This is a genomic window from Thiosocius teredinicola (genome assembly GCF_002009425.1).
Lineage (GTDB): Bacteria > Pseudomonadota > Gammaproteobacteria > Chromatiales > Chromatiaceae > Thiosocius > Thiosocius teredinicola.
This window is the reverse complement of the sequence record NZ_CP019936.1, coordinates 400,749-458,419: the sequence shown is the minus strand read 5'-3', so window position 1 is coordinate 458,419 and position 57,671 is coordinate 400,749. Positions and strand designations below refer to the sequence as shown.

The window sequence follows — 57,671 nt, the reverse complement described above, 5'->3', positions numbered from 1 at the left end:
GCTGCATGCGCCGCGAGATCATGAGTGCACTCTCCGGCGCGTCAAACCCGACTACAATGTCGCCAGCCGACTCATTCACCAACTGCGCCGATTCATCCGGCAACAAATCGATCAGTGCGTTTCGAATCCGCTCCGCGCAAGATTCTTCGTGCTCGCTGTAGGTAGCGCGGGCATCGCGCGAACAGGAGATCCGAATACTGACGATGGTCTGCCCCTGCGACTGGTTCGGCATACAGACACCTCCCCTCCGATTGTTATCGTTTATGCGCAGTCCAAACAACGACTGAACCGCGGCTCACCCCGCCAACTATCGGTCGGCGGAGTGAAGCCCGTTGTTATTTTGCAGCGGCTACACGCGTCTCATGCTGATCGAGTACGCCCAATACACCGCGCCGCGGCAGGAAGAAGAACTCGCCCGCCTCGTGCCCGGCAAACTTGATCGGCGCATATTGCGGATCCTGCTCGACATTCAACCGCGCCGCCTGATTCTTCACCCGCGACTGCAGTTTGCGGTACAGGCTGTAGCCTTCGAGAATACCGTCGTTGTTGCGCAGCACATCCAGCAACGCTGCAGTAAAGATCGAGTGATCGCCGCCGCCGGAATCCAGCACCGGCTGAAGCCCACCGGACGTCAACACGGCACGGGCACGTGCGCCGGCCATGATCTCGTACCACTGGTCCTTCTTCTGCTTCGACATGCCGGTCTCGAGACGGGCAACCGACGAGCGCGTCATGGCGCCTGAGTAGCACGAGTCGGCAATGACAAGCACATGCTTGGCAGACATCGCGTTCAATATGTCGGTAACAGCGACGTTGGATATCCAGTTGGCCGAACTGTCGGGCTCCGCATCGACCGGCAACCAATGGCCGCGCAGGTTGACGTTATCGAGCTCGCCATGACCTGCATAGAAGATCAGCAGGTTGTCTTTCTCCGTCAGGGTCGCGCGCAGATTGTTCAACGCAGACAGGATCTGATAACGCGTGGCGTTGAGCAGCAGGGTTGTCTCGAACCCATACTTGCTCTCCAGCACACTGGCCAACTCACGCGCATCGTTCTCCGGCGTTTTGAGCTTCTGCATCTTGGTGTATTCCTGGTTGCCGATAACCAGGGCGTGATACCGACCGAAGTCGACCTTGTCGCCACCCGACGGAGGCGTAGCCCCACCGGTCGACCCCGAGCTTTCCTTCGCCTTCTTCGCTGACGGCGGGATCACGTAGAAGTCGAGCGCGGTACGGTTTCCAAGCTCATCGACCGCGACAATGTTGACCGGCGTACGCGTACCTTGCAGCGACAAGGATTCACGGAACAACCCGTTACCACTGAGCGTACGGCTGCGATCGTTGATCTTGAAGGTTACCAGGCCCTTCTCGGGGCTCACCCGGCCGACCACATCGACAGACTTCGTCGGTGAACGCAACAGCACACTCGGCGCGCCGCGGGTGACCGCCAGCGGCGGCTCGATGATCTCTATCGTCGGACCGTCGGTTGAAGTGGTTACGACCGACGTGGATTTCGGACCCGAGATCGCCTGCTCAGCGGCTGAGATCTTGGTCAGCAGCCGTTGAATCTCTTTCTCGCGCTGTACGACCTTGGCCTGCTCGGTTTCGAGTTGCGATTCAACCACGTCGAGCTGCGCATTCTTGCTCTCGCTGGCTTCGAGCGAATCCTGCATCACCGTCAGGCGGGACTCGAGCTGCTTGATCTTGCTCTGCTGGCTTTCGACTGATTCCGACAGAGTCGACTGGTTTTGCTGCGCATCGACCAACTGGCGTTGCATTGCCTGCTCGTTGCGCTGCTGTTCAGCCTCCAGCTGCTCAACCTCACGACGCCGGTCCTCGAGCTCTTGTGACTTCTGCGCGAGGCGTTTCTTAAGACCTTCGATTGCAGTGGAACTCGATGCCAACGAAGCCTCGCTTTCGCTCAACTGAGTTTGCAGCAAGGTGATCGTTTCCCGGCTTTTCGCCAGATCACGGTCGCGCGTTGCAGCAACCTTTTGGGCGGTTGCCAACTGCTCCTGCAGATCGGCATACGCCACGTTCTGTTCAGCAAGCTGCTTGGTCAGAGACAGACGCTGCGCATCGGCCTTGTCGAGTTGCGTGCGGACATTTTTCAACTCGGAAGACTGACTCAGCGCCGGCGCCAACTTGGCTTTCAGATCCTGTATGGTCTTTTCGCGCTGCGCGACTTGCTGTTTGTAGTCCTGCTCGCGCTGTTGTGCATCGGCCAGTGCACGCGACGATTGCCCGCGCTGCTGCGACAGTTCCTGCTCGAGCGCCGATACCTGTTGCTGGGTGTCAGCAAGCGATTCTTCTTTCTGTTGCAACGCCGCAGCCAATGCACCGATCTCGTCACTGTCGCTGCTGCGTTGTGCGCTGCGTAGCTGGTTCAAGGTCGTGCGTAACTGATCGACGGCGGCCCGGCTGGTCGCCAGTTCACTCTTACGCGCTTCGAGTTCGGCCTCGACCTGCGGCACGCGCTGGCGCAACTGCGCCGACTCTATCTGTACCTCGGCCAACTGACTGGTGAGGCGCAGACGTTCCTGCTGCGATTCGGCCAACAGCACACGCATCTCTTCATACTCACCCTGACCTTCAAGCAGCGAAGCGAGCTTTTCCTGGGTACGGGCATACTCGGCTTCGCGCGCGTTCAGATCGTTCAGCAACTGCGATTTCTCGAGTTGGGTGTTGGCCAGGCGCTTGGTCAGTCGGGTAAGTTCTTGACGGTCGCTGGCAAGCTGCGTGGAGGTCTTCTCATAGCGCTGCTGCAGCTCGTCGGTATCGATAGACGTAGCGGCGCTCCCTTCAGTTTGCGCCTTCAATAGCTTTTGTCGGGTGATATCAAGATCACGTTGAGCGATCTGCAGTTCGCGTTTCTTTTCCTGCAGCTCGGCTTCCTGCTCGGTCAACGAGGCGCGCATCTTCTCGCTGTCTGCCTGCGTATCGGCCAACTGCGCGAGAAGGCGGCGTCGGTCTTCCTGTGCACTTTCGAGCTGTTTGACCAATTGCTCGTCACGTACCACAACCGGAGTCGCTTTGGGGGTGCTCGCCGAGTTGTTTTTGGCCACCTTACGCAACGCCTGCACACGCTGCTCTTTGGCCGCCAACGAGCGTCGACTGCTGGCGAGCCGATTTTCGGCGGTCTTCAGTTGGCCGCGAAGTTTTCCGACCTCCTGCTTCAAACTGGCGTGCTCGGCCTTCACCGCTTTGCGGTTGGCCATCTCAACTGACGATACGAACTCGAGTTGACCATCGTTGAGACCGGACGCCTTGCGATACCAATTCATGGCTTCAGTGAGATTGCGCTCCACTCCAAGCCCGCTTTCATACAGGTAACCGAGATTGATGAGTGCGCGCGTATTGCCTTGCTCCGCTGCCTTGCGATACCAGGCCATCGCCGTCTGGTAATCGGCCTCCAGTCCCAATCCCTTTTCGTAGATCTCACCCACATAGACCTGGGCATCGGCGTCGCCCTCTTTCGCTGCAGGCAACCAGATTCTCAGAGCGGTACGGTAGTCGGCACGATCATAGGCGACGTATTCACCACCGCGAATTTCGCAATCGGTGCCGCTGGTCTTGATTGCCTTGCGTGGCGCGACGAACGTGAGGTTGGACCCGAGCTTGCGGATCTGGCCCGGTAGCAGACAATCGACAACCAACAGGTCATCTGCATTGCCAACTTTGGCGCCTGGCGCGAGATCGGTACGTTGTCCATTGGATTGGCACCCAGCAAGTACGATTGCAGCAGCCGACCCCGTGGCCAACAACAGTCGCCTGAGGGTCGATCTTGTGTTTGTCGGCATCATTGTCTTATCACCTCTCTGCCTGCATTGGCTCGCAGGCTTTACTCCTGACGGGCTGGCGCTACGGCGCCGACCTCAATTGTTCACCCAAAGCGGGTACCGCTCTTTTGCATGGCGTACGCCGCAATTATTGGCCGCTTCTTCGATGCGGACAATGTAAGTCCACCCCGCCTACCGTAGGAACGTTTCCAAGCACGGCAATTATGCTGCGGCACATCTAGCCTACTGAAAGCAGCAAACACCGGGCCAACACGGCGAATTACGCTTGCAAGCGGGTTTGCGCCGCATTGTCGGGCTAGGCACTGCAATTATTGATGGACATGACCAGACTGTTGGGAAAGTTCGTCTGCCCATAGCTAACATTTTTAGCCCTCCAGTTCCTTCTCGCGGAACCCCCAGGCCGTCAAGGGCTACCCGGCCGAGCGAACCTCAGTCTTATCAATAGCCGCTTGGTTTCCGGTTGATACGCGCACGGTCTCTGCCGGTGCGGCGTCAGGCAGTGAACTCTGCACCTGAGTTTCGCCGGCGGTGGATACCGGCGCGGCGGCCAACTGGGTGGATTCGGTCGTCCGCGATATCGGCACGTTGGAGCGCGCCCGTTCGGTAACGATGTCGAACGAAAACTCGTATACCGCAAAACGCAGGCGATCTCCGGCCTTGAGTTTGCGTTTGCCCTGGATGCGTTTTTCGTTGACGAAGGTACCGTTGTTGCTGCCCGGATCGATGACCCAGTAGACCCCATCGACGTATTCGATGAACGCATGCTCACGGCTGATGACATCGTCGGCAATCGTCACACAGACAACATTCGGGCTGTTGCGGCCTTCAGTGCGCGACACTCTCACCAGTCTCTCGGTGATCGGGTAATCGATCTGGCCGGTAACGCCGTGGATATCGCGCAGGTAAACGCCCGGCTCACGGGTCTCGTCGACCGCCGCGCGCTTGGCGAACAGCACCGGCAGGCGCCCTTTCAACAGGAAGACGATGACCCCTGCGATGCCACTCGCAAGAATGGCAATGGCCGCCAATTTCATCATCTGCCCGTCGTGAGCAGGCGCCGCCTCATCCGCGAGGTCTACACCGCCCGGCGTGGCCGGAGCCGTGGTTTCGCTTGCAGCGGTTGCTTGTTTGGCACGCTCAAACAGAAAGTTGGCATTCTTCAGTGGATCGGCAGTCACCTCTGCACTCGCAACCGCGGTTCCCGCAGCCGGTGCCTGTGTTTCAGTGATTTCATTGATCTTGGCAATCACCGATTCATCGTTGACCGCCGGGGTATGGGCCGTCTTGCGCGCGGCAGGCGCAGCCTCCTTGCTTGCGTTGTCGCGATCTACGCTGACCGCATCCTCGTCGGCCTGTTCCGCTTCAGCGATCATCATGCGCCGTGTCATGTCGAGCTGACCGACCAGACGTTGGCTCAAGGCGGTCAATTTGGTGCCGGCCTGCGCCGCGTCATCGGCATGGAAGTGTGCGCCGAAGGTATTGGCAGCAATTCGCTTGACCAGGGCCTGATCAGCCTGCTCACCGATAGTCAGCGCGAACACCGGAATTGCCTGTTCTTTCGCGTGACCGGCCAGGACCACACCTGCCCAACGCTTGAATGACTCGTCCTGCTCGGCGTCACCCGTGGTGATCGTGCCTGCCTGCACCAGAACCACCGACCGTGGCGCGGTGGCATCGCCGCGTGCATCCAACTCGTACAGGGCGCGCTCGAGCCCGGCGCCGACGTTGGAATGCGGCGAACTGAAGGTCAGACCGTCAATCGCGCGCAACAACGCCGGTCGATTTTCCGCCGTCATCGGCGCTATCTGGGCCTGCACAGAGGCCAGATCGTCAAAGGCAATCAAACCCACCCACGAGGTATCAGGCAAATTGCCGACGTAAGTCTTGAGTGTTTCAATAACGGTATCTGAAAGGCCTGCGCTTGCGGCTGTCGACGAATTGTCGACAAGAATCACGAGGTCATAACGATCAGGCGACGATTCGTCAGCGAACGCGACCGGCGCTGTGGCCAACAACAACGCCAAGCAGAAACGCCGGAGCAAACTTGTTGCCCCGGTAGCGGTAAACCGAGATGTTGAACCGTGTATTTTCATCCACTACCACCGCAATGCCCGATTGACTTCCGCCCCGTGTCCGACCGATCTCGGCCGCTCCTGGGAACGTAATCTCCGCCGCCCCTCATTTTCAGATTTTAAAAGTATACAACATGCCCTTTACAACAATTGCAGTACGCAGTGTCAGAAAAATCCGAAGTATTAAGCGATTGAATTCGTGCGATTAATTTCACGTTTGACGATTAAATTCGTTCTAACTGCAATCATTGTTACGGGTTGTTCGTTGTCGCGCGAAGCACGTTTCACAGATATCGCCACACGTGCCGGCTTCGAAAGCGGTACCGTGACAAGCGGCGAGTACGAACTACGTTTCTACAAGCATCAAACGGCTGCCGACCCGAATAAGCTCACGATCTACCTCGAAGGCGATGGCTCGCCCTGGGTCACACCCAGCATCGTCGCGCGCGACCCTACTGCCCGCCGACCTACCGCGCTGGAATTAATGTCCCACGACCCCGGCAACACGCTCTATTTGGCACGCCCCTGCTATCACCAACCGGAAGCACCCGGCTGTCCACCTCGCATGTGGACCGACGGCCGGTACTCGGAACTCGTCGTGGACACCATGGCGGACGCTATCCGGTCGCTAACGGACAGCAGCGGCAACGGCCCGGATATCCGGTTGGTTGGATTCAGCGGCGGCGGCGTGCTTGCGGTGCTGCTGGCCGAGCGCGTGCCGCGCGTTACCGAGGTCGTCACGCTTGCCGCCAACCTCGACACGGAAGGCTGGACCCGTTTTCACCGATATTCAAAGCTAGGCAGTTCGCTCAATCCCGCGGCGCGCGCGCCACTGCCGGAACACATCCATCAGTTGCACCTGTTTGGTGGCGAAGATGCCAATGTGCCGCCACATCTCGCCCGGCCGTTTGCCGAAAAACAGCAGAACGCGGTGGTCGCCGTCGTTCCCGATTTTGACCACCAATGTTGTTGGGAGGCCGCATGGTCTAAAGTATTGGCCTCGTTGTCCCGATGGACAGATATCTGCAGCGATCTGCGCACCCATCATAGGGACATCGACTGCCGGCGAACGACGGACTGACAGAAAAACGAAACCATGCATTGCAAGTATGTTTTACAGGAACGGCCGACTTCCGGCCTCGTTGCGAAGCGCCACATGAGTCGAGGTCGGACGTGCTGATACCCGGTTACAAGATTTTCGACGTGCTGGGCGAAGGCGGCATGGCGACGGTGTATCGCGCCCAGCAGGAGTCGCTGGGGCGTGAGGTCGCAGTCAAGATCATGTCTGAAGAACTCATCAATTCAGACAAGTCGTTCTGCGATCGCTTTCTCAAGGAAGGCAAAATCATCGCCAAACTGCGTCACGAACACATCGTGACGATCTACGACATCGGTTGCACCACCGACAACCTCTATTACATGTCGATGGAGTACTGCAACGGCGGCACGCTCAAAGAGCGCATCCGTTCGCCGGATGGCGTCAGTGACCCGATCACCATCACCAAGCACATCGCCCGAGCGCTTGGCTACGCGCACGACAAGGGCTTTGTTCACCGCGATATCAAGCCCGGAAACGTGTTGTTCCGCGATGATGGCTCGGCGGTTCTGTCCGATTTCGGCATCGCCAAAACGATGGACGACCGCACCCAGTTGACCCAGTCGGGCCTGGCCATCGGCACGCCGGAGTACATGAGCCCCGAACAGGCGGTCGGCTCGAAACTCGATGGGCGTTCGGACCTGTATAGCCTCGGGATCGTGCTGTACGAGATGCTGGTCGGCAAGAAGCCGTTCGTCGGCGACGATGCGGTATCGACGGCGTTGATGCAGTTGCAAAAACCCGTACCGCGCCTGCCAAGCCAGCATTCGCGAATGCAACATATCATCGACGGCTTGATGGCGAAGAACGCCTCGGACCGCTTTCAGACCAGCGACGAACTGATCGAAGAACTCGACTCGCTACGCAGATCGGCGGCGGCGCAGCATTCGCACGGCGATGCGACACGCACCTTCGTGGTCTCGACCAAGGACGTGCCATCACCGACACGAATCAAGACCCATCAGCAGGACGACACCTCGTCGTTCAAGAAGTGGGCAGCAATTGCCGGCGCGACACTCGTTGCAGTTGTCGGGGTCTGGCTGGGCATCCGCAGCGTCGGCAATGACGAGACGCCACAGACGAAGACAACCGTCGTCACCGATCAACAGCTGCCCGAGAACAAAACGCAAGACAAGGTCGAGACGGTCGACAATAACCGGCTGGATGATGTCGAGCTGACCGAATCACAACGCAAGCTGAACCGGCTGCTCAGCATCGCCAGGGCACATATGGCGGTAGGCCGACTACGCAACCCGGTAGGCAGCAATGCCTTCGAAGCCTACAGCCTGGTACTGGAACTCGATCCGGGCAACCGTGAAGCGAAAGAGGCGCTGGCCGAGATCGACCGGACACCCCCCAACTGATTACCGACGAACCAGGCGACCGGAGCGGCCGCCTGGTTCCGCGGCATCAATTACTCAAACTCGCCGCGCACACCAAGGGTGAAGCGGTGATCGTTGAAGTACTCGTGGCCGAGCAGGGTCTGGTAATCGAAGAACACCTGCATGCCATTCGGCGCAACCGTTGAAACGCCAAGCCCCAGTTCGAAGTAGTTGCGATCAGGATCATCCGTAATCGAGATCAGCTCGTTGCGACCGGGGTCGACGGCGTAGATAGCCGACATTTTCTGCGAATCGTTCATGAATTCATGAACCCAGCCCAAACGGCCCTGCGGCACCAGCACGCCCCAGCTGGTGCTGTACGAGTAACTGAAGCGGCCACCGATCACGGAAGTGAGCGACTCCCAGTCCTGGCTGTCGACTTCGAGGTTCAAGCCCAGGGCACCACTCTCGGTGTAGCCGTCCACGTCGGTGTAGTTGTATTCAAGACGCCCATAAGGACCGTAGGTCAGATTGCCGCGGGCGAAGTCCATACCGCCACCGACGCTGGCCTGAAATCCGTCGCTATCCGTGTCGCCTTTGGCGGTACGGATAACCGTATTCGCCGGGTTGACGGCATCGGGCAGATAGATCGTGCGCTTGGTGTCGAAGCTGGTACGCATATAGCCGATCAAACCATCGATGTAATAGTTGTCGGCGTAGTAGGTACCGTATGCGCCGATACCGAAGGCATCGGAATCGATCCCACCGCCGGGAATACTGGCGATACCCGGCGCGGTCGAGATATCGTCGAAGTCGACTTCGCCGTTACGATAGTTGACCAGACCGCCGACGATGAAATTCGGCGTTACCCGGTAATCCATGCCGACATCGAATCCCCATGAGTCGTAGTCAAAGCCGTCCTCGTTGTCGGTACGATCACGATCACCGAAGCCGCCTTCGATGTTGGCGAAGAAGCCCCACGGCCCACTGAACAGGTCACCGGCCGCGCCACCGCGCTCACCCGAATACGACGAACTCGCATCCGCCATGTTGGTAATCCCATTGCCGGTGAAACCGAAGCGATTGCCTGCCCGCACGGCCTGCAAACGCGCCGTCGCTATGCGCGATTGTCCCGCCGACATGTCACGCGCCACGGCGTTGGTTGCTGCGAGTTCTTCTGCAGCCACCGTCATCACTACGTTGCCGAGGTCTTCGGCATTGAGGCTCAGGGAGTCCGCGGTTGCGCCGGCACCGCCGGCGATGGAATTTGCGGTATGCACCATGGCGCGACAGCGGTCGAACAGATCCTGCTCGAGCGCATTGGTTACGGGTATCGAACCAGAAGCAAACTGGCCACAGACGGTCTGCACGGCGTCACCGGCACGCTGCTGGTTCTCGGTAGCACCGAGCGAACCCAACGTTGTAGTGGGTTCGTAGGCCATCGCACTGCCAGCCACACCAGCCAGAGCGAGCGTTGTGATCTGGCGAACGATCGGTGGACCGGATTTTCTTTTCGGCACACGTCCCATACGTGATTGCGTTTTTTCTTTATTCATTGACTAGGCTCCCCAATAGGTTTTGTGATTCTAATTCGATCTGCGCGGCATCGCGAGAGAGGCAACGAGCGAGCACTCACACCACCTGACCGTTACCGGCCGCGTTAGACGTGATCCACTTTGTGTCGAGCCTCGATATCCGTTAAAGCGAAGCAAAATTTTCGCCAAACTCAAGTTTTTCGTGACTCGACACCCGCAATGGATGGACTCACCTGCAGTTAAACAGGCACTTTAGGGATAGTTTGCTGGCACCCGAACGGTGCCGAAACCAATGATTTACCCGGGTTTGTGTCAGATTTCGGCTACAGCAGACGAGCAGTGACGGCATGCGCGCCGTCCGGCCGTTTGGCCGAGGCAGCCGCGAAACAGAAGGGCGCGAACGTTGCGGGATGCCCGACAGGCTGTTCGATCACATCGCACACAATTGGCGATCAGCAGCGATAAAGTCGGCCCACACCGAACATGGTCCGTATGGCAGCGACCTGCTGATCTTCAGAGATCGGCAATATGCGCGAGAGCGATTCCGCCCCAGCTGGCTCTATCGCCTGCGGCGAATCACACCGGCTTGTAGATCTCCGCGCCTTGCTTGCGGAATTCTTCGGCCTTCTCCTTCATACCCTCTTCCACAGCGACATCGATATCCTTGAACTTGTGGCTGGCAGCGTATTCACGCACATCCTGCGTGATCTTCATCGAGCAGAAGTGCGGACCACACATCGAACAGAAGTGCGCCACCTTGGCGGAATCTTTCGGCAAGGTTTCGTCATGGTATTCGCGCGCCAGATCTGGATCGAGGCCGAGGTTGAACTGATCTTCCCAGCGAAACTCGAAACGCGCCTTGGACAAGGCATTGTCACGCACCTGGGCGCCGGGCAGGCCCTTGGCCAGATCCGCGGCATGTGCTGCGAGCTTGTAGGTAATGATGCCCTCGCGCACGTCGGCCTTGTTCGGCAGGCCAAGATGCTCTTTCGGCGTCACGTAACAGAGCATGGCGGTGCCGTACCAGCCGATGTTGGCAGCGCCAATACCTGAGGTGATGTGGTCGTAGCCGGGCGCGATGTCGGTGGTCAGCGGGCCCAAGGTGTAGAACGGCGCTTCGAAGCAGTCACGCAGCTCCTTGTCCATGTTCTCCTTGATCATCTGCATCGGCACATGACCGGGGCCTTCGATCATCACCTGCACATCGTGCTGCCATGCGACCGTGGTCAACTCGCCCAACGTCTCGAGTTCGCCGAACTGGGCCGCATCATTGGCATCGGCGATCGAACCGGGGCGCAGACCGTCGCCGAGCGAGAACGACACATCATACGCCTTCATGATCTCGCAGATGTCTTCGAAGTGGGTGTACAGGAAGTTTTCCTGATGATGCGCGAGGCACCACTTGGCCATGATCGAACCGCCGCGCGAAACGATACCGGTCACCCGGTCCGCCGTCAGCGGCACGTAGCGCAACAGCACGCCGGCATGGATGGTGAAATAGTCGACGCCCTGCTCGGCCTGCTCGATCAGCGTGTCGCGCACGATCTCCCAGGTGAGGTCTTCGGCCTTGCCGTCGACCTTCTCCAGCGCCTGGTAGATCGGCACGGTACCGATCGGCATCGGCGCATTGCGCAGGATCCATTCGCGCGTCTCGTGGATGTTCTTGCCGGTCGACAGGTCCATCAGGGTGTCGCCGCCCCAGCGCGCCGACCACGCCATCTTCTCGACCTCTTCCTCGATCGACGAGCTGACCGCCGAGTTGCCGATGTTGGTGTTGATCTTCACCCGGAAATTGCGGCCGATGATCATCGGCTCGAGTTCGGGGTGGTTGATGTTCGCCGGTATGATCGCGCGCCCGGATGCCACCTCGTCGCGCACGAACTCCGGCGTGATCTGCTCGGGCAGGTTGGCACCGAAGCTCTGCCCCGGATGCTGCCGCAGGAGCTTGGCGTAGCGCGGATCGGCGCGCATCTCGTCGAGACGCTGGTTCTCGCGGATTGCAACGAACTCCATCTCGGGCGTGATGATGCCCTGCCGCGCATAGTGCATCTGGGTGACGTTGGCACCGACCCTGGCGCGACGCGGCGCGCGGATGTGCTCAAAGCGCAGATGGGCAAGTTCCGGGTCTTGCTGGCGCTCGCGGCCGTACGCCGAGGTTGGCCCACCGAGCTGTTCCGTGTCGTCGCGCTCAGCGATCCACGCCGAGCGCACATCGGGCATACCCTTGAGCAGATCGATGTGCACGTCTGGATCGCTGAACGGCCCCGAGGTGTCGTACACCGTGACCGGGGGATTCTCTTCAGCACCGAAACTGGCCGGAGTCGGCGACTGGCTGATCTCGCGCATCGGTACCCGGATATCCGGACGCGACCCGGTGACGTAGACCTTGCGCGCATTCGCGAAAGGCCGGGTGACCTCCTCGGACAGCTCGCTGGCTTTCTTGATGAAATCTTCCGGAATCGCGCTCATCGTGTGTCTCCAAGGGCGGGAAAGCGGAGACAGGACGCCGGAGGGCGGTGTTTAGCTTTCCTACGCCAGTACTAACTGGTTCAGGTTCGAGGGTATTTCTCAGCCCGATCGTGCGGGCACCCCTAGCTGTGTGCAATTTTACGCACCATCCCTGGTGCGGTCATGAGCCCTGATTGGGCCCCGGCCCTGCCATCCATGGCACGGCGTTCGTTCAGCTGCGAATGTCCACCGGACATTCGGTCTTCACTCACCCTACGCCAGTACTAACTGGTTCAGGTTCGAGGGTATTTCTCAGCCCGATCGTGCGGGCACCCCTAGCTGTGTGCAATCTTACGCACCATCCCTGGTGCGGCTGTGATGTCGGCGAAGCCCGCTGCTGAGGCGGTCATCGTCCGACCTATGATTCCGACTGTACCAGTGAGATATTCGCTTCTCCACTGCAAAGTGAGCGGGAAACGTAGAGATTGGTCGCGATCTGCACGACCATTGTCGGTGCGCCAGCAGGATCTGGACGAAAAACGCGCTGAAGAGTGATCGCCGGCGCCATTAAGGGCGCTCATGCATGACCAGAAAACCTCTAGACTTCAACCACTTGCCGCGGCGCGGCTGAAACCTTAGTCTATGCCGTCCACTTCCCGACCAATCGTAAGACCCTGGAGACGCGGATGCTCGCCAACGATCTCGAACTTGCTCGCTTCAACATGGTGGCCCAGCAGATCCGCCCCAACGAGGTCATCGACGAGCGGGTGCTCGAATCCCTGCAGGCCGTACCGCGCGAGCGGTTCGTCAGCGACGAGTACTGCAAACTGGCGTTCGCCGACGTCGAGATCCCCATCGGCGAAGGCGAAGTCATGATGAAACCGTTGCTCGAAGCGCGCATGCTGCAGGCGCTGCAGGTTGAGGCGGACGACAGCGTGCTCGAAATCGGAACCGGCAGTGGCTTCATCACAGCCTGCCTTGCGCGTCTGGGTGGCGTAGTGACCAGCTACGAGATTCACCCTGCATTGAGCAAAGCCGCTTCGGATCGCCTGACCGCGCTCGAAACCAAGCATGTCGAATTGGTCACCGGCGATGCGCTGAATGCCAGCCTGGCCCCCGATACCTTCAAGGTCATCGCGGTGACCGGCTCCCTGCCAACCTATAGCGAGTCGCTGGAGATGCTGCTGGCACCCGGCGGCCGCATGTTCGTCGTCGTCGGCGAGGCGCCGGCGATGACCGCGATGCTGGTAACGCGCAACGACGATGGCGAGATCTGGAAGGAAAACCTGTTCGAAACGGTCGTGCCGGCGCTGCATAATGCGCCGCAGCCCAGCCACTTCACGTTCTGATCCACGACCCAACTCAAGGTAGGCAGTATGCGCGAGTTAAACGCCAGGCAGTTACGCGATTATCTCGCCGATACCGACGCTGACCCTCTGTTGCTGGACGTTCGCGAGCCCTGGGAGTACCAGATCTGCCGCATCGATGGCTCGCAACTGATCCCCATGGGTCAGCTGCCGGCCGCGATGAACGCACTCGACAAGCAACGCGAAACCGTGGTGATCTGCCACCATGGCGTGCGCAGCCGCCAAGTCGCGATGTATCTCGACTACCAAGGCTTCAGCAACATCATCAACCTGGCAGGTGGCGTCGACGGATGGGCACGCGACGTCGACCACCAGATGCCGACTTACTGACCGAGCGCCGATGTCGCTGCTCGGTGACGCCGCACCCGATTTTTCCGATCCACTCGGCCTATTGGCAGCGTGCCACCAGCGCATGCTGAACCATTGCCAGTTGCTCGAGCGCATGCCGGCCTGGTTGGATGAACATGGTGTCGACGACGAGATGCAACGCGGCATCTCCAGCGTGTTGCGCTACTTCAACACCGCCGCGATACATCACCACGAAGATGAGGAACAGGATCTGTTCCCGTTGCTGACGAAAGACCCGGCGTTGTCGGCATTGATTGAACGCCTGCAAGGTGAACATCGATCGCTCGAATCGCACTGGCGCAATCTCGCTGCCGAACTCGATAGCCTGCGAAACGGCCACCCGACGTCGGCGCTCGCCAACTCGATCATGGCGTTCACGGGCGCCTATCGTTCGCACATCGATGTCGAAAATCGAGACGTCCTACCGGTTGCAGCCACTTTACTCGATGAAGGACAGCTGCATCGTCTCGGCGTCGCCATGGCGCGCCGCCGCGGTGTCACCTCAATGGAATGAGTTCGAGCAAACGCTCGAGCGCCCCCCGGTTCTTCATGACCACGCGTCGACCGTTTTCACCGACCTCGGCGCGCTTGCTGGCATCGTCGAACCAACTCAGTACAAGCTCGGCCAGTTCCACCTCGCCGGCCACCTGTACGGCGGCACCCTCCGCCATCAACAACTGGCTGATCGCAGCAAAGTTGAATACGTGCGGACCGAAGCAGACCGCCACCCCCTGAGCCGAGGCCTCGAGCATATTGTGCCCCCCCGTCTTCACCAGACTGCCGCCGATGAATGCCACATCGGATGACCCCAGCAGTATCGGCAACTCACCCATGGTGTCGCCCAGATAGACCTGGGTTTCGGCATCGTAACCGCCCTGTTCGGAACGCCGGGCCACGTCAAAACGTTCGCGCTTGCACAGGCCGGCGACCCGCTCGAAGCGCTCCGGATGACGCGGCACCAGGATCAGCAGGGCATCGGGTACGCGTTCGATGATTTTATGGTGGGCGAACAGGATCAACTCGTCTTCACCCTCGTGCGTGCTGCCCGCCACCCAGACAGGCCGCCCTCCCCATTCGCGTCGCAGCACCTCGACCTGCTCCTCGAGACTGGCGGGAATGCGCATGTCGAACTTGATACTGCCGGTTACGGTTACCCGCTCGTGCGGCACACCGAGATCGCGAAAACGCTGCGCATCTGCGTCGTCCTGCGCGGCGATACGGTCGATGCGCGAGAAGGTCTCGCGGGTGAAACTGCCCAGGCGCGCGTAACGCTGGGCCGACTTGGCCGACAAGCGCGCGTTCGCCAGCAGCGTGAAGACACCGTGTCTGCGGCATTGATACAAGAGATTGGGCCAGATCTCAGTCTCGACCATCAACAGCACGCGTGGCCGGACCCTGCGCAGGAAACCGGTCAACGCCAGCGGCAGATCGTACGGAAAGTAGACATGAAAGACCTGATCGCCGAGTTGTTCGGTAACGCGCGCCGAACCGGTAGGCGTGGTTGTGGTTACCGTGATGGGTAATGTCGGCTGGTCTTCGAGCAGACGACGAATCAGCGGTAGCACGGCCTGCACCTCGCCGACAGAAACGGCGTGAATCCATAGCCCGCCCCATCCGGCCGGCGGATCGAAGCGCCCGAGCCGCTCCGACCAGCGCTTGCGATAGGCCGGCGCCTTGATGCTCCGCCATAACAGGCGCAACAACACCAGGGGAAACACCAGGTACAGGATCGCGGTGTACAACCAGCGAATCATGCGGCGCCTTCCAACACCTGCTGCAGAAGACGCACATTGCTACGCAGATGGTCAGGGTTGATGGTGCCGACAATCATGCTCGACACGCCGGGCTGCGCAAACACATGTGCAAATGACTGGCGCACGCCGTCCTCTCCTTGCACATGACCGCTCATCAAACCCTTCTTGATCAACACACCCTTGTGCTGTTCTGCGGCCGCTTGCAGCACCGGCAGTTCATCGTTGTAGTCGACATTGCAGGTCGCCATGACGACATCCATATCGCGCACCACGCGCAGGCCGCCTTCTACCGTCTTGCTCGACATGCCGTGAGCACGGATCAGCCCGCGCTGCTTCAAGTCGATAAGCGCCGAAGCGGCACCTTGGTTGTCGAGGATGGCGAGATCGTTGCCATCCGAATGGATCAGCACGCAATCGACATAGTCGGTTTTCAGCGTCTTCAAGGTTTGCTCGACGGTCGCAACCGTGTGCTCATAGCTGAAGTCGAAACGCGATTCACCGTGCTCGAAGATCTCACCGACCTTCGACACGATCACCCAGTCTTTGCGCTGCGCGCCCAGCATCTGCCCCAGCCGTTGCTGACTGCTGCCATAAGCCGGTGCCGTGTCCAACAGATTGATGCCGAGCTCGCGCGCCAGGGCCAGCAGCTCACGCACCGCATTGTCGCTCGGCAACTCGAAGGCCTGCGGGTATTTCACCTGCTGGTTGCGGCCGAGCTTGACCGTGCCAAGCCCCAAGGGGCTGACCATGATGCCGGTGCTGCCGAGCGGTCTTAATTCCACGTGCTCACCCCGTGCCAGGGCAGTTCGCCAACCGGCGGCCTGGGTAAAGACAGCTGTGCTACCGCGGGGCCCGGCGCGACATCTGCTGCGACGAGGGCATCGAGCACCAACGAAGCGACGCGCGGCGCGAAGGCCAATTTGGTCGGCCAACAGGTAATTATTCGGTCATCGTGATCGACATAGGCATCGTCGGGGCGCTTACCGCCAGGTGTGGCGACTTCGGCCCGGTCGATCGGCAAGGTAGCCCATTCGACATTGCCGGCGTCGACCCATGGCAACAGCTCTGCCAGTTCGGCCTTGCCTGCCGCGATCTGCTCGGCCGGGGTGCGGCCCACGCCCTCTTCGGCCACCTGGCCACCGAGATACCAGACAACCCGGCCATCGGGCTCCGGATAGCTGGTGATCGTCAACCTGGGGTTGGCGCTGGCGCCGAGGCAATGCGCATACAGCGCCGGGAGATGGCCGCGCAGCATCAGCATGTGTAGTGGCCGCGTCTGCATGCGAGGCCGATTTCGTCCCGCAGCGGCCAGCAGCCCCGCATTGCCTTTGCCGGCAGCCAGGACCACCGCCTTGGCTTCAATCGCTACCTCGTCAGACAAGCTCACCTTCCAGCCCGACGCGAGGCGTTCGAACGATGAACCTCGGATCGCATAGCAGGCGTCGGATACCTGTTCCGCCAGCGCCTGTACCAGCGAGGCATTGTCCAGCACAGGTTCGTCGAGTCGATAGACACTGCCGCGAAACTGCGGCGCATCGAACGGTGCTGGATAGTCTCTCGATGGGAGCGCCTGCATGCGGCTCTGCATGACCTTGGCGGCGAAGAAGCCTGCCATGCCCGAAGCCAACGATCCACTCGACCACAGGTATTGATGCTCGGCCAGCAGGCGCACCGCGGAAAGGTCGATCTCACCCGTTCCGGCCAGTGCCGCTCGCCAGATCGCCGGCATCTCGCCGATCGCCATGGCCGAGCCGGTCAACTTGCCGGTCAATGCGTACTTGGTGCCGCCGTGAATGATGCCCTGTGAGGCCAGGGTTTGACCGCCCCCCAGCGCGTCATTTTCGAACAGGCAGGCCGCGTAACCGGCGGCCCGCAGGCGGGCCAGGGTCCACAGGCCGACGATGCCACCACCGAATACCGCTATGTCGATTCGCGCGTCAGCCAACCTGCTACCGCCTTCACCCGCGCTCGCGAATCGAATCGACGATCCTTGTGGTCGAAATACCATCGACATAGGTCAGCACGGCGACGCTCCCGCCGGCATCGCGTACGCACTTGGCACCCGGGATCTTGTCCGGGTCGTTGTCGCCGCCTTTGACGAGGTAATCGGGCGCCACATCGCAGATCAGGCGCTCGGGTGTCTCCTCGGCGAATGGCACCACCCAATCGACGCAGCCGAGGGCGGCCAGCACGTGCATACGGTTGGCCAGCGTGTTGACCGGTCTGTCGGCACCTTTCAGCGCGCGCACCGTCTCGTCAACGTTAACCGCGACGACCAGTCGGTCGCCCAACTTGCTCGCCTCTTCGAGATAGGTCACATGGCCCGCGTGCAGGATGTCGAAACAGCCATTGGTCATCACCACGGTTTCACCACGCGCACGCGCCGCATTCACCGCTTCGATCAGCTGATCCTCGCCAACCACGCCATGGTCGATCGTGCGCTGCGCCGCAAGGGCCTGCGCCAGCTCGCGCGTGGTCACCGTCGCCGTACCCAACTTGCCGACGGCAATACCGGCGGCGGTATTCGCCAGCTGGGTCGCCGAATCCAGCGGCAACCCAGCTGCCAGGCCTGTGGCCAGCGTTGCGATCACGGTATCGCCGGCACCGGTGACATCGAACACCTCACGCGCCTGGGTGGGCAGGTGATGGGGCTCGCGCTCGCGTTGCAGCAACGTCATGCCGTGTTCGCCACGGGTGATCAGCAGCGCATCGAGGTCGAACTCGCCGATCAATTGCTGACCACGTTCGACGATCTGCGTCTCGTCGGCACACTGCCCAACGACCGCCTCGAACTCGGCGAGGTTCGGCGTGATCAGCGTAGCGCCGCGATAGCGGGAAAAATCGCTGCCCTTGGGATCGACCAGAACAGGCTTGCCGGCGGATCGTGCGGCCTGGATATAACGCGGGATGTTCCGCAGCGTGCCTTTGCCGTAGTCCGACAAGACAACCACGGCGCAGTCGCTGAGTTCGGCTTGCAGCGCCTGTACCAGCTTTGCATCGTCAAACCCGGGAAAGCCATCTTCGAAATCCAGGCGAATGAGCTGCTGGTGCTGGCTGATGATGCGCAGCTTGGTGATGGTCGGAAACCGCGCCTCTCGCACGAAGCGGCACGCGACCCCAGCCGTACCGAGCACCTTTTCCAACTGATCGGCCGGCTCATCGTCGCCGGTCAGCGCCACCAGATTTGCGTGCCCACCGAGACTTGCAACGTTCAGCGCGACGTTGCCGGCGCCGCCGGGTCGACCCTCGTCTTCATCGACTCTGACCACCGGAACCGGCGCCTCGGGCGAAATCCGCGAGGTCGCTCCGTGCCAATAACGGTCGAGCATCAGGTCGCCGGCGATCAGCACGCGCGACTGGTTGAAATCCGAAAGTTCTTTCATCTACGGTAGCTAGCAACTAAACCCGTGCATGCTAGCATGTCGGCCTCGCAGGCGGCGGCCCCAATCAGACGAGCCGCCGGCGGAGCACACCGCTACGGTATTTTTCTTCGAAGGCTAGGCGACCCATGCAATTCATCGATCTCAAATCCCAACAACAGCCGATCCGCGCCGACATCGAGCAGCGAATCGCCAAGATTCTCGATCACGGCCAATACATCCTCGGCCCCGAGATCGGTGAGATGGAACAGGTACTTGCCGAGTACGTCGGCGCAAAACACTGTATCTCGGTCGCCAGCGGCACCGACGCGCTGCTGATCGCGCTGATGGCGCTCGAGATCGGCTCTGGCGACGAGGTAATCACCACGCCCTTCAGCTTCATCGCCACGGCCGAGGTGATCGCCCTGCTGGGGGCGACGCCGGTGTTCGTCGATGTCGACGACAAGACCTACAACCTCGACCCTGCAAAGATCGAAGCCGCGATCGGACCAAAAACCAAGGCCATCATGCCGGTCGGCATCTTTGGCCAATGCGCCGACATGGATGCAATCAACGCGATCGCCGCAACACATGGCCTCCCAGTGATCGAGGATGCCGCGCAGAGCTTCGGCGCCGAATACAAAGGCCGCAAGTCGTGCGGCCTGTCGACCATCGGATGCACCAGCTTCTTCCCGGCCAAGCCACTGGGCTGCTATGGCGACGGCGGCGCCTGTTTCACCGACGACGAAGCGCTCGACGCACGCATGCGCGAACTGCGCAACCACGGCCAGGATCGGCGCTACCACCACCCGCGTGTCGGCATCAATGGCCGCATGGATACGCTGCAGGCCGCGGTCATCCTGTCGAAGATGTCGCTGTTTCCCGATGAAGTGCAAAAGCGATCCGCGCTCGGCGCAAAATATTCACAGCTGTTGGCGGAGGCCAATTGCACGACACCCCATATCGCAGACGGCAATCTGTGCGTGTACGCGCAGTACACCCTGCGCGTCGCGGACCGGGACAGTCTGGCGAAACAACTTGGTGACAATGGCATACCGACGGCGGTGCATTACCCGGTCACACTCGACCAACAACCCGCACTGGCGAGTTGCTGCCGGGTTTCGGGTGAACTGAACAATGCGCACAAGATCGCCGAAGAGGTCATCAGCCTGCCGATGCACCCCTACCTTTCGGACGACGATCAACGCACGATAGCCAATGCCGTACGCGAAGCTGTCGGCGATCTATAGGCGCTCCGGCAGCGCAGCCGCGAAATCGTCGAGCAGTTGGGCGCGCAGTTGCCGCGACCGTGAATCCCCCAGGGCTGCGGCCGCCAGGTACGCGTCGACAAAGCGTTCTGCTGCATGAAAATGCAAGGCATCGAGAAATTCGGCGCTGCGCAGTAGGTGCCGGAAGTTTCGGCGGCGGCGCTCGATATTGAACGGCAAGAGCGGAAACCGCATATCGCCCACATCGATGAGGCCGAAGCCGTTGTCTGGCAGCTGCAAGACGTTGCCGGGATGCAGCGATCGAAAGTAGATGCGCTTCGCATGCAATCGCGCAATGAAGCGTGCATATTCTTCGAAGACCTGATCTGCAGACTCGCTAGCCTCATTCAGCAATGCGTCGAGCGGCGTCCCTTCCAGGCGTTGATAGACGACACCATGACGACGGATCGCGTGACAATAGAATATCTCGTCGACCTCGACACAGGGGACTCCGCGTCGGCGCAAGCGTTTGGTGTTTCTTAGGAACCTGAGCGAATAGGGATAGAACATCGACGATGTCCACCAACGCTTGATTCTGAAAAGCTTGATGACCCGGTTATCCCTTGCCCGGTACACCTTGGGACCAAAACCGTCGGCACGCAACAGCTCGGCACCCGCGATCAACGCCTCAAATTCTTCGGCTTTGAGAAAACGCACGATACGACATCCTAGTCCGGGTACGTAAGGTCGAGGGGCTTGGGCATCCTTCTTCCCAAGTGTTTTTGAATACTGCGGAACAATCGTTTCGCCTCGGTACGTCGTTCTTTGCCCAAATATACATGCAAGAGGCGCATGAGTTCGAATCGACTGAACAGGCTGATGGCGATCCGGCTCAGCCCGGAAAGGTCGGTCACCACCCCGCGATACTCACGAAACCGCATGCGCGATGCTCTGGGCGCGTCGATCCATACGATCGATTCCGGGTCTCCGTCGGGGTGGATCAGAAGGTTTCTGAACTTCAGATCATGGTGAAAGAAACCGGCATCGTGCGCCTTGCGCGCCTGACTGAGCAGTTGATGAGCGATAGCCCGCCCTGAAGCGAGCCGCTTTTCGCGGGGCCACCGGCTCCACACCGTTCTCACGAACGCCGCCAGATCGACGGTCTGTTCGATGCCCTCAGTCACGATGCAGCTCGCCCGCAATGCCCCCCAACGGCGGCTTTCACCGAAAGCGATGACATTCAGTGTAGGAATCCCCAACTGCCGCAGCCGGCCGTATGCCCAGAACTCAACCGCCGCTTTGCCTGGTCGTAACCAGAACTCGTGCCATCGGCTGAAAGGATAGGTATAGCGCTTGAAGTAGACGGTGCGTTCGTCTGGGAGCTTACATCGATAACATTTTGTCGAGGGAGCTTTGGAGACCAGGTCGCCGGCATCAAACGCTGCCCAACGGGAGCCTGGTTCGATGCCCAGTTCCTGCAAAAGCCCTTCCCAGGCATCGACGCACTCGAACACATCACCGTGCAGAACCCGCATCGTTCGAGCACCATCTATCATCCGACACCGCCCGGAAGCGCGGATTCATACGATCGACAGTGCGGGAGCACACTCAAGACTGCGCAAATTGCGTGTTGTAGAGCGCGGAATAGACCCCTTGCTGGCTCATCAACTCGTCGTGATTTCCGCGCTCGATGATCCGGCCATCACCTATCACGAGAATCTGATCGGCGTGCACAATGGTCGAAAGACGATGCGCAATCACCAGCGTGGTGCGGTTGCTCGTCAGGTTCTTCAGAGCCGCCTGCACATGCCGCTCGGAATCCGTATCCAATGCCGAAGTTGCTTCGTCAAGGATCAATATGGGCGCGTTCTTGAGCAAGGCGCGCGCGATGGCAATACGTTGCCGCTGTCCGCCGGACAATAAAACGCCATCCTCACCTACCACCGTATCAAAACCGTCTGGCAGCTCTTCGATGAAACCCAGGGCAAATGCCTGTTGAGCCGCTCGCTCTACCTCGTCCTGATCTATAGCGTCGTTGCCGTAGGCGATGTTGGCCCGGACCGTATCGTTGAACAACACCGACTCCTGTCCCACATAAGAGATCTGATCGCGCAGGCTTTTCAACGTAACATCTCGAACGTCGTGCTCATCGATGCAGATCTGTCCTCGGTCAGTTTCGTAGAAGCGCGGAACCAGTGACGCTATGGTCGTCTTACCACTACCTGACGCCCCCACCAGCGCAGTCGTCGTACCCGGTTCGATAACGAAGCTTACTTCACTAAGCGCATCTTCCCGGCTACCGGGATAGTTGAACGAAACGTGAGAAAAGCTCAGCCTTCCCGTTACGCGCTCTAGCGTGCGCGTGCCGGATTCGATCTCGGCCGACTCATCGATCAGTTCGAATACACTCTCTGCACCAGCCAAGCCGCTTTGCAAGGGCTGGTTGATGTCGACCAAACGCTTGATTGGTGGAAAGAGCAGGCCGAGCGCCGCTAAAAATGAAACAAACGCGCCAACGCTCATCGGTTCTTGACCGAGCTGGCCCGTTCCGAAATAAATCAAGATGGCGATCATTAATGCCGCAATCCCTTCAACGATGGGAGCACTGGCACCGTCTGCGACTTTCGACTTGAATTGGTAGCGCCTGATCCAATTGGCCGTTCGCAGAAAACGGGTCATTTCGGCATCCCTACCACCGAACACCTTGATTATCTTGTGACCACGTACGGCCTCCCCGAGAACGTGAGTGATGTCTCCCATCCCGGCCTGGATACTGCGACTGAGCCGCCTTAACCGTTTGGCGATGATGTTGACCACGAACCCCAAGACCGGCAGCAGGATGAAGGTCAGCAGAGAAAACCGCCAATCGAGGTAGAGCATATAACTGATGAGGCCGATGACGATCACCGTGTCACGAACCAACACCATCAGCACCTTGGTAGCGGCAGCCGTGACTTGGGTAACATTGTGAGTAACCTTGGCCAGAATATTGCCCGTCACATGCGAATCGTAGTAGCTGGTCGGCAAGTTCAAGATCCGCTCAAACATATGTTTGCGCAGGTCGAAAACGAGCTTTCCAGATACCCACGCAAAAGCAATCTGACTCACCAGGTTGCAGGTACCCCTGACCAGAAACAGCACCAACAACACGATGGGAGACCAGAACAGGAACTGCGGATCCCGGTCTACAAAGGTTCCATCCAGGAGGGGCTTCAGAAAATAGGGAATCAGCGGTTCAGTCAACGCGAGCAGAACCATGAAGAAGATGCCGAAAGAAAACTGCCGCCAGTAAGGCCGGACATGAGTAAGCAGGCGGAGGTATAGGTCTTTGCTGTTCATGCTCGAAATCGGTATTCCGCCTGTCGCTCAACTGTGCACTCTAGAACGCAGCTTCCAATCGCTGCGCCGTGGGAAGCCCCTGCGGTAGCCACTCTTGCGGGATCGGGTGTAGCCTACGAAAACTGGCCGCTATATTAGCGCGACCGCGCCTCGTCGAACACGGCGCCGCCACGTGATTGGGCTGCTCAGTAGAATGGCGGGTCATCTCGCGATGGGCGGGTCTTGAAACGCCGGTGAATCCAAAGATACTGCTCAGGCGCCATGCGCACCCAGCGCTCGACAATCTGGTTGATACGCAATGTATCGGCCTGCAGGTCGTCGGTCGGAAAGTCTTCCAATGGCGGCTCGAGTTCCAGTAGGTAGCCGCTACCATCAGACTTACGAATCATGCGAAATGGCACCACGCGGGCTCCCGTCATGTTCGCCAATCGGGAAGTTGCCGGCGTCGTGGCGGCGCGGTGCCCCATGAAATCGACAAAAACAGCCTTCTTTCGCTGCGTATTCTGGTCTGGCGCATACCAGACCGTATGACCGCCGCGCAGACGACGCACCAAACCCCGAACATCGTCGCGGGCGATAAGCCTTTCGCAGTAGCGCCCCCTGCCCCGTGTTAGCACATGTTCGACGGCAGGGTTGTCGCTGACCCTGTACACCGCGTCGACATCAGCGACCTTTCCCAATAATCTCCCTGCAATCTCGATCGACGTAAAATGCCCCCCAAAAAGAAGGACGCCTTTCCCGGCTCTTCGAGCGGACTCAAGATTCTCCAGTCCGTTAATCTCGGCGCGGTTTCGCAGCTTCGCGTCGCTCGACCACCACGCCATTCCAGTTTCAAAAATCGCCGCTCCCAGCGACGCGAAATGCTCGCGCAGCATCAGGTCGCGTTCACTCGCGGTCATTTCCGGGAAGCACGCTTCGATGTTTCTTCTTGCGATCGCTAGGCGACGCTTGGCAAGAGGCATCAACCATATCCCGATTCGCCTGCCTGCGCTTATCTGCCAACCAAACGGCATAGCCACCAAGAGTCGAAGACACGCAAAACCAAACCACGTGAGCCATGTGCGGGGATGGAGTAGTGCCAAGTTCAATGTCGAATGTCCAACTGCGGAGCGTGATCGGCGACCACCCGATTCGGGGTGCGGGCCCGTACTCTATCCGTAGCACGGCTCAACTTTTTGAGAATAGTGAGTATGGGCAAACCAAGCTTCCTGACAGAGTTCGACTGAACCACCGGATGATGCTCAATGGGCGATCGATTTTGCCTGAGCGCTGGCCGACGCCGTTAGCCGGCTTTCAGGCACGAATCGTTGCAGTTGTTCGAGCAACACACCCTCATCCAGGGTGTCGCAAGCCGAGTCCATAGTCGCAACGCCGTCTTGAAGCACTTGCCAATCAACCGTGCGGTGCTGCGCCAGCAATATTTCTTTGTGCGACGTGGCCTTAAGAGCTTCATCACAGTGGAAGAGCTCTTCATAAAGCTTTTCGCCGGGCCTCAGCCCTATGAACTTGATCTCGATATCCTGTTCCGGAACCTTGCCTGACAGGCGAATCATCTGCTCCGCGAGATCCCGGATCTTGACCGGCTCTCCCATGTTCAAAACGAAGATCTCGCCTCCCTGCCCGATGACCGATGCCTGCATGATCAGCTGACACGCCTCGGGAATCGTCATGAAATAGCGCTCCATCTCCTCATGGGTAACCGTCACAGGGCCACCACTGGAAATCTGCTCGCGAAACAACGGCACGACGCTCCCCGCCGAGTCCAGCACGTTGCCGAACCTCACCGTGATAAACCGCGTCGTCGAATGTTGATCGAGATTCTGACAATAGATCTCGGCAAGCCGCTTGGTCGTCCCCATCACGCTTGTAGGATTGACCGCTTTGTCGGTCGAGATCAGAACGAACTCAAAACACCCATGAGCTGCCGCAAGATCCGCCACCGTGCGCGTTCCGCGGACATTATTGCGCACAGCCTCCCGCACCTGATGTTCGAGCAGAGGGACATGTTTGTAAGCGGCAGCATGAAACACGACATCCGGTTTGTAATCGACAAACAACTGCTCCATCCGGGCCTTGTCTGCAACGTCGGCCAAACACGCACTCACCTTGCAATCAGGGAGAACGCGCGACAACTCGGAGTCAATCCGATACAGATTGAACTCGCTATTCTCGGCCAGAATCAGTTGCGATGGCTGAAGGCGAGCCAACTGCCGACACAACTCAGAACCGATCGAGCCGCCAGCCCCGGTCACCAGAACGCGGCGCCCAGCGAGGCCGGCGCGGATCGCATCCCAGTCGAGAGAGACCGGGTCGCGACCCAAGATATCTTCGATCGCGACCGCTCGCAGACCGCTGACGGAGACCTCGCCGTTGATCAACTCCTCTAGGTTCGGAAGAGTCTTGAATGGAACACCAGCCTGCTCACAAAAAGACACGGCCCGTCGCATCTGACGCGTCGATGCCGATGGCAAAGCCAGCAGAATCAAGTCGGCTCGCAAAACATGGACTAGTCGAGGAATTTCCTCAACGCCCCCCCGAACAGGTATTCCTCGTACCTCTCGACCTTGCCGGCGCGGACGGTCATCAACATAGGCAACTGGCATGTAGCCCGCGTCACGGTGCCTCAACATATCGCGAGCCAACAGATCACCGGCCTCACCAGCCCCCACTATCAACACGCGCCGCCCTGCGACAGGAACAAAGCTCTCCTCCTTCATCCACCGATACGCGAGACGCGTGCCTGTCAACATAACGAGCAGGAGGAGAAAGTAGAAGAACGGCACCGACCGCGGCACTTGCTCAAGCCTGTATACTGCAAACAAGACGACCGTCGCCAACGTTGCCCCAAGAAAAACGGCCTTCAAAATCCTTACGAGATCCGGAACCGACGTGAATCTCCACACCCCTCTGAAAACGCCGAACCAGGCAAAGATTGCTGCCTGCATCAGTAGCAACAATGGCAAAGAGTGGAAAGCCTGATTCAAGAAGGGCTCTGGGATTGTGGAGAAGTTGAACCGGAGCCAATAAGCGCCTAGCCATGCAATCGCTGCTACCAGCATATCCAGCACTACAATGCCGGCGCGGCGCACCCAGAGGATATGAAGAAGGTCTGTCACCAAGAATTACCCGCTTGCCGTTGCTGCGTTACTCGTCGCGCAATCGGAACTACACCGAGGACGAAGACGCCTCAGGCAATTTGCAACATCGTGACCATCCTTCACTCTTGCATTGGCGGTCGGAGCCATCCGATCTTCATCAATTAAACAAGTAAAATGAACCATCAATCACGAGTCTGCTAGATCCAAAGTGCAAGAGTGGAGGATGCTGACAGTCGGCCTACATGACGGACGCAAGCGCTTACCCGACGAGTCACCCCAAAGCCGAACGGCCTTCGCCAGAGAAGGCCAGAAGAGCTAACCAACTTCACCAAGCTACATCGACGGAATCTGCAATACCACGCATCTCTCAACATTCTACTGGTCCCGCCGAAGCAACGCGCCTCGGTCGCGTAGTAACCGCCCAACGAACATAGCCCCCCCCTTGGTAAGGTGGCTTCCATCGTAGGATAGAAGCTTTCCATCGCCGGAAAAGATAGGGCATTCTGTCGACCCTTCGCCGCAAACCAATGCATGGAGGTTGATGAACTGCGAAGACCCCAGCCTTTCTTTCATTATCTCGTTGACCAAGAGATGCTCTTCACCCACTTCGTTGCGAATCTGCGATTTCTCTTTCACCCCCATGCCAATGTATTCCCTTCGATGAACTGCACCGAAGCTCTTGCGCCCAACGACAACCACCCGTGCGGATTCTGGAAACTCGAAATTTTCAATCGTTTCTGGCAGGCGCTCTGCCGACCATGCCTTCCAACTTGCGGTCAAAAGGATAAGATCGGCTTTCTGGGCCAAGCCGACAACTCCCGAATAATAATCCTTCGAACACAATTCTTTGTCTCGTGGTGAAACGAATTGCAAGACATCTTCGTTGCCACGATAGATCTGGCAACGCGCCGGGATATACCGGACCCGAATATCCGCATCCGGGATAAGGTTGGATTCTAGAATTATGTTCACCAGATCTTGCGAAAAACTATCCCCAATCACCAACACTCGATGCGTGGCACTATCATCAAAATCCGAAAGCTTCAGAAGCTTGTCGTAGGCCTCGCGCACATAGTCACCCCTAGAAGCATGCGTCACCAATAAATCCGCGTCTGCAATATTAAATCGCGACGGAAAGCCTGTTGTCGCATACCCTAGAAACCCCAACGTGGAAAACACCAGCATCCCTAGTACGGAAAAAACTAATATTTGCCGTCTCGAAATGCGTTGGCGGTCGCGAAAGGGCTGCTCAATATAACGCCAAGTTAAATAAGCAGCTACCAATGAAGCCACACTCAAAATTGTAAACAGAAAGCCGCCAGGCGTAGCGAAACCAGTCACTCTTGCAAAGGCAAATATTGGCTGATGCCACAAGTATGCGCTGTAACTTATTAGCCCAATCCCCACTAGTGTCGAAGCACCAAGCAATCGCCCGGTATAGTTTTTCGGAGAGGCGAACAGAATAACAAGCGCAGCTCCAATGGTCGGCAGCAACGCGTTTCGACCAGGAAAAGGCGTACTCTTTTCGAATACAATACATGCAATCAAAATAAGTGTCAGGCCAACCAACGCCGCTATTTCGCCGACTGAACGCCGTGGAGGAGCTTTGCGCACTCGAAGCAAGTAAATTGCCACCAACGAACCAACAAACAGTTCCCACACCCTTCCCCGCGTGTCGTAGAATATTTTGTCAGGCCGCATTGTTGACTGATAGTCAGCATATAGAAAGCTTGCAACCGCAATTCCTAATATTGTCAACAAAAAGACTTTTCTTCCGCCCCGCCACATCAATAAAGAAAGTACGGGAAATACCAAGTAGTACTGTTCTTCTACAGCCAAACTCCAAGTGTGTAGCAAGGGCTGACCTTCTGCGGCAGGAGCGAAATAGTCTATTTCATTCCTAAAGTAAATATTTGAAATGAAAAAAATAACGCTAGCCAAGCTTACGGAAAACGCCTGAAGCTCATCTGGTAACAAATACACAATTGAGACTGGAAGACAACACAAGAGAACAAAGAATAGTGCTGGAAGTATGCGCCTGGCACGCCTTTCGTAAAACGAAGAAAACGTGAATCGATCCGCATCCATCTCATCTAGAATTATTGTTGTAATCAGGTATCCGCTAATGACAAAGAAAACATCAACACCAACAAATCCCCCGCCAATCCATTCGAACCCCGCATGAAAAAAAATAACGGGCAATACCGCAATCGCACGCAGCCCATCCACCTCTCTCCGGTATTTCATGCAAACGACCGGCAATCTAAGTTAATGCAACGCGTTTTCATCTTCTTGCGAATCTCGAAACTCTGATACGCTCCGCAAAAAAGGATGATGGCCGGCCACCTACTGGACAACTAACTCTTCCCAGCGACCCATGATTCTGCGCTGATCGTACTTCTCTTTTACAAGCGACGCTGTGCGGCCAAGATCGTTTCTAAGGCGCGGGCTGGATATCAACGAGACGATTGCCGAAGCCAAGCCTTCGATATCATCACTTTCTACGAGCAATCCATTCTCTCCGTGCTCGATTATATCTGTGGGCCCAAATTCGCACTTCGTGCTCACTACAGGTAACGACATCGCCATTGCTTCAAGCAGGGCGTTTGGGAATCCTTCTGATCGAGACGAATGCACATACACACTAGCTTTCGCGTACCACGTTGCGACGTCCTTGACCGCACCCACTAGCACCACGCGATTCGTCAACTCCAGCTCCGAAATCTGTGCATTCAGTTTCTCGCGTAAAGGCCCGTCTCCCAGGATCACTAGACGCCAGGACGGGTGTTCGTGAGCGATCCTAGAAAATGCTGAAATCAGCGTATCGTGAGCTTTTTCGTAAATCAATCGCCCCACGCAAAGCACCAACGGTTCCTTGTCAATGGCTATTGGGGCGAATGATGGCAGTGGATTCGGTATCACAACAGCGGACACCCCCAGCGATTGCCTAAGCCAATCGGCAGCTCCTTCCGTCTGAGCCACAACTGCCGTAGCAAACCTGTATGTGAGGCGTCGACCGAGAGACCAGAAATAAGGAAGAGATCTAGATTTCGGGTTGTTTCGGATGGAAATCAACGTTTTCGCGCCAAGCCCTGCACTTGCCAGGATGCTGAGCACATTTGTACTGTCCATGAAACTGATAACAGCGGCGGGCCGTAATCGAGTCAACTGCCTGCGAAGGGCAAGCAACCGCGTCCAATTGAATACCAGTTTTTCCGATATGCCGTTGGTGTCTCGACGGTAGTCTAGCGAGATGCGCTCCACGCGCGGATCGAGAGGATAAAAATCATCGCTGGCAGAAGGCGCAAACGTAATCAGCCGAATTCTATGCCCTTCGACAGCCCAATAGTTGGCCATTTCTGTCATGACACGCTCCGCACCTCCCGCCTGAAGTGAAGAGATCACCAACACAAGGTTCATTCAAGAAATCCCTCTACCGCGCCAGCACGCGCATCCCAACTATAACGCGCCTCGAAATCTGCTAACGCGGTCGCTTCCAAACGCTCCTTGAGTACCCGGTCCGCTGCGAGACGCTGTAGTGCATCGCTCCAATCATGCGGATCCTCTGGCGAACACAGCAACGCGTTCTTTTCTGGGACAAAAACCTCGCGGAGCACCGGCAAATCAGAGGCAACAATTGCCTTTCCCGCCGCCATGTACTCAAATGCCTTGAGAGGAGATGTCCATTCGCTTATGTTTCGGTGCCCTCCACCAAACGCCGCCACGTATGCCTGGTTGGGCAGAAGAACCACATCCATTGCAAGCATGAAGCGTTGAACGTCAGCGTGAGGAACAAACCCGTGAAAAGTCATATTGGCCAGCTCGCTACATTCGCCTTTCCACTTTTCAATATCGACTTCCAAACCACCGACGATATGGAACTTTGCCCACGGACAAAGTGGTGCAAGTTTGGAGATTAGCTCCATCCCTTTGCCTCTGTATAGCTGACCGATGTAGCCGACATTCATCAGCGCCTCATCTCGGATAGCTTCCATTGGGGGCAATCGTTGTGGAACAGGAGAAGCCGCATCCGGCAATACGGCTATTTTGTCGGATTGCAATAAGAACTCACGCTGGTATAGCTCTTTTAGGGCATGGGTGATGACAACCAGTTTCCTGAAGTTGCGACTGCTAATTGCCGCACGAAACATTTTCAAACTTACGAGGTCTTCGCTGACAATTGGCGCGTGGGATTCGTACACTACGGGCAACCCCAACCGAACAGCGTAGTAGCAGACATGAAGATTTCTGCTATAGATCACGGAATGTCGCAACCATGCTCGAATAGCCGCGCGGAAGGCGAAATATTGACGAGCGCCGCGCAGCTTCGGCCGAGCTATGTGCGTTAGACGAAAATTTTCGGATGCCCCATAAAATTCGAATACGTTGTGGAGACAGTCTTTCTCGGTGCCAGCATTAGGATAAATCAACTCTACCGCTCGTCCACGTCGCGCCAGCGCCTCACACATTTTGACGACATGAATACTATTTGCCGTTCGCGAGGGTATGGTCGCGTTCGACACATAGACTATGTCTCTCATCGACGCAAATCCCCAACGAACTTAACATTAAATCGTGGAGACCCTAGTTTGGATTTGACCATAGCTTACTGCCAAGCCCACTCAAAGCGGCATGGCTTCACCCGTATAGGCGTGAACTATACCTTCTTGCAGGCTTCCGTATTGGGCAGTCAACCGCTTTCTCCACCCGGGGTCAGGAGCAGAGAACCCCTGCTTCTTGTGATTTAAGACCTGTTCGGGCAATAGATGTTTTACAGCCGATTTCAAGCCCGATTTGAGTCCGTCCCGATGGCGGCCATAGACAAAGGATTCTGGCAATCGGAACGAAAACTCGACCAAGCGTTTGGATAACAAGGGCGGCCGACACTCTAAGGAAACCGCCATGCTCACACGGTCAACCTTTACCATAATATCGTCGGGCAGGAACGTGTGGAAATCCATGACTTGTGCTGCGCGACGGGGCGGAAGATGGGGCAAGTAGTGTTGTCGATACGCCCACAATGGATCGTAATCCATCGAGACGCCTAAGGCCCTTTTCCAATCATTCAACCTGCCCTCAGACAGGCTTCCCCTTATGTGAGCGTACCGCCAAACAGGATCAGCAAAAGATGCCAAACGCAACTCGCGCCGATAAGGTAACGGTGATGGAAAGTCGACACCCTGAAGTTTACGCAACGGCATCCAACGCGCTGCATACGTCGCTTTCCGATACCTTTCATACCACCGATACCCACCGAAGAGCTCATCGCCTCCATCACCGCTCAACACAACCTTGACGTTGTCTGCCGCAAATGAGCAGACTCGAAAAGTCGGGATAGCAGAAACATCTGCAAATGGCTCATCGAACCAAGCGTCAACACGACCAATCATGTCGTCCATCTCTCCATTCTCAAGATAGTGGACTTGATGATTGAGCCCAGCTTTCGCGGCCATAGCCAGCGCGTAGGGTGTTTCGTCGCGCTCGGCTTGTCGGAACCCGATGGAGAAACTCCGCATATCTGGCTTGTGCCTGGAAGCAAAGGCTGCAATTACCGAAGAATCAATGCCGCCGCTCAAAAGAAGACCCAGCGGAACATCGCTCACTAACTGTTCGGAGACAGAGTCATCTATTAACTCCAGAAGCCGCTCAGCAGCAGTATCGGCATGAACATCCTGACTGCTTGACTCGAGCTCCCAGTATCGGCGAACGTTCAACCGACTGCTTGCGGTGTCAAACTCCATAATGCTCGCTGCTTGAAGCTTGAAAATGTTGCGGTAGAAGGTTTTGGGAGCCGGGATGTATCGATAAGCGAGGAAATCGATTATGGCCTCAGGGTCTTCTTCTAGGTTTTCCACTCCAAGGAAAGCGCGAACAGCTTTCAGCTCTGATCCCCAAACGAGGCTTTTTCCGTCGAACGCGTAGATCAAGGGTTTAATACCCACACGATCTCGAAATGCCGTTACACGCCCGGCACCCGAATCAAAGATGACGGCCGCATACATTCCGTCCAGACGTTCAACGAGTCCGTCTACGCCCCAATAGTGAAACCCGTGCAAGACAACTTCTGAATCGGAGCCGGATTTAAAAACATAGCCGGCCGCACCAAGCTCGTTGCGAAGTGACGCGAAGTTATAAATTTCCCCATTGACGGTAACTGAAAGCCCGTGGGCCATCATAGGCTGTCGACCAGCATCTGAAGTATCTATGATGCTTAGTCGTCTGTGACCTAAATAAACAGACCCGGAAAACCATTCTCCAGCTTGATCCGGACCTCGATGAGACAGCGTGTCTCGCGCCACGCGGGCGTGATTGAGCATCTCCGCACTACACAACTCACTGCCAGCAAACCCGAACAAACCACACATACCGTCAGTCTTTGTCGCTCAAAGTGTGCAGTGTACCCTGATAGGGCAACTCGCTTGCAATGCCGCTATCAGCGATCTTCTTTCGCCTCAACAATTTCAGTGTGGTGTTCCTACCGAATCTGAGGTAACGATACGGTTTCCGCACACGCTCAGGTGACTTGAAGGTCCAAGCTGCCAGCTATCGCTCTTGACCTTTTCTACCAGAAGCAGCGAAAGTGTGAACATGCGCTCCTCACTGCATAGTAATACGTCCTATCGGCAAAACTCGTCCGCCCAACTCTCGCATACAGAAGGCTCGGCCTGAATCGCCAAGATGAAACGCTCAGGCGCACTCCGACAGGCAGCTTGAAATCCATGCATTGCCTCCCGAAAACTGGCCAGATACCGGTAGTAGGCCTGAGAGATAGGGAATGCCTTGCCGGCCAGGCTTACCTATACATGCCATTCGTTGGCCATTCACATTACCACCTCACTGCATGAAGATCGTAACACCGTTGCTTGTTTGAACGCCTCGGCGGCGACCTCAACCCTGGGTGTTTTCTCAACCCATACCGTCTTAAGACAGCCCGCTCTTCCCTAAGCAATTCAGGGTGCATAATGCTTGGCAAAATCCTCTGCAGCACTTCGCTCGTCATTTGTAGAACCCAGACTTGATCATGCCACCCTTGCGGCAAAGCTCAGGCACACACGGGCGGACATCTGAGTTCTTCTGACGCTGGAACATCTAGCTTTCGACATACTGGGGCTCTGTCACGCGTATAGAAACGCCTGACAGAAGATCCTACTCGTGAGCCTGATTAATGGCTGACGGCAATATGGTCGGCAAGCTCCTCGGCAGTCAATCCGCCGTGTAAAACAACAAGCAGCCGGGGAAAACAAGGACACGAATTGAAGTCTAAGCATCGAGCCACTCAACTAACAGCACTCTGGGAAACGACTCGCCATCGCGAGAACACCTTCACTTCAGTTCTCTTTGGGGGAAGATTGGAACTACGCATGCGTTTTATACACCGTCATGATCGCCCCTTCCCGACGGCCAGATGGATAGACGCGCCTGAATACCGTTCATTGGCACATGATTCAGATCGAGTTCGAGTGAGGCTTTTGTGCTTCTATATAAAGCGACTGGGGCTCGCGGTAAGATGAGTCAATGATTAACTTTGGATCGACCCCTTCACCAAACTCAACCTGTTTAGCTTCTATGAAGCCGGCATGGGCCAACATTGCCTTTAGCGTTTCTGCGTCATAAGCAAATTGATGGCCATATGACCGAAAAATTCTATTAACCGCCATCATTGGGGTAAATTTTATCTGCGAATCTACTTCTAAATCCTTCTTTCCCGCAGCCCCCACATAGGGAAAGACGACATCTTCACCCTTTAATGCACGCGAGTACAATTCAAGATACTTCCCACCATCTGGCACAATTACCCGCACTACGCCACCCGGCGCAAGCAAGCGAAAGAAGTCTCTAAATACACTCACACATTCGTTGTATGCTATGTGCTCTAAGCAATGCTCCGTAAAAATTCCGTGAAGCGCCCCATCCTCGATAGGGATTCGCTCTCTTATATCCCAGCAAAGATCGATTCCTGGCCGCCATGCATAATCAAGATTGATGAACTGCTCTCGAGTATTGCGGCCACAACCAACGTTCAAGTACCTTACAGCGCGAGTTCTTTTTATCGAATTAAATAGCAGCCGCCCTCTTTTGACGTTGCTAACAAACCGGAAAAGAACACCTTTAAGGCGATGTCGATAATTCAATTGATCTACTACTCCGACTGATCCAATCGACACAGGCACGCCTGGGTGTACTTAATGGACCGAAGACGCAGCCACCGTCTTAGCGCTCGCTTAAAGAAGGCGGCATCATGCTTCCAGTCAAAACCGGCAAGCATTCGCACCTCGACAGGATTGAACCCATTCGCATTAAGATATTGCCGAAATTCAATAGCCGACCACTCGCGAACATGATGCCGTATCGGAGAATAGTTGCAGGCGGCGCCCCTCAAACGTACTCGCTCTGGCGTAGATATAAGGAATAGTGTTTCCGGACCAGCGAGTTGCTTGAGAAACCACAGAATCGTGTCTGGATTCGCGAGATGCTCAATCACATCAGAACAAATGACCAAGTCAAAATGATCGTTAACTAAACGGTCCGGCGCACTCAGATCCACACCAATCCAATCACCGAATTGATAGTGTTGCTCACAAAGTCTTGTTGCGTTTGGCTGATCAAACCCAGTTATAGAAAGACCATCTATTCGATCATTCAGACGAGCCAGCTTCGCTGCCGTACCACAACCAACGTCCGCTACTTTGACGAGACCTTTTTCGCGGACAATCTCCTCTGCCCATTCGTATACCGACGCCTGGTATGACAGTGAGTTATGTACACGCTTTTCATCCCAATAAAACTCACCATCAGAATCAAACGTGACTGCATCATTAATCACATAGTCGGTGCGAACAAAGTAGTTATCCGGCGACATTCGAAGCCCTCTTGATGATGATGCCTTGCCCTGTGGTGAGATGAACGACCGAAAGACTATGCCTTTCAGCGATTTCGTCCATGGCTTTTCGCGCACCTGGGCAGGTTTCGAACCCGTAATCATCACATACGACAACCCCGCCCACACTCAGTCTTGGAAAAAAGAACTCGAGCGCGTCGCGGGTGGGCTCGTATAGATCGACATCTATGTGCACCATACTAAAGACACGCCCAGATACTTCGTTGAAGCGTTCCGGTATCCACCCCTTGTAGAAAACTACGCGACTCGAAAACCGCACAAGATTCTGCCGAGGGATATCCTCCTCCACCTTCAGATCATTTTTCTCCCAACGAAAAGCCACTTCACTGCCGACGACGTCCTGTTGCTTCGGAGCGCTGAGCCCCTCGAACGAGTCGAATCCGTAGTATGTCTTATCGGTACCCTCTGTAGCGGACAGCATCAGATAGCTACCAGCGCCATGATATACCCCGCATTCGGCGAGGTCGCCCGGAATGTCCCTGACAATTTTGGAAAGGTTAAACAGATTGAAACGCCTCTCGTGGATACTTCCTACTGCCCCCGGGAATTTGCTCCACTCCGATAAGAATTCTGGATCTGTGAGCCATGAAAGATTCTTGTTATAAAGCCGGAAACCCCACCGAACTGCAATCCCCTGCAATAGAGAATGTCTCGCTTCATATCGCTGTCTTGCAGGCGCGAAAAAAGCGGAAACGAGCAGCCAAAAAAAAGAAAAAATCTTGCTCACTTTACTAATTCCAAAGCATATGGCGCTATATTCTCGCCAAATTCCATGCGGTGACGAAATACATCGCAGTCGCCCAAACGATGTAGAACAAAAACATTGCGACGCCCGCGCCAACAAGCCCGAGTTCTGCGATGAGAAGAACGAGGACTATCAAGTAGAACGCAACGGTGAAAATATGAACGACCAAGGATACTCCAGGCTTCCTCATCGCCATCATTGCAGGAGACAGGGGCTGGGCAAAAGCCCACACGACCATCGACGCAATACACCAACACGCCAAAGAGTATGCCTCTACATAGTCTGCACCAAAGGCCACCCTTAGAAACATCGACCCGAAAAAAAGGAAGCCGACCAAGACCACCCCCGCGACTGCGCCGAGCGTCATTGACGATTGCCTCATCAATTGAGCCATGCTATCCGTCTTCCGCACAGCCACCATTCGCGCTAACTCTGGGTAGATTGTTTGGTAGAAAGGATTTATCAGTTTCCCCATCGCGCTAATTATCGTTTTCGCAATCTTATACAAACCCGCCGCGCGCACATCAATCAATCCATTGACAATGAATATATCGATTTCCCTCACCACACGGACTATTCCGTCTACATTGGTTACGACAACGTAGTGCCAGATCCCCTCACACCGACGGGGCAAGCTCACCAAATCGAAATGCCGCCAATGAAAGATATCTTCCTTTTTCGCTAGCTTTACGGCATACCAGAAGAACCACAACTGACCTATGATGTTGTTTAGCGACGTCACGGCCAAGTAGACAATCAATCGCTCCTCGCCCGTTAGCCACAACAGAGTTACTGAGATCAACTGCAATACAGCGATCAGGTTCTGAGCCAGAGCCTGAGGAAAGAAGCGATCATAGATCCGCAGCAAAGCGGTCGGAGTAGACGACCAGTTGAATAGCAAAATCGTCGCTGCGACAACTGCCGGCAATAGTTCGCCTTCGGGCAGCCCGAACAAGGAAGGCAGCCACGCAGCAACAAGAATCGCTATAACAAACCCCAGCGCTCCAGCGAGGACATCCAATATCAGTCCGAAACAAGCTAGATTGAAAAGAAGCGCCTTGTCATTTCGTTCGTGGGCATGCGAACCATAATGAATCAGGCCCTGCCAAGTCTGGAAGCTTGTCAAGCGACCAATGATTTCAATGAAAGCCCCATACAGGGAATAAAGGCCAAACTGCTCCACCGATATTGCGCGCGTAAGCACGCCCAAATAAATGAGAGCAACAATGGAACTCGTAGCATTGCCCCCAAATACAACACCCGAGTTTCTGAGTAACGCAAAATACCTGGGATGGAAGCTCAACTCGCGAAGCCAGCGCATTAGACTCTCGAACATGTATCTCAGGGTGAGTCAACGAAGCCTGCGCGACGCAACTTCACATCGGCAAGCTTCAATGAACTGAACTCGGCATACGCATCTACCCAACCGGCTCTCCATATTGTTAGCGATGTTGGGGCGTTTTCAATCATCGAAACACTCAATTTCATGCCTCGGCTTAGCGGTAGCTCGGGTACGCTCGGCCAAACAGCACTCCAATGTCCCGGACAATCTTCGCGTTACTGAGGACTGCTCGCCAGACCGAAGCAGATGCATTGTCGGCGCCCGCACCACCGAATGGAAACAAGCGGAGCCCAGCAAAAATTTCCGCCGCAAACTATAAACCGGTAAACGCTTTCCTCAAACCCACGGCGACAAAACCCTGCGCTCCCGAGGTTTCACCAAATTAGAATGCCACGCCTTCTTTGCGAATCACCCTAACCAGGGTCATCCATAGAATTTGAACGTCAAACGAGACGGACCGGCGATCCAAATATTCAATATCGAACTCGACCTTCTTGGGAATCGGCAGATCATCACGGCCGTTAACTTGAGCCCACCCCGTCAATCCCGGCACTAGCCGATGAACGCCAGCCTTCGTGCGAAGTTTCACCAGATCATGCTGATTGAACAAAGCTGGCCTAGGGCCGACGAAACTCATATGCCCCCTCAAAATACTCCAGAGTTGCGGTAGTTCATCTAGACTCGTCCGTCGTAGGAATCCGCCAATCGGAGTGAGGTAGCTGGAGGGATCATCCAACAGGTGCGTTGCTACGGCGGGCGTCCCGACCCGCATGGTACGGAATTTTGGCATCATGAAGTTGACGTTATTAGTCCCGACGCGCTCAGACCAGTAGAAAATTGGGCCACGCGACGTCGCTCGAACCAATAGCACTAAGATCAAAAATGGCGCGACGAAAATTGCTGCTGCGGCGACAGCCAAACAAACATCAAAAAAACGCTTGGACGCTGTCAACGACTGCCGCTCTTGCTTTGCCTGAACCAGTCTGCGGTAACCGCCAAAGCTTGGTCGACGGAATACGGCCGTACCCAACCGAGTTCTTGCACGATCTTGTTGCTATCGACAATCAATGACCCGAACAACCGCTTCAGCTGTGTTTTCTTTCCCAGGAACTTCCCTGCTGCTAATAACCACTTGGGCGGGATAGACCAAATTCGCACTGGTTTACCCAAACCTTGCCCAAGTTTGCGTATCAACGCTGGCGTCGACATGTCTGCACCATCGGACAACAAAAACAACCCCCCGGCCGCGGAAGGATGCCCGGCACACAGGACAATCGCATCCACGAGATTACCCAGGAAGAGAAGACTCCGTCGATTGGAAACCGCACCAAAGGGGAAAGGCAGCCCTTTATCTACATAGCGAAGTAACTGTAGAAAATTAGCGCCAACTCCCGGCCCGTACACAAGCGGCGGGCGAAGGATTACCACCTCCATACCGGTACTTCTTTCAACATCTCTCAACCCTTGTTCAGCCTCCCATTTCGAAATAGCGTAGGGACCTTCAGGCGATGGAACCGAAAGTTCGTCGTACCGTTCAGTACAACTGCCCAAAGCTTGACCCTCCCCATTCACTTTTATGGTGCTCAGATAGATAAACCGCCGTACACCCGCATCCGCGGCTTGCTTCGCAAGATTAAGCGTGCCTTCCGTATTGATACTACTGTATTCCTGGCTCCACTCCGACTTCTTATCGTCGTTCATAACATGGACGCGCGCAGCAAGATGAATGACGATATCTACGGTGCCACGATGACCTCCAAGCGGTTGCTGCTGCGGTCTCAAGGCTTCGGCCCATTTTGTTTCTGGCCCAATATTGCCGATTTGAATGGACGAGTCGCCATTAACGCTATCCCGCGTAACGGCGTTGACCTGATAGCCTACCGACTGTAGCGACGCGCACAATGGCACACCGACAAACCCATTGGCACCGGTCACCATCACAGACTCAGTCACGCTGCCAACTCGTCATAGACACCCAACGTTTCCGTCAATACCCTCTCTGACGAAAATTCTTGTTCCGCCAACTCGCGCCCCACTCTGCCCATCGCTGCACACAGCTCTCGATCAACGATTAGGGATTCGAGAGCGTTCGCGAGAGCTTCAGGGTCTTTGGGTGGAATCAGTACTCCATTTCGCGAATCAATCACAAGTTCGCGACACCCCGGCATATCAGTTGTGACAATCGGCCTGGCACTTGCCATTGCTTCGATCAGTATCTTTGGAATTCCCTCGCCATAGTAGGTTGGAAGACAGACGATCTGGGACTGATGCAGAACAGCTGGAATGTCATCGCAATACCCCCACCACTCGACCACACCTGACCGCGCCCATTCGTTAAGTTGCTCTCGAGAAACCGAGCCCGGGTTCTCAACATCTGGCTCCCCAACAAGAACGAACCGCGCCTGCATACCTTTTGACTTAAGCGATTCCGCGGCTTTGACGAACACCCCGACCCCTTTGTCCCAAAGCATTCTGGAGGCGAGAACGACGAGCGGCGGATCCATTTGGCATTGACTCGTTTGATAGTCATCCAAAGCGACCCCCGCACCGCGGATGAGATCTATGGCTTCGGCGCCTACAACTCGATTTGACAATAACAACTCCATGTCGTCATTGTTCTGCACGATCACTCTCCCACGAGGGCGGGCCAGCAGCGTACGAAACAAGGCTATCACCACGGGCTTCAGAAGTCGGGCCTTACGTTCGGAAGAGGAAAACACGAAACCCAAACCGGCGAGTGCATTCACTACGGCTCGCACCTTGGATAGGTTTGCCACGAGGGTGCCATAGACAACTGGCTTGAGAGCCACGTGGTGGACTAAGTCCGGCATTTCTCTCCGGTAGATTCTCCACAGTTCGACAAGCGCGCTGAACTCGCGAATTGGGTTTGCACTCGAACGCTTCCAATGTTTCAAAGGTATGAGCCGCAAGCCGCTTTGTTTGATCTTTTCACCGTGTTTGTTCACACGTGTTGCGACCACGACGTCATAGCCCGCACTTCTTGCAGCAACGGCCAACGAGAGCCGATGAGTACAGAAGTACCAATCTTCGGTCACCAAAAACAAGAGTTTGGTTGCTCGTCGCATAGTCGTATCCATTACTTTTGGCGAATGATTCGAGTGCCGCCGCCATCTAAGATTAAAGCAATGCCAGCGATCTCCCGAGGAGTGCTTCGAAAGTACCCGCTCACAAAGAAAGACGGAGTCACTTCAAGTCTTACGAAGTCGAGGTGTTGAACGAACGAATAGGAGCTGAACGCCTCGTACCAAGAAACAGCAAGATTTCTCTAACACGCCTCATTAACAGCATGCCCATAACATTCACGATATTTTTCTACTATCGCGTCGATCTGAAAATGCTGTTCTATGCGCTGCCTTGCCGCTAGCCCACGTCGAGCACGCTCTTTTGCACTGAACGAAAGCAAACCCAGCAATCCGTCTGCGAGTGCCGAAGGGGAAGACGGCGGCACAACAATGCCGGAATCCCCAACAATTTCGCGGCAGTCTCCAACATCCGTTGCGACACAGGGCAGGCCACACCCCATGGCCTCACCTAGCACGTTGGGAAATGCCTCACTCACGCTACTTAGACAGAACACATCAAACGCCTGCAAGATGCGATTCACATCCTCACGTTCCCCCAGGAATTGGATTTGCCCAGCAGGAAACCCTCGTGCCATGGATGCAAGCTGCCTATTCTCATCATCAACACCACTTCCGACGAGCACCGCATAAACACCCGGTTTTCGCGAAATCACAAGCTTCATAGCTTGCAGAAATGACGAATGGTCCTTCAACGGATGGTAGCGCGCCACATGGCCGACCACCAAAGCGTCTAGCGGAATCGACAGCATCGTCCGGAGCAAGTCTCGATCGACCGGATTCGGGTGCCAATGATCCAAATCGAATCCGTTCGGAATAACCATACCCTTCTCCGATGGAAATCCGGCAGATTCATGCTGAGCGCGCGACACAGCACTATTGTAGATAACCCTGGACACCCACTTGCTCAACAAAGGATGAAGACGAATCACAAGGCGAGTCAGCCATTTCTCATCGCTGAGTTCGTACAGGGAATGCCGAACATTCCAAATGACAGGAATTCTCGATCGCAGACTGGCAAGAGCTACTACCGCAGCAATGTTTCCGTGGTACATCCACCCCTGCACCAAATCGGGTGAAGCGTCGACGATCGCACGCCGCAGTCGGAGGAAACCACCAAGAGACCATGCCCCCCTTCGCAACCCCAGACTCTGCACTGCCACGCCGGCCCTTCTTAGTCTGACACCGTAAACCCCGTCGCCAGTCAGTGATATCACTTGGTTATCGAAGTGGGACTGTAGCCCCCCCACAATCAGGTTGTGCAAGGCTCTTTCGGCGCCGCCCATGCCAAGCCCGGTGATTACGTGAACGATCTTCTTCACCGCTCAAGTCTCGGGCGACTTACCATTGGCTTCGACCCCCATCGCGGCAAGGTAACCGTCTGCTGCCCTTTCAACACTGAAATACTTCGATCTTCGCAGTACGTCAGGCGGGTTCTTGTCACCCAATGCTTTGATCATTGCTTCATACAAGGTACCTACGTCATCGGTCGGTACGAGTTGCCCCCACTTGCCATCTTCAAGGATCTCCCTCGGACCACTGGGGCAATCGGTACTCACTATTTTCGTTCCGCAGGCCATTGCCTGAATAAGCGCGTTAGGCAGGCCTTCCCATGATGAAGAGAGGACGAAAAGCTCAGCGTGGTACATCCAAGTAAACGGATCATCCACGAAGCCAGGCAAGTCTACGTCTTGTTCGAGACCAAGATCGGCTACTTCCTTCGTCAGCGATTCCCGAAGCCGCCCTTCTCCGAGAATAATCAATCTGCACTCCGTTTCCTTACGCAGACGAGCGAAAGCAGATAGTAAAAGAGGATAATTCTTCGGCTCTTCCAGCCTGCCAACCGCCAGCACGACCGGAGGCTGCCCAAGACCAAACCATGGGTGATCAGGCTTCCTCCCACCAAGCGATTCAGCATCGACTGTCGCAACTGGGTTATATACGACCGCAATTTTGTTCCGATCCAGCGGCATGCTCCCAACAAGGTCTTCGGCGACACCACGCGATACAGCAACAATCTTGTCCGCCATCGAATAACTGTATCTCGCTATCCAAGGCAGGAACGCAGAGAAAACACCGGCGTTGGCGCGCGAACCCATCGCAATGCTAAAAGTACTTCGCTCTGATATAACCAGTACCGTCGATATGCGCGTCAACTTGCGCGCCCAGATCGCCAACACATTTGTGTGGGTCATCGCGGACAACAACGCTACCGGCCGTACTCGTCGCATATATCGAACCAAAGGAAGAAATGCACGCGACACACGCCCTGCATTCAGATTCACCAATCTTACTTTGGGTGAAACGAGGCCGAGATAAGGCCCCCGCGCACTGACCAGAACCAAATCCACGCGATATCCACGATCTGCGAACACGTTCGCGAGCGTGACGAAAACACGTTCTGCGCCACCACCACCAAGCGTCGGTAGAAAAAGCGCCAACCTTGGTGGGACGTTATCGGAACCCATTGCGCCTGCTCTAATTTCCCGCGATTGACGTCAACCAACCTTTCACGCCACGTCGTTCAATCGCGTTGCAAATATGCCGAGATTGCAATGCGCAGCAACCACTTCGAATCGGATCCATTCACCAATCCTACGACTATCTTTGATCGCCACTATGACGCACATCGATGGCAAGCTACTGATCACGAGGAGCTTTTCTCACCAACAAATCTTCCATCACCAAATACTGCAACTCCGACCCATAAAACATATTCAAAGCATCAGTCGGTGAACAGACCATCGGCTCCCCCCTCCGGTTCAGTGACGTATTCAGAATCACCCCGTTGCCGGTCAATTTTTCGAGCGCCTCGATCAACGCGTAGTAACGCGGATTCGACTCGCATGTAACCACCTGAGCGCGGGCCGTACCATCTTCATGCACCACCTCCGGGACGCGCGTCTTCCATTCGTCGGCGACGTCGAAGGTGAAGGTCATATAGGGTGCCGGATGATCGGTCTGCAACATCTGTGGGGCGACCCGGTCGAGCATGCTCGGGCAGAACGGCCGCCAACGCTCGCGGTACTTGATCTGTTCGTTGATACGTTCGGCAATACCTTCAACGTTGGGCGCACCCAGAATCGAGCGGTTACCCAGCGCGCGCGGACCGAACTCCATGCGCCCCTGGAACCAGGCCACTGGGTTACCGTCGGCAAGTATCTTCGCCACCTGCTCGGGTACGTTATCGAGCTTTTCCCAACGAGGTTTCCCCTCGTGCTCTTCGCACGCCGCGATGCACTGCTCGTTGGAGTAGCTCGGCCCGAGGTAGGCGTGCTGCATCGGCTTGACCACATCGCCGGCCTGGTTGGCTACGTATGATGCGGCGCCCAGTGCCGTACCAGCGTCGGACGCTGCCGGCTGGACGAACAGTTCCTCGACGTCAGGTCGGGCAATGATGCGCTGATTCAGTTTCACATTCAGCGCCACGCCGCCCGCGTAACAGATCTTGCCGGTCTCACGCAGGATGTCACCGAGGTAGTGATCGATCAACCCGAGGGAGACATCCTCCAACAACTGCTGAATCGAGGCCGCGTAGTCGATATACGGATCGTCGATCTCGTCGCCTTCGCGCTTGGGACCAAGCCAATCGATCAGCTTCGGACTGAAGTAGTAGCCTTTGCCGTTCGCATCCTTATAGCGGCGCATACCGATGACGTTGACCAACTGGGTGTTCACCTTGAACGACCGCTGGTCGTATCTGATCAGGCGTGAAAAGTCGAAACGCTTCGGATCACCATAAGGCGCCATGCCCATGACCTTGAACTCGCCGTCGAGCATCTCGAACCCGAGATACTCGGTCATGGCGCCATACATGCCGCCAAGCGAGTCCGGGTCGTAGAACTCTTTGATCTTGTGAATCTGCCCGTTCTCGCCATAGCCGAAAAACGTCGTGGCATATTCCCCTTTGCCGTCGATCCCGAGAATTGCTGTTTTCTCTTTGAAACCGCTCAGGTGGTAGGCGCTCGACGCATGCGTCAAGTGGTGCTCCACGGGTACGACGCGCGCATTATCCAGGCGCAGATCCGCCACTAATTTCAGCGTCTTGGCGAGATTCCGGCGAAAGCGGCGATTGCCGTTGAAGATCGCATCCAGTGCGCGATCCGGTGCATACCAATGCCGCGCGGCATAGTGCCAGCGTGCGGGGCTGCTCAGCGGGATCGGCGCGTACGGAAAAGCGACAACATCGACCTGTTCCGGTTTGACACCGGCGTACTCAAGACAGAAACGGGTCGCTTCGTAGGGATATTTGCCCTTCGCATGCTTGTCACGAATGAAGCGCTCTTCCTCGGCGGCGGCAGCCAATTCGCCGTCAACGAAGATGGCGGCCGACGGGTCGTGGCTGACGGCGCCGGAAATTCCCAATACGATCATGAAGCCTGTGGACTAAGTCGTTCTGCAAACGCGAGATTTTGCCAGTGTTTCGACGCGGAAGCGAGCGGGGCGGCAGCGACACCCCACGCAGTTCGGGCACTGCCAGCGGGCGCATGACGCTCCCCGCGCTAGCATCCTCGATTTTGGGCGTTTCACAATCGATCGAGTACCAAGCGGGTAAACTCCGGGAAATCGCTCCAATTGGCTGCAAACCGATCCATATCGCCTCGCCACGCCCGCTCAAACGCGGACTGGCTACGATACTGGCGCATGGCGTCGAGATCGATCAGGTAAACGCCGTTATTGGTCACAATGAAGTTGGTCGCCTTCATGTCTCCATGCGCAATACGCCAGCGGCGCAACTGCACAAAAATCTCGGCAACCTCGCCTGCGACATTCGCCAGGGCCTCGGCGTCTGATCGGCGCGCGGCGACCCACTCGGCGATATCCGGACCCACAATCCGCTCGGCCAGAAAATAGGCTACCCGACCGAAACCGCCGCTGCGAGCGGTCACACAGGCAATCGGCTTGGGAGTCTTTACGCCCAACAGCATAAGTCGGTGCGCATTGCGCCACGAGATCGACGCGCGGCTCTCGCGAACCAGGCGGGTAAACCCATGCCGCCAGTTCTTGATGTTGTAGCGTTTCACTACCATCTCGATGCCGCCGGCTTTGATCCCCCACACGGTAGCCGTATTGCCATTTTTGAGCAGGCTCTCAGCATCGGTCGGACAGGTGGCGTCCAGCTCGGACAACACCCCGGTGAGCGCATCCGCATAACGACGAACGACAAACGCTTCAGACGCAGCTGTCTTGATGTGGCGTATCGCCGTGCAATCGCGAAAGATCTTTTCGCTGACCTTGCGCCAGCGCCAACTGCGCGCAGCGTCAATCAAAGCCGGCAGCTTGCGCAAGACGCTCGTCGTATCCCAGTCGCGCGCCCGGACATACGCCTCGGCAATTGCTATCGAATGCGCATCGAACGCGGGCGGAAGCTGGGCGCAGAACAGGGCGAGATTCTCCAACGATGGGCCTTCTTTGAGCGCTCTGGCCGACACCTTGATGCCCGCGCCGTCGAGACTATAGATCTCGGCTTGCGTCACGAGAAAATTGTCGAGGTGAAGGTCGGTCTGGCGCAGGCCTGCCGCGTGGTGGCGGGCCAGCAGTCGCATCATGCGGCGGGCCAGCTGTTCACGATCCTTCGACTCCGCTTCCCGCCAGACTGCCGAGTAAGGACGGGCCTCCTCGATGAAGGCCAGAACGATCACCGGGTTTCCCGGCTCGTCCCTACCACTGAACAGGATCTCGGGAGCGGCGACGCCAGCCGCGGCCAGCGCCCGCAGTCCTTTTTCCTCGCGGCCGGCATGCACAGCACCCCGCTCACGATCGAGGTATTGCTTCACCAGGACATGCCGACCATCCAACCAGCCCTCGAAAACCTCGCGCTTACCGGGCAAACGACGCAGCATGCCGCCACGCTCTACGACTCGTCCGTCGCCCAAAACAAGGCCTTCGGCGGCCATGTTCATGCGTTTCGCCTGCGCATCGCCCGCGCGTAGCGCTTACGCAGCCACTGCCAGATCACCCGCCCGCGCCACGATAACTCGCCATCGCCCAGATAGCGCTGCAGAAACCGCAGGCGATCGGCCGTCGAGAAATGCAGATTTCGGCGATTGAAGCTGTCCAGATCGCGGATGGTATTGCGCAAGACGGGGTATTCACGGCGCATCTTCTCCAGATCGATCAGGCAGCTTTGTGGCCGCCCCTCGGCGTCGAATCGCACGAAGACGTGCTTGGGATGCAAGGCGTTGTGCACGTAGCCGCCCAGGTGCATCGCACGAATGTGCGGCGCCATCTCATCGATCAGCGCCAGACGCCGCGACCTCGACGCCCGCCAGCCGGCTTCAGCCCATTCCGCCGTCCAATCGTCGAGGGGACGATAGCCGGCGAGCTCGACCGTCATCAGTACCACGCACCACTTGCCGGCTATCTTACGCTGTGCGTAGAAGACCGGGGTCAGCGTCGGCACGCCGATCGCGTGCAAGGCCAGTATGTTGCGCATCTCGGCGGCAAACGTGGGCTCGCCACCTAGCGGGTGCTTGAAGGTACGGCGCAAGTGATTCTGCTGGCGCTTGAGGAACAGGCCAACCGGCCCGCCATCGGGACCGTCAACCTCAATACGCACAACGCCGCTCCACCCGCCGCGGCGTTTGTTGGGCGGTTCAAACCACTCGGCATCCAGCGCCCACAGGGCGTCGAATGTCGCCAAGCCGCGTGCTTCGAGCGCTGTCTGCCAACCTGGCGCGATGAAGTCATCCACGCGGCGGCACCTCGGCAACAACGGGCTTGGTGTCTTGCAGATGCCATGCACGGTCGCTCACCTGTCGCCACAATGCCGCGTTATTTCGGAGTTCATCGCGCAATCTTCCACCGGCGTATTGCCGGATGAAGCGGTACAGATCGCGCCGAGTCAGGCCAATGTGCAGCGCCGAGAAGTAAAGAGCAGCGAGATCCTTGACCAGCCAGCGACGCGGGACCCGATCGCGGAACTGCATCCGGTGCAGATCGATGAGATGGAGATGCAACGACTCATCCGGCCCGAGCCAGGGCTGCTGCAGCAAAAAATGGCAGATGTACAGATCGCGGTGATTCATGCCAGTGGCGTGCAAGGCGGCCGTCATCTCGGCCACGCGGTCGATCAAAACCCACTTGACCGGCGCCGGGGGTGGCTCACGCACCCAGTCCGCACAGTAGTCTTCCAGGCTTATCGTGCTTTCAAGTTCGCGCGTCACCACAAAGGACCGGCGGGTCGCCGGATTCATTCCCGCTTCACCGTACGCCACCAACTGCATGGTTTCCACGCCCAGCTCGGTCAATCGCTGGATCGCCTGCCATTCGTTACGCGCCCCCAGCACCGGGGCCTTCAGCGACAACAGGTTCTTGAAGATCTCACGCCAGCCGACTCCCCAATGCAACTTGAGGAAATAGCCCCGCCCACCGCATTCGAAACGCAAGGTGCGCCGGTTGCTGCCCGCCGGCTCACGAAACACCTCGCCTTCGATCGCAAAGAAGTCGCTCATTCGTGGCGTCGTAAAACCCATTTCGCGGCGGAAGTCTTCGTCGACCCAAAGCGTCACGGCCGCTCTCCGATCTGCACAATCAGGTCGGCGGCAAGTTCGGGCATGTGATACAGATCATGTGCCTTGCCATAGGCGATACCGTTTTCCGCCCACCGCGCGCGCTCGGGTGACATCAGCATGTCGGCCAACGCCGCATCGAGGGCGCTCTGCTCGAACGGCAGGGGCAACACCCTGCCGGCTTCGGCCTGCCCGACATGGAATGCATATCCGCATGCCTCGGTTGTCAACACCGGCAGGCCGGCGACGACGGCCTCAAGCAATACCGTTCCGGTGTTCTCGTAGTATGCGGGGTGCAGCAAGATATCGCCGCCCTGCAGCACGGCCGGGATATCGTCACGGCCACGCAATACGGTAAATCGGTCATCGACTCCGAGGCGCTTTGCCTGGTCAACGAATCCCGCCGGGTTGTCTTCACCGATCGCAATCAAGCGGGTCTTCACGCGCAAAGCTTCCGGCAATGCGGCCAACGCGCGCAGCGAGCGATCCAGCCCCTTGGTCTTGAATCCCGAGCCGATGCACAGAATCAGATACTCGTCGTCGGCGATGGTGAATTCTCGCCGAAAGCCTTTACGTTTCTCATCTGCCTGCGCGTCGGCGCAGCGATCACGCGCAATACCGGGCGGCAGCATGTGAATACGGGCATCCGGGGTGCGGTAGTGGTGTTGGTAGATCTCGCACTGGCGCGGCGAGATCATCAGGATTTCGGTCCGCGAGGACGCCGCAAACACCGCTCTCTCGTAACCTAGAAAATGCCGGTAGCGCGGCGCCAGGCGCGCAAACCAACTGCGCTCTCGATGCAGCTTTTCACGCAGACAGCCGTCGGCGGCGTAATAAACATCCAACCCCGGCATTTTGTTGAATCCGATCACCAGGTCGACCGGATCTGCCGCGAGGCGCTCACCCAGTTGCCGCGTGAATTCATGATTGCGCGCATGGCTGCTGACGCGCTTGATCGACAGCACCTCGACATCCATCGATGCGGGCCGCTCTCCATCCCATGACATCGTGTAGATCACCACACGATGACCGCGCGCGTCGCATGCTTCGGCGATGCGCAACATGTCACGTTGCAGCCCGCCATACGGGAAGTATTTGTACAGCACAAAGGCGAGTTTCACGCCGCTGCACCGGCTATTTGCGCCTGCAGCGCTGTGTACACCTGGCGCGGATCAAGCCCGGCGAAGCAGGCGGGGGCTACCGGGCTCGGTTCCTTGTAGGTGCATTCGCGCTGCATACAGGGTGCACAGGCGAACTCAGCGGCAAGGTTGCGCTGGTGCGGACCGAGCGCACCTGTCAGCTCGGTTCGCGTCGGGCCGTACAAGGTGATCGCCGGCGTACCGACCGCAGCCACGAGATGGGCCAAGCCGGAATCCACACCGACCACGCCGTCGGCCCTGGCAAGCTGGGCCGCCAACTCGGTCAAGCCCTGGCGGGGCAGCAACTCACCGCAACCGGCCGCCTTGATAATGCGCTCGGCACGCAGTCGGTCGTCGGGATCCCCCCACGGCAGGCCGACCTCGAACCCATCGGCATGCGCCAGGTGCGCCAACTCGGCCCAATAGGGCTCCGGCCAGTGCTTGCTCGGCCAGGTGGTGCCATGCAGCAACACCAAGCGCTTTCTACCGGCATCGCGTGCCGTCGAAAAATGCAGCCCGTAGTCGACATCGCCATCGGGCAGCGCGTAACCGAGCGCCTGAGCGAACAACTGTCGCGTCCGGGTGATCGCATGCTGTCCACGCGCCACCGCGTAGCGGCGATGGTAGAAAAAGGAGGCGAGAGATTCGCGCGCCGACCGCCGATCAAGCCCCGCCCGCGGGCCGTCGGCGAGCCACGCAAACGCGGCACTCTTGAACAGGCCTTGGGCATCCAGAATCAGGTCGTAGCGACGGCGCTTGAGCACCTTGCGAAACTCAGTCAATTCGCCACTCTTGAACGCCTTGGCCCACGCCTTGCGCCAGCGGCGCAACGACACGGTGATGACTTCATCGACGGCCGGGTGCCAACCCGGCACCTCGGCGAACGCCTCTTCAACCAGCCAGTTGAAACGGATGCCGGGCAGCGCCTTCGATGCATCGGTCAGCGCGGGGAAAGTATGAATCAAGTCACCCAGCGACGACGTTTTGACCAACAGCACACGCATCGATCAGGCCATCACCGCCTCGAGTGCCTCGGCCACCTGGTCAACCGACATATCGACCAGGCAGGCCGTCGTCCCCAGTGGACAGACACGCTTGAAACACGGGCTGCAATCCAGGCCGAGACTGACGATGCGATGACGTTCATTGAGCGGCGGTGTGAAACCGGGATCGGACGAGCCGTACAGCGCGACCGTCGGGCGATCCAGCGCCGCAGCCACGTGCATCAACCCGGAATCATTGGATACCACCGCATCTGCTTGCGACATCAGATCAACCGCCTGCTCCAGCGTGGTTCGACCGGCCAGATTGGTGGCCATTTTGCAGGTCGCCGCGACACCTTCACACACGGCGCGATCCTTCTCCGAACCGAACAGCCAGATCAACCAACCCAGCCTGCCGAAACGGCGCCCGAGCTCGGCGTAATGCACCGTCGGCCATTGCTTGGCTGGTCCGTATTCGGCACCCGGGCACAGCGCCAGGACCTGGTCATCGGGCGCCTTGCCGATGCCGAGGTCGGCCATCGCCCGTTCGACATCCGCCGCGTTTACCTCTAGTCGCGGCGGTTCGACGGCCGGCAGCGCCGCACCCGCCGGGGCAGCCAGGGCGACGAAACGCTGCACCGTCATCGTCAGTTCCGATTTATCGAGCTTACGCGCGTCGTTGAGCAGTCCGTAGCGCATCTCGCCACGCCAGCCGGTGCGCTGGGGAATACGCGCAGCAAACGGTGTGACCGCCGACTTCCACGAGTTGGGCAACACAATCGCCTGTCGATAGCGGCCCTGCAGCGATCTTCCGAGACGCCAGCGTTCGTGCAGCGCGAATTTGCCGTGCCCCAGTGGCATAACGATACCCTGACGCACCTCGGGCATGCGCTCGAGCAACGGCAGGCTCCAGCCGGGCGCCAGCACATCGATGGCTACATCGGGATCGTTCGCGCGCAAGGCCTTGAACAGGCTTTGCGCCATGACCATGTCGCCCACCCATGACGGGCCGACGACCAGAATGGCGTCATGCGTTGTCTGTTGATGAGAAGTTTCGCCGCTCAACGGCAGGTCACCATGGCGGCAGAAAAGAGGTCGGTGCGCACTCCGGCAAGGCATCGCCGGCGCGCAGCCGGCGACAGGGGCCGCCTGGTTCGAGCCGTCACCCGGCTCAATCGCTCAGTACGTAGTGGGCACCGCAGTAGGGACAAGTCGCTTCGCCGCTCTTCTCGATCGGCAGATAAACCCGCGGATGCATGTTCCACACCTCGTCGTCCGGTCGCGGACACGACAAGGGCAGGTCCGCGCGCTTCACCTGGATCGCCGGCGCTGCATCAGGCTTGGCGGTGTTGGTGCTCATACGATTCTCCGGCTGTACGGTTTATGTTGGTGCTCAGACGGTGGTCAGCCAGTCGGCGTGCGCCTTGCTGCGGCCATGCACGACATCGAAATACTTGCTCTGCAACTTCTCGGTGATCGGCCCGCGACTGCCGCTGCCGATCGCCCGGCCATCGACCTCACGGATCGGCGTGACTTCGGCCGCCGTACCGGTGAAGAAAGCCTCGTCGGCGATATACACCTCGTCACGCGTGATGCGCTTTTCGACTACCTTCAGGCCCTCTTCTTCGGCCAACTGGATCACGGTCTTGCGGGTGATGCCGTCCAGGCACGACGTCAGGTCGGGCGTGTACAGCACACCGTCACGCACGATAAAGATGTTCTCACCCGAGCCTTCCATGACGTAGCCGTTGGCGTCGAGCAGCAGTGCCTCGTCGTAGCCCGTTTCGAGTGCCTCTTTCAATGCCAGCATCGAGTTCATGTAGTTGCCGTTGGCCTTGGCCCGACACATGGTGATGTTGACGTGATGACGGGTGAACGACGACACGCGGATGCGAATCCCGCGGGTCATGCCCTCTTCACCGAGATAGGCACCCCAGGCCCAGGCGGCGACCATGCAGTGCACCTGGAGGTTGTCGGCACGCAGCCCCATACCCTCCGAGCCATAGAAGCACATCGGACGAATGTAGGCGGAATCGAGCTTGTTCTCGCTGACGGCACGGCGCTGCGCCTCGTTCATCTCCTCACGGCTGACCGGCATCGGCATGCCGAGGATGTGAGCCGAGCGGAACAGCCGGTCGGTATGCTCGTTGAGGCGGAAGATCGCAGTGCCTTGTTCGGCGTGATAGGCGCGGACCCCTTCGAACACCCCCATGCCGTAGTGCAGTGTGTGCGTCAGCACATGGGTCTTGGCATCGCGCCAGGGAACCATCTCGCCATCCAGCCAGATCAGGCCGTCGCGATCCGCCATGGTTTGCATCGTCGTGAACTCCAAAATAACCGAGGTACCGCAGCCGGTTTCGAGCTGAACCGGGCCGCGTTGCGTAGCCGGTTATTGAACCATAAAGCGCCATTTCCCGATAGCCGGCGCGCGCGAACGCCGCATCCGCTTTAGGCTGGTTCCGGCCCGATCACACGGTTCCAGATATCGGTCACCATGGCCCGTTCCTCGACCAACGGTTCCGCCGGAACCGAAGAACCCTCTTCCTGCAACGCCCGCCGATGCACGATGCCGCGATACACCTGGTAGGCATTCCACAGCTGGTCGGCCATCCCCTGCGGCAACAGGCTGTGCTTGGAAAGGCGTTCGAGCAGGCGCGCATTGTCGGTCCACTCGGTCAGATCCGGATACTGATGCGCCCAGCGCAGCACCGCGTATTGCACGATGAACTCAATATCCACCAGCCCGCCGACGCCCTGCTTGATGTGAAAATCGTCGGCGTTGCTGCGGTCGAGACTGGCGCGCATCTTCTGCCGCATCGTGCGCACATCGGCCAACAGCTTGTCGTGGTCGCGCTCCAGGCACAGTATCTGGTGCCGGATCGCGCCGAAACGCGCGATCACGGCCGGATCGCCCGCCACCGGCCGCGCCCGCACCAGGGCTTGGTGCTCCCAGGTCCAGGCGTCGTTGCGCTGATACCGCTCGAACGCCCCCAAAGAGACCACCAGCTGCCCGGCGTTGCCGTTCGGCCGCAGGCGCATATCGGCCTCATACAGCAGACCGGAAGGCATGCGGGTGGTCAGCATATGCACCACGCGCTGCCCCATGCGCACGTAAAACACGTCATTCGCCACGCTGCGTTTGCCGTCGGTCATTGCATTGAGCTGGTCACTGCCGTGCAGAAACACCAGATCGAGATCCGAGGCATATCCCAGTTCGATGCCGCCGAGCTTGCCGTAGCCGATCACGGCAAAACCGCTATCCATCTCCTTCAGCTCGCCCGGTCGCCCATGCTTGCGCGACAGGTCGCGCCAGGCGCTCTTCTGCACCTGCTGCAAAGTCACCTCGGCAATCTCAGTCAGGTAATCGCTGACCACCATCAGCGGGATCGCGCCGACGATGTCGGCGGCGGCGACGCGCAGGCGGTTGCCCTGGGCAAACTGGCGCAGGCGTTCCATTTCCTGTTCGAGGTCATCGTCGGCCACCGAGTCCAGCAAGGTGCGCAGCTCGCCCTTGAGGTCTTCGCGACGCAACGGCGAATACAGGCGGCGCGGGTCGAGCAGTTCATCGAGCAGCAGCGGCTGCCGAATCAACTGCGACACTACCCAACTGCTTTCGCTGACCAGCCGCACGAGCTGTGACAAGGCCAGCGGATTCTCGACCAGCAGATCCATGTAGGCCGTGCGACGCATGATGGCAGCGATCAGGTCGAGCAGACGCTGCAGCGTGACCGATGGCTGCGGGTGCTGCGCCGCCGCCTCGATCAGTGACGGCATCAGCTGGTCGAGTTTGGCGCGGCCGCGGGTCGGCAGCGCCTTGGCAGACGACGAATCATGAAATGTCTTGACCCTGTTCAATGTACTTTCCGGGTCTTCGAAGCCGGCGTCGGTCAGCGCCACGATGCACAAATCCGCTTTGGGATTCGGCCCCCAGACGGCCGCCAACGGCGACTCCTTCTCCGGGCGCTCCGCCTGCGGTGCCGCGAACACGCTGCCGAACTGTTCGTGCACATGGCGGCGGTGGCGATCGAGCACACGTTCGAATTGCGGCCAGTCATCGAACCCCATGCTGGTCGCCAGGCGTTGCCGGCCGATTGCGCTGTCTGGAATCCGGTGGGTCTGCTCGTCCTTCCACGCCTGCAGCCGGTTCTCGGTCATGCGTAGAAAACGGTAGCCGTCGAGCAGCTCGCGCACGGCGAAGCTCGGCAGGATCTCGCGCTCACCCAGCAAGCGAAGCACCTCCTGGATCGGGCGGATCTGCAGATCTTTTTCCCTCCCGCCACGCACCAGCTGGAACGCCTGACCGATAAATTCGATCTCGCGGATGCCGCCCTGGCCGAGCTTGATGTTGGCGTCCATGCCCTTCTTGTGCAGCTCGCGCTCGATCATCCGCTTCATGTCGCGGATCGATTCGATCACACCGAAATCGATGTAACGCCGATAGACGAAGCCACGCAGCATCTGCATCAGCGTATCGATGTCTTCGGCTTCGCCGGTGATCGCACGCGCCTTGACCATCGCGTAGCGCTCCCAGTCGCGCGCCTGCGAGTGATAGTAATGCTCCATGGCCCCATAGGTGACGACCAACGGCCCGGAATCGCCGAAGGGTCGCAGGCGCATGTCGACGCGAAACACGAAGCCCTCGGCCGTCTGCTTGCTGAGCACATTGACGAGTTGGCGTCCGAGGCGGGTAAAGAACTGCTCGTTCTCGATCGGCCGCGCACCATCGGTGCGGCCGTGCTCGGGGAAACAGAAAATCAGATCGATATCGGACGACAGGTTGAGCTCGCGCGCCCCGAGCTTGCCCATGCCGAGTACGATCAGACGTTGCGCCTGGCCGTCGGCGTCACGTGGCACGCCCGATTTCTCGACCGCCCAGGCGTACAGCTTGTCGACCGACTGACGGATGCAGATGTCGGCGAGCTCGGAAAGATCCTCGAGTGTCTCATCGAGAGAGGCCCGCCCGCCGATATCACGCCACACGATGCGCAGCATCTGCAGTTGGCGAAACCGCCGTAGCGCCAGCTCCAGCGCCGCTTCATCGCCGACGCCGTCCAATCTTTCGGCCAGCAGCGCCGACATCTCACCGCTGTCGAGCGCGTGATCGAGCAAACCGGAGCGATGCAGTTCCAGCAGCATGTCGGGATGGCGAAGGCATGTCTTGGCGGCAAAATCGCTAGCCGACCAGATACGTTCGAGGTGTTCAACAGCGGGGAAAGACGCATCCCCGAGGTCGGCAGCGCCCAGCGCGTCGCGCCAGGCGCTGCGATAGTGATCAAGCCGCTGCGCGGCCGGTTCTTCGTGCATCAGGGTTTGGCAGCCTCTGCGGCAAATTTTTGCAGCGCACCATTGATCTTCTGGATAACCGGATGCTGAGGATCAATGCCATGGCGTTCTGCCATCCACTGCGGATCGTTCCAGCCGATCATGACCTTGCCGTCGGCCTCCCACACCAGGTACTTGAGGGGCAAATCGATCCCCACAGTGGTTTGCTGCTGCATCAGCACTGTACCACCCTTGGGGTTACCGAAAATCAACAACTCGGTCGGAGCCAGTTGCATGTCGACGGTTTTCGCACCGGCCGCGTGATCCACTCTGGCGAACACCTTGAAGCCCGCCGCAGTGACCGCTTTCTCAAGACGATCCATCGTGGCGGTTGCGGGGTTCTCACTGACGATACTCTTGAGCCCGTCCGCGGCCAGCACTGGAAGTGAAAAAAATAACAAGAACAAACAAATAGCGACAATTCTTTTGACCATCAGGTCCTCCTCTGATTACGCTTTCTTGAGTGTCGTCAAGGACCGCTTTGCAACGGTCCACCAGATTAAAGACCCATTCGGCCATGCCGCTATTTCGACCATGCCAAAAATTCGCGCCTTCGATCCGGTAAAGCGAGAATTACTAGTACAGCTGTTTACCCAGGCGCAAACGGCTTCGATTGCGGCTGCCATTGGGGTGGTCGTCTGCACGTTGGTCTTCTTCGTCGCACAGCCGGGATTCGCCCCGCTCGCCTGGGGTGGCATTGCTGCGCTCGCAACCTTACAACGCATTGTGTTGTTTCGGCAGTTCTTCGCCAGCGAGATTGCGCAGTTCACGCACGAATACTGGATCAAGCGACACTCAGTCAGTGTCCTGCTGGTCGGTGTCGCCTGGGGCGGTGTGGCCCTCCTTCCGCTCGATGGAGCACCGGCGTACGCGCGCTACGTACAAACGCTGATTCCACCGTTCATCCTGATGGCTGCGATTACCTCGTACGGCGTGTGTATCTCGCAGTACCTCGTCCTGTGGGGCAGCGCGACGCTGACCGTTGTCATATCGCGCCTGTTTGTCTCCGGTGCCGATGCCATCGCCGAGGTCACCCTGTTCGTGTTCTTCTCGCCGCTGCTCGCCGTGACTGCGAAACGCTACAACGAGTCGATTACAGAAAGCATCAAAGCCCGCTTCCGGTCCGATGAGTTGGTCGAAAAACTCACCGAGGTCAACAAGGATCTGCAGGATCGCAACACGATCCTCGGCCGGCAACAGGATGTCATCGAACAGGAAGAGGCGCTGGCGAAGCACGTTTTCAAACAGCTCGTGGTCGGTGGCGACCGCAAGCTGCCGGGCATCCATACCTGGAACCAGTCGATGGGCACCTTGTCGGGCGACCTGACGCAGACCGTTCGCGGTCCTGCCGGTCAGTCCTACATCTTCCTCGGCGATTTCACCGGTCACGGCCTGCCGGCGGCGCTCGGCGCCCTGCCGGCTTCGTCGGTGTTCCTCGCGATGGCCTCGAAAGGTCTGCCCCTGGATGCCATCGCCACCGAATTGAATGCCAAGCTGCACCAACTGCTGCCGGTCGGCTACTTCTGCTGCGGGGTATTGCTCGAACTGACCGCCGACCATCGCACCTTGCATGTGTGGAACGGTGGCCTGCCCGATGTGCTGATCCGCCGCGGCAACAAAGACGGCTACGAACGTATCGCCTCACACGGTCTGCCGCTGGGCGTGTCCGGCGCCGACCAATTCGATGCCTCGACAGTGACCATCCATTTGCAGGCGGGCGACCTCGTCTACGCCTACACCGACGGTCTGACCGAGGCGGTCGACAAGAACGGGGAAATGTGGGGTGGCCAGCGGCTCGAGGAGTTCCTTGCGCAACCCGACCTCGAGGCACCGAAGCTGCCCGCGCTGATCGATGCGGTGCTACAGCACGTCGACCTGGCTCC

At 57.7% G+C, this 57,671-nt stretch carries 45 protein-coding genes and 2 riboswitches (2 of these 47 cut by a window edge); of the genes, 7 read left to right on the top strand and 38 right to left on the bottom strand.

Annotated features, from left to right (window positions below; translation table 11 throughout):
* The 3 genes from B1781_RS02105 to B1781_RS02095 form a co-directional block, all read right to left on the bottom strand.
* On the bottom strand, nucleotides 1–232 hold the 5' end (the start) of the coding sequence (locus B1781_RS02105; RefSeq protein WP_078118097.1) for an FHA domain-containing protein. It extends 677 nt beyond the left edge of the window; only the first 232 of its 909 coding nucleotides appear in the window; its start codon is at nucleotides 230–232; its stop codon lies beyond the left edge, outside the window.
* A gap of 103 nt (nucleotides 233–335) precedes the next feature.
* Nucleotides 336–3,803: a caspase family protein gene (locus B1781_RS02100; RefSeq protein ID WP_078118096.1), complete on the bottom strand. Its 3,468-nt coding sequence runs from the start codon at nucleotides 3,801–3,803 to the stop codon at nucleotides 336–338.
* Nucleotides 3,804–4,210: 407 nt separating this feature from the next.
* A complete protein-coding gene (locus tag B1781_RS02095; RefSeq protein WP_164513217.1) occupies nucleotides 4,211–5,824 on the bottom strand; it encodes an FHA domain-containing protein in 1,614 nt (537 codons plus the stop codon).
* Nucleotides 5,825–6,137: 313 nt separating this feature from the next.
* Here B1781_RS02095 and B1781_RS02090 point away from each other — a divergent pair, with 313 nt between their 5' ends.
* Together B1781_RS02090 and B1781_RS02085 are read left to right on the top strand one after the other, a co-directional pair.
* Nucleotides 6,138–6,953: an alpha/beta fold hydrolase gene (locus tag B1781_RS02090; protein ID WP_078118094.1), complete on the top strand. Its 816-nt coding sequence runs from the start codon at nucleotides 6,138–6,140 to the stop codon at nucleotides 6,951–6,953.
* Nucleotides 6,954–7,045: 92 nt separating this feature from the next.
* A complete protein-coding gene (locus B1781_RS02085; protein WP_078118093.1) occupies nucleotides 7,046–8,332 on the top strand; it encodes a serine/threonine-protein kinase in 1,287 nt (428 codons plus the stop codon).
* A gap of 50 nt (nucleotides 8,333–8,382) precedes the next feature.
* Here the strand turns inward: B1781_RS02085 and B1781_RS02080 are convergent, their stop codons facing one another.
* Both B1781_RS02080 and thiC read right to left on the bottom strand, forming a co-directional pair.
* A complete protein-coding gene (locus tag B1781_RS02080; RefSeq protein WP_078118092.1) occupies nucleotides 8,383–9,846 on the bottom strand; it encodes an autotransporter outer membrane beta-barrel domain-containing protein in 1,464 nt (487 codons plus the stop codon).
* A gap of 555 nt (nucleotides 9,847–10,401) precedes the next feature.
* Nucleotides 10,402–12,294, bottom strand: a complete 1,893-nt coding sequence (thiC, locus tag B1781_RS02075) for a phosphomethylpyrimidine synthase ThiC (protein WP_078118091.1) — start codon at nucleotides 12,292–12,294, stop codon at nucleotides 10,402–10,404.
* A 40-nt stretch (nucleotides 12,295–12,334) separates the two neighbouring features.
* Nucleotides 12,335–12,428: riboswitch (TPP riboswitch) on the bottom strand.
* A gap of 98 nt (nucleotides 12,429–12,526) precedes the next feature.
* Nucleotides 12,527–12,620, bottom strand: a riboswitch (TPP riboswitch).
* Nucleotides 12,621–12,959: 339 nt separating this feature from the next.
* Between thiC and B1781_RS02070 the strand changes: the two genes are divergently transcribed.
* The 3 genes from B1781_RS02070 to B1781_RS02060 are packed head-to-tail and all read left to right on the top strand — an operon-like array spanning nucleotide 12,960 to nucleotide 14,502.
* Nucleotides 12,960–13,622, top strand: coding sequence for a protein-L-isoaspartate O-methyltransferase family protein (locus B1781_RS02070; protein ID WP_078118090.1), 663 nt, complete (start codon nucleotides 12,960–12,962; stop codon nucleotides 13,620–13,622).
* 27 nt (nucleotides 13,623–13,649) lie between these two features.
* A complete protein-coding gene (locus tag B1781_RS02065; RefSeq protein WP_078118089.1) occupies nucleotides 13,650–13,970 on the top strand; it encodes a rhodanese-like domain-containing protein in 321 nt (106 codons plus the stop codon).
* Between the two features lie 10 nt (nucleotides 13,971–13,980).
* Entirely contained in the window at nucleotides 13,981–14,502 is a 522-nt protein-coding gene (locus tag B1781_RS02060; RefSeq protein ID WP_078118088.1) for a hemerythrin domain-containing protein, read from the top strand.
* Here the strand turns inward: B1781_RS02060 and waaA are convergent.
* From waaA to hldE, 4 genes are read right to left on the bottom strand one after another with little or no spacing between them, the layout of a single operon-like run.
* Entirely contained in the window at nucleotides 14,486–15,742 is a 1,257-nt protein-coding gene (gene waaA / locus B1781_RS02055; protein WP_174575396.1) for a lipid IV(A) 3-deoxy-D-manno-octulosonic acid transferase, read from the bottom strand. The genes B1781_RS02060 and waaA overlap by 17 nt on opposite strands.
* Nucleotides 15,739–16,524: an aldo/keto reductase gene (locus tag B1781_RS02050; RefSeq protein ID WP_334223854.1), complete on the bottom strand. Its 786-nt coding sequence runs from the start codon at nucleotides 16,522–16,524 to the stop codon at nucleotides 15,739–15,741. The genes waaA and B1781_RS02050 overlap by 4 nt, the downstream gene beginning before the upstream one ends.
* Nucleotides 16,515–17,687: an FAD-dependent oxidoreductase gene (locus B1781_RS02045; protein WP_334223853.1), complete on the bottom strand. Its 1,173-nt coding sequence runs from the start codon at nucleotides 17,685–17,687 to the stop codon at nucleotides 16,515–16,517. Before B1781_RS02045 ends, B1781_RS02050 begins: the two co-directional genes overlap by 10 nt.
* A 13-nt stretch (nucleotides 17,688–17,700) precedes the next feature.
* Entirely contained in the window at nucleotides 17,701–19,125 is a 1,425-nt protein-coding gene (hldE, locus tag B1781_RS02040; protein WP_078118086.1) for a bifunctional D-glycero-beta-D-manno-heptose-7-phosphate kinase/D-glycero-beta-D-manno-heptose 1-phosphate adenylyltransferase HldE, read from the bottom strand.
* A 125-nt stretch (nucleotides 19,126–19,250) separates the two neighbouring features.
* Here hldE and B1781_RS02035 point away from each other — a divergent pair, with 125 nt between their 5' ends.
* Nucleotides 19,251–20,351: a DegT/DnrJ/EryC1/StrS family aminotransferase gene (locus B1781_RS02035; RefSeq protein ID WP_078118085.1), complete on the top strand. Its 1,101-nt coding sequence runs from the start codon at nucleotides 19,251–19,253 to the stop codon at nucleotides 20,349–20,351.
* Here the strand turns inward: B1781_RS02035 and B1781_RS02030 are convergent.
* From B1781_RS02030 to B1781_RS01890, 29 genes are all read right to left on the bottom strand, one after another.
* Complete coding sequence (locus tag B1781_RS02030; protein ID WP_078118084.1) at nucleotides 20,346–21,026, bottom strand: BUD32 family EKC/KEOPS complex subunit; 681 nt, start codon at nucleotides 21,024–21,026, stop codon at nucleotides 20,346–20,348. The genes B1781_RS02035 and B1781_RS02030 overlap by 6 nt on opposite strands.
* A gap of 11 nt (nucleotides 21,027–21,037) precedes the next feature.
* Nucleotides 21,038–21,844, bottom strand: coding sequence for a lipopolysaccharide kinase InaA family protein (locus B1781_RS02025; RefSeq protein ID WP_164513216.1), 807 nt, complete (start codon nucleotides 21,842–21,844; stop codon nucleotides 21,038–21,040).
* 73 nt (nucleotides 21,845–21,917) lie between these two features.
* Nucleotides 21,918–23,648 carry a lipid A export permease/ATP-binding protein MsbA gene (gene msbA / locus B1781_RS02020; RefSeq protein WP_078118082.1) on the bottom strand — a complete coding sequence of 577 codons (1,731 nt, stop codon included), beginning with the start codon at nucleotides 23,646–23,648 and terminating at the stop codon, nucleotides 21,918–21,920.
* Between the two features lie 185 nt (nucleotides 23,649–23,833).
* Nucleotides 23,834–24,730 carry an LpxL/LpxP family Kdo(2)-lipid IV(A) lauroyl/palmitoleoyl acyltransferase gene (gene lpxL, locus B1781_RS02015; protein ID WP_334224009.1) on the bottom strand — a complete coding sequence of 299 codons (897 nt, stop codon included), beginning with the start codon at nucleotides 24,728–24,730 and terminating at the stop codon, nucleotides 23,834–23,836.
* A gap of 159 nt (nucleotides 24,731–24,889) precedes the next feature.
* Nucleotides 24,890–26,764 (bottom strand): polysaccharide biosynthesis protein, encoded by a 1,875-nt coding sequence (locus tag B1781_RS02010; protein WP_334223852.1) that lies wholly within the window; start codon nucleotides 26,762–26,764, stop codon nucleotides 24,890–24,892.
* A gap of 357 nt (nucleotides 26,765–27,121) precedes the next feature.
* Complete coding sequence (locus B1781_RS02005; protein WP_078118080.1) at nucleotides 27,122–28,993, bottom strand: acyltransferase family protein; 1,872 nt, start codon at nucleotides 28,991–28,993, stop codon at nucleotides 27,122–27,124.
* Between the two features lie 99 nt (nucleotides 28,994–29,092).
* A complete protein-coding gene (locus B1781_RS02000; protein ID WP_078118079.1) occupies nucleotides 29,093–30,166 on the bottom strand; it encodes a glycosyltransferase family 4 protein in 1,074 nt (357 codons plus the stop codon).
* Nucleotides 30,163–31,287, bottom strand: a complete 1,125-nt coding sequence (locus B1781_RS01995; protein WP_078118078.1) for a glycosyltransferase family 4 protein — start codon at nucleotides 31,285–31,287, stop codon at nucleotides 30,163–30,165. Before B1781_RS01995 ends, B1781_RS02000 begins: the two co-directional genes overlap by 4 nt.
* An 81-nt stretch (nucleotides 31,288–31,368) precedes the next feature.
* Nucleotides 31,369–33,111 carry an asparagine synthase (glutamine-hydrolyzing) gene (asnB, locus tag B1781_RS01990; RefSeq protein WP_078118077.1) on the bottom strand — a complete coding sequence of 581 codons (1,743 nt, stop codon included), beginning with the start codon at nucleotides 33,109–33,111 and terminating at the stop codon, nucleotides 31,369–31,371.
* Nucleotides 33,112–34,191: 1,080 nt separating this feature from the next.
* Nucleotides 34,192–34,878: a class I SAM-dependent methyltransferase gene (locus B1781_RS01985; RefSeq protein WP_125931827.1), complete on the bottom strand. Its 687-nt coding sequence runs from the start codon at nucleotides 34,876–34,878 to the stop codon at nucleotides 34,192–34,194.
* An 8-nt stretch (nucleotides 34,879–34,886) separates the two neighbouring features.
* Complete coding sequence (locus B1781_RS01980; RefSeq protein WP_164513215.1) at nucleotides 34,887–35,606, bottom strand: class I SAM-dependent methyltransferase; 720 nt, start codon at nucleotides 35,604–35,606, stop codon at nucleotides 34,887–34,889.
* Nucleotides 35,593–36,372: a TylF/MycF/NovP-related O-methyltransferase gene (locus tag B1781_RS01975; RefSeq protein ID WP_164513214.1), complete on the bottom strand. Its 780-nt coding sequence runs from the start codon at nucleotides 36,370–36,372 to the stop codon at nucleotides 35,593–35,595. Before B1781_RS01975 ends, B1781_RS01980 begins: the two co-directional genes overlap by 14 nt.
* 25 nt (nucleotides 36,373–36,397) lie before the next feature.
* Nucleotides 36,398–37,711 carry a lipopolysaccharide biosynthesis protein gene (locus tag B1781_RS01970; RefSeq protein WP_164513213.1) on the bottom strand — a complete coding sequence of 438 codons (1,314 nt, stop codon included), beginning with the start codon at nucleotides 37,709–37,711 and terminating at the stop codon, nucleotides 36,398–36,400.
* Nucleotides 37,712–38,114: 403 nt separating this feature from the next.
* Nucleotides 38,115–38,684: a sugar transferase gene (locus B1781_RS01965; protein WP_078118072.1), complete on the bottom strand. Its 570-nt coding sequence runs from the start codon at nucleotides 38,682–38,684 to the stop codon at nucleotides 38,115–38,117.
* Nucleotides 38,681–39,685 carry a UDP-glucose 4-epimerase family protein gene (locus B1781_RS01960; protein WP_078118071.1) on the bottom strand — a complete coding sequence of 335 codons (1,005 nt, stop codon included), beginning with the start codon at nucleotides 39,683–39,685 and terminating at the stop codon, nucleotides 38,681–38,683. The genes B1781_RS01965 and B1781_RS01960 overlap by 4 nt, the downstream gene beginning before the upstream one ends.
* Nucleotides 39,682–40,830 carry a glycosyltransferase family 4 protein gene (locus B1781_RS01955; RefSeq protein ID WP_334223851.1) on the bottom strand — a complete coding sequence of 383 codons (1,149 nt, stop codon included), beginning with the start codon at nucleotides 40,828–40,830 and terminating at the stop codon, nucleotides 39,682–39,684. Before B1781_RS01955 ends, B1781_RS01960 begins: the two co-directional genes overlap by 4 nt.
* Nucleotides 40,831–41,018: 188 nt before the next feature.
* Nucleotides 41,019–42,155, bottom strand: coding sequence for a glycosyltransferase (locus B1781_RS01950; protein WP_078118070.1), 1,137 nt, complete (start codon nucleotides 42,153–42,155; stop codon nucleotides 41,019–41,021).
* 3 nt (nucleotides 42,156–42,158) lie between these two features.
* The gene (locus tag B1781_RS01945) at nucleotides 42,159–43,301 is read right to left on the bottom strand and encodes a glycosyltransferase (protein ID WP_078118069.1); all 1,143 of its coding nucleotides are present in this window, start codon (nucleotides 43,299–43,301) and stop codon (nucleotides 42,159–42,161) included.
* Nucleotides 43,302–43,473: 172 nt separating this feature from the next.
* Entirely contained in the window at nucleotides 43,474–45,207 is a 1,734-nt protein-coding gene (locus B1781_RS01940) for a carbamoyltransferase family protein (protein ID WP_078118068.1), read from the bottom strand.
* Nucleotides 45,208–45,359: 152 nt separating this feature from the next.
* On the bottom strand, nucleotides 45,360–46,736 hold the full coding sequence (locus B1781_RS01935) for a lipopolysaccharide kinase InaA family protein (protein WP_078118067.1): 1,377 nt from the start codon (nucleotides 46,734–46,736) through the stop codon (nucleotides 45,360–45,362).
* Nucleotides 46,733–47,527 (bottom strand): lipopolysaccharide kinase InaA family protein, encoded by a 795-nt coding sequence (locus B1781_RS01930; RefSeq protein ID WP_164513212.1) that lies wholly within the window; start codon nucleotides 47,525–47,527, stop codon nucleotides 46,733–46,735. Before B1781_RS01930 ends, B1781_RS01935 begins: the two co-directional genes overlap by 4 nt.
* Entirely contained in the window at nucleotides 47,520–48,344 is an 825-nt protein-coding gene (gene rfaP, locus B1781_RS01925) for a lipopolysaccharide core heptose(I) kinase RfaP (RefSeq protein WP_334223850.1), read from the bottom strand. Before rfaP ends, B1781_RS01930 begins: the two co-directional genes overlap by 8 nt.
* Nucleotides 48,341–49,465 carry a glycosyltransferase family 4 protein gene (locus B1781_RS01920; protein ID WP_078118065.1) on the bottom strand — a complete coding sequence of 375 codons (1,125 nt, stop codon included), beginning with the start codon at nucleotides 49,463–49,465 and terminating at the stop codon, nucleotides 48,341–48,343. Before B1781_RS01920 ends, rfaP begins: the two co-directional genes overlap by 4 nt.
* On the bottom strand, nucleotides 49,462–50,487 hold the full coding sequence (waaC, locus tag B1781_RS01915) for a lipopolysaccharide heptosyltransferase I (protein WP_078118064.1): 1,026 nt from the start codon (nucleotides 50,485–50,487) through the stop codon (nucleotides 49,462–49,464). The genes B1781_RS01920 and waaC overlap by 4 nt, the downstream gene beginning before the upstream one ends.
* Before the next feature lie 3 nt (nucleotides 50,488–50,490).
* A complete protein-coding gene (gene waaF / locus B1781_RS01910) occupies nucleotides 50,491–51,531 on the bottom strand; it encodes a lipopolysaccharide heptosyltransferase II (RefSeq protein WP_334223849.1) in 1,041 nt (346 codons plus the stop codon).
* Between the two features lie 106 nt (nucleotides 51,532–51,637).
* Nucleotides 51,638–51,826, bottom strand: a complete 189-nt coding sequence (locus B1781_RS01905; protein ID WP_078118062.1) for a zinc-finger domain-containing protein — start codon at nucleotides 51,824–51,826, stop codon at nucleotides 51,638–51,640.
* Between the two features lie 33 nt (nucleotides 51,827–51,859).
* On the bottom strand, nucleotides 51,860–52,783 hold the full coding sequence (locus tag B1781_RS01900) for a branched-chain amino acid transaminase (protein ID WP_078118061.1): 924 nt from the start codon (nucleotides 52,781–52,783) through the stop codon (nucleotides 51,860–51,862).
* A 131-nt stretch (nucleotides 52,784–52,914) separates the two neighbouring features.
* A complete protein-coding gene (glnE, locus tag B1781_RS01895; protein WP_078118060.1) occupies nucleotides 52,915–55,770 on the bottom strand; it encodes a bifunctional [glutamate--ammonia ligase]-adenylyl-L-tyrosine phosphorylase/[glutamate--ammonia-ligase] adenylyltransferase in 2,856 nt (951 codons plus the stop codon).
* The gene (locus B1781_RS01890; RefSeq protein WP_078118059.1) at nucleotides 55,770–56,222 is read right to left on the bottom strand and encodes a DUF302 domain-containing protein; all 453 of its coding nucleotides are present in this window, start codon (nucleotides 56,220–56,222) and stop codon (nucleotides 55,770–55,772) included. Before B1781_RS01890 ends, glnE begins: the two co-directional genes overlap by 1 nt.
* A gap of 100 nt (nucleotides 56,223–56,322) precedes the next feature.
* Here B1781_RS01890 and B1781_RS01885 point away from each other — a divergent pair, with 100 nt between their 5' ends.
* On the top strand, nucleotides 56,323–57,671 hold the 5' portion of the coding sequence (locus B1781_RS01885) for a PP2C family protein-serine/threonine phosphatase (protein WP_125931826.1). Its footprint extends 97 nt past the window's final position; the window shows 1,349 of its 1,446 coding nt (coding positions 1–1,349); it begins with the start codon at nucleotides 56,323–56,325; its stop codon lies off the right edge, out of view.

Excerpts from the sequence above, each read along its gene's own strand:
- msbA (WP_078118082.1), bottom strand. The coding sequence starts at position 23,648 with ATGAACAGCAAAGACCTATACCTCCGCCTGCTTACTCATGTCCGGCCT.
- B1781_RS02080 (WP_078118092.1), bottom strand. The coding sequence starts at position 9,846 with ATGAATAAAGAAAAAACGCAATCACGTATGGGACGTGTGCCGAAAAGA.
- B1781_RS01955 (WP_334223851.1), bottom strand. The coding sequence starts at position 40,830 with ATGGATACGACTATGCGACGAGCAACCAAACTCTTGTTTTTGGTGACC.
- hldE (WP_078118086.1), bottom strand. The coding sequence starts at position 19,125 with ATGAAAGAACTTTCGGATTTCAACCAGTCGCGCGTGCTGATCGCCGGC.
- B1781_RS02100 (WP_078118096.1), bottom strand. The coding sequence starts at position 3,803 with ATGATGCCGACAAACACAAGATCGACCCTCAGGCGACTGTTGTTGGCC.
- asnB (WP_078118077.1), bottom strand. The coding sequence starts at position 33,111 with ATGTGTGGTTTGTTCGGGTTTGCTGGCAGTGAGTTGTGTAGTGCGGAG.
- B1781_RS01900 (WP_078118061.1), bottom strand. The coding sequence starts at position 52,783 with ATGCAAACCATGGCGGATCGCGACGGCCTGATCTGGCTGGATGGCGAG.
- B1781_RS01970 (WP_164513213.1), bottom strand. The coding sequence starts at position 37,711 with ATGCGCTGGCTTCGCGAGTTGAGCTTCCATCCCAGGTATTTTGCGTTA.
- B1781_RS01890 (WP_078118059.1), bottom strand. The coding sequence starts at position 56,222 with ATGGTCAAAAGAATTGTCGCTATTTGTTTGTTCTTGTTATTTTTTTCA.
- B1781_RS01945 (WP_078118069.1), bottom strand. The coding sequence starts at position 43,301 with ATGGGTTCCGATAACGTCCCACCAAGGTTGGCGCTTTTTCTACCGACG.
- B1781_RS02070 (WP_078118090.1), top strand. The coding sequence starts at position 12,960 with ATGCTCGCCAACGATCTCGAACTTGCTCGCTTCAACATGGTGGCCCAG.
- thiC (WP_078118091.1), bottom strand. The coding sequence starts at position 12,294 with ATGAGCGCGATTCCGGAAGATTTCATCAAGAAAGCCAGCGAGCTGTCC.
- B1781_RS02060 (WP_078118088.1), top strand. The coding sequence starts at position 13,981 with ATGTCGCTGCTCGGTGACGCCGCACCCGATTTTTCCGATCCACTCGGC.
- B1781_RS01935 (WP_078118067.1), bottom strand. The coding sequence starts at position 46,736 with ATGAACATGGCCGCCGAAGGCCTTGTTTTGGGCGACGGACGAGTCGTA.
- B1781_RS01995 (WP_078118078.1), bottom strand. The coding sequence starts at position 31,287 with ATGAGAGACATAGTCTATGTGTCGAACGCGACCATACCCTCGCGAACG.
- B1781_RS02005 (WP_078118080.1), bottom strand. The coding sequence starts at position 28,993 with ATGAAATACCGGAGAGAGGTGGATGGGCTGCGTGCGATTGCGGTATTG.
- B1781_RS02065 (WP_078118089.1), top strand. The coding sequence starts at position 13,650 with ATGCGCGAGTTAAACGCCAGGCAGTTACGCGATTATCTCGCCGATACC.
- waaC (WP_078118064.1), bottom strand. The coding sequence starts at position 50,487 with ATGCGTGTGCTGTTGGTCAAAACGTCGTCGCTGGGTGACTTGATTCAT.
- B1781_RS02000 (WP_078118079.1), bottom strand. The coding sequence starts at position 30,166 with ATGAACCTTGTGTTGGTGATCTCTTCACTTCAGGCGGGAGGTGCGGAG.
- B1781_RS02025 (WP_164513216.1), bottom strand. The coding sequence starts at position 21,844 with ATGCGGGTTCTGCACGGTGATGTGTTCGAGTGCGTCGATGCCTGGGAA.
- B1781_RS01905 (WP_078118062.1), bottom strand. The coding sequence starts at position 51,826 with ATGAGCACCAACACCGCCAAGCCTGATGCAGCGCCGGCGATCCAGGTG.
- glnE (WP_078118060.1), bottom strand. The coding sequence starts at position 55,770 with ATGCACGAAGAACCGGCCGCGCAGCGGCTTGATCACTATCGCAGCGCC.
- B1781_RS01980 (WP_164513215.1), bottom strand. The coding sequence starts at position 35,606 with ATGTCGCCGGATAACTACTTTGTTCGCACCGACTATGTGATTAATGAT.
- B1781_RS01940 (WP_078118068.1), bottom strand. The coding sequence starts at position 45,207 with ATGATCGTATTGGGAATTTCCGGCGCCGTCAGCCACGACCCGTCGGCC.
- B1781_RS02035 (WP_078118085.1), top strand. The coding sequence starts at position 19,251 with ATGCAATTCATCGATCTCAAATCCCAACAACAGCCGATCCGCGCCGAC.
- waaA (WP_174575396.1), bottom strand. The coding sequence starts at position 15,742 with ATGATTCGCTGGTTGTACACCGCGATCCTGTACCTGGTGTTTCCCCTG.